The 56,496-nt window shown below is 65.3% G+C and carries 53 protein-coding genes (2 of these 53 cut by a window edge); 43 read left to right on the top strand and 10 right to left on the bottom strand.

Annotation, left to right across the window (positions count from 1 at the left end; all coding sequences use genetic code 11):
- The 3 genes in view from AC56LG_RS19130 to AC56LG_RS19120 are tightly spaced (at most 15 nt apart) and all read right to left on the bottom strand, a layout consistent with a single transcriptional unit that may run on beyond the window.
- Positions 1-865, bottom strand: the 5' portion of a protein-coding gene (locus tag AC56LG_RS19130; protein ID WP_497167650.1) for a multicopper oxidase family protein. The gene continues 527 nt to the left of window position 1, outside the view; 865 of the gene's 1,392 nt are visible here — the first part of the coding sequence; its start codon is at positions 863-865; its stop codon lies beyond the left edge, outside the window.
- 15 nt (positions 866-880) lie between these two features.
- On the bottom strand, positions 881-2,296 hold the full coding sequence (locus AC56LG_RS19125; protein WP_497167649.1) for a TolC family protein: 1,416 nt from the start codon (positions 2,294-2,296) through the stop codon (positions 881-883).
- Between the two features lie 14 nt (positions 2,297-2,310).
- Positions 2,311-2,634, bottom strand: a complete 324-nt coding sequence (locus AC56LG_RS19120) for a hypothetical protein (RefSeq protein WP_497167648.1) — start codon at positions 2,632-2,634, stop codon at positions 2,311-2,313.
- Positions 2,635-3,359: 725 nt separating this feature from the next.
- On the opposite strand from AC56LG_RS19120, the gene AC56LG_RS19115 reads away from it, so the two are divergent.
- The 6 genes from AC56LG_RS19115 to AC56LG_RS19090 all read left to right on the top strand — a co-directional run bounded on the left by AC56LG_RS19115 (position 3,360) and on the right by AC56LG_RS19090 (position 9,982).
- Positions 3,360-3,761 carry a DUF305 domain-containing protein gene (locus AC56LG_RS19115; protein ID WP_497167647.1) on the top strand — a complete coding sequence of 134 codons (402 nt, stop codon included), beginning with the start codon at positions 3,360-3,362 and terminating at the stop codon, positions 3,759-3,761.
- A gap of 611 nt (positions 3,762-4,372) precedes the next feature.
- Entirely contained in the window at positions 4,373-5,047 is a 675-nt protein-coding gene (locus AC56LG_RS19110; protein ID WP_497167646.1) for a PEP-CTERM sorting domain-containing protein, read from the top strand.
- Between the two features lie 44 nt (positions 5,048-5,091).
- On the top strand, positions 5,092-5,814 hold the full coding sequence (locus tag AC56LG_RS19105; RefSeq protein WP_497167645.1) for a DUF305 domain-containing protein: 723 nt from the start codon (positions 5,092-5,094) through the stop codon (positions 5,812-5,814).
- Between the two features lie 98 nt (positions 5,815-5,912).
- The gene (locus tag AC56LG_RS19100; RefSeq protein ID WP_497167644.1) at positions 5,913-6,188 is read left to right on the top strand and encodes a heavy-metal-associated domain-containing protein; all 276 of its coding nucleotides are present in this window, start codon (positions 5,913-5,915) and stop codon (positions 6,186-6,188) included.
- 88 nt (positions 6,189-6,276) lie between these two features.
- Positions 6,277-8,649 carry a heavy metal translocating P-type ATPase gene (locus AC56LG_RS19095; protein WP_497167643.1) on the top strand — a complete coding sequence of 791 codons (2,373 nt, stop codon included), beginning with the start codon at positions 6,277-6,279 and terminating at the stop codon, positions 8,647-8,649.
- 40 nt (positions 8,650-8,689) lie between these two features.
- Complete coding sequence (locus AC56LG_RS19090) at positions 8,690-9,982, top strand: acyltransferase family protein (RefSeq protein ID WP_497167642.1); 1,293 nt, start codon at positions 8,690-8,692, stop codon at positions 9,980-9,982.
- A 394-nt stretch (positions 9,983-10,376) separates the two neighbouring features.
- Here AC56LG_RS19090 and AC56LG_RS19085 read toward each other — a convergent pair whose 3' ends face one another.
- Positions 10,377-10,913: a hypothetical protein gene (locus AC56LG_RS19085; RefSeq protein WP_497167641.1), complete on the bottom strand. Its 537-nt coding sequence runs from the start codon at positions 10,911-10,913 to the stop codon at positions 10,377-10,379.
- A 349-nt stretch (positions 10,914-11,262) separates the two neighbouring features.
- Between AC56LG_RS19085 and AC56LG_RS19080 the strand changes: the two genes are divergently transcribed.
- Both AC56LG_RS19080 and AC56LG_RS19075 read left to right on the top strand, forming a co-directional pair.
- Complete coding sequence (locus AC56LG_RS19080) at positions 11,263-12,393, top strand: hypothetical protein (protein ID WP_497167640.1); 1,131 nt, start codon at positions 11,263-11,265, stop codon at positions 12,391-12,393.
- Positions 12,394-12,543: 150 nt separating this feature from the next.
- The gene (locus tag AC56LG_RS19075; protein WP_497167639.1) at positions 12,544-13,419 is read left to right on the top strand and encodes a S1 family peptidase; all 876 of its coding nucleotides are present in this window, start codon (positions 12,544-12,546) and stop codon (positions 13,417-13,419) included.
- A gap of 672 nt (positions 13,420-14,091) precedes the next feature.
- Here AC56LG_RS19075 and AC56LG_RS19070 read toward each other — a convergent pair.
- On the bottom strand, positions 14,092-14,538 hold the full coding sequence (locus tag AC56LG_RS19070) for a metal-dependent hydrolase (RefSeq protein WP_497167638.1): 447 nt from the start codon (positions 14,536-14,538) through the stop codon (positions 14,092-14,094).
- Positions 14,539-14,716: 178 nt separating this feature from the next.
- Between AC56LG_RS19070 and AC56LG_RS19065 the strand changes: the two genes are divergently transcribed.
- The 5 genes from AC56LG_RS19065 to ccoS all read left to right on the top strand — a co-directional run bounded on the left by AC56LG_RS19065 (position 14,717) and on the right by ccoS (position 21,163).
- Positions 14,717-16,273, top strand: a complete 1,557-nt coding sequence (locus tag AC56LG_RS19065) for a methyl-accepting chemotaxis protein (RefSeq protein ID WP_497167637.1) — start codon at positions 14,717-14,719, stop codon at positions 16,271-16,273.
- A gap of 125 nt (positions 16,274-16,398) precedes the next feature.
- Positions 16,399-17,856, top strand: coding sequence for an oxygen-independent coproporphyrinogen III oxidase (gene hemN, locus AC56LG_RS19060; protein WP_497167636.1), 1,458 nt, complete (start codon positions 16,399-16,401; stop codon positions 17,854-17,856).
- A 1-nt stretch (position 17,857) separates the two neighbouring features.
- Complete coding sequence (locus tag AC56LG_RS19055; protein WP_497167635.1) at positions 17,858-18,613, top strand: sulfite exporter TauE/SafE family protein; 756 nt, start codon at positions 17,858-17,860, stop codon at positions 18,611-18,613.
- On the top strand, positions 18,610-21,006 hold the full coding sequence (locus tag AC56LG_RS19050; RefSeq protein ID WP_497167634.1) for a heavy metal translocating P-type ATPase: 2,397 nt from the start codon (positions 18,610-18,612) through the stop codon (positions 21,004-21,006). The genes AC56LG_RS19055 and AC56LG_RS19050 overlap by 4 nt, the downstream gene beginning before the upstream one ends.
- 1 nt (position 21,007) lies before the next feature.
- Positions 21,008-21,163: a cbb3-type cytochrome oxidase assembly protein CcoS gene (gene ccoS / locus AC56LG_RS19045; RefSeq protein WP_497167633.1), complete on the top strand. Its 156-nt coding sequence runs from the start codon at positions 21,008-21,010 to the stop codon at positions 21,161-21,163.
- Positions 21,164-21,202: 39 nt separating this feature from the next.
- On the opposite strand, the gene AC56LG_RS19040 is transcribed toward ccoS, so the two are convergent.
- Positions 21,203-21,601: a TraR/DksA family transcriptional regulator gene (locus AC56LG_RS19040; protein ID WP_497167632.1), complete on the bottom strand. Its 399-nt coding sequence runs from the start codon at positions 21,599-21,601 to the stop codon at positions 21,203-21,205.
- Positions 21,602-21,786: 185 nt separating this feature from the next.
- Here AC56LG_RS19040 and ccoN point away from each other — a divergent pair, with 185 nt between their 5' ends.
- The 8 genes from ccoN (at position 21,787) to AC56LG_RS19000 (ending at position 29,429) form a co-directional block, all read left to right on the top strand.
- Complete coding sequence (ccoN, locus tag AC56LG_RS19035; RefSeq protein WP_497167631.1) at positions 21,787-23,247, top strand: cytochrome-c oxidase, cbb3-type subunit I; 1,461 nt, start codon at positions 21,787-21,789, stop codon at positions 23,245-23,247.
- A 10-nt stretch (positions 23,248-23,257) separates the two neighbouring features.
- Complete coding sequence (ccoO, locus tag AC56LG_RS19030) at positions 23,258-23,875, top strand: cytochrome-c oxidase, cbb3-type subunit II (RefSeq protein ID WP_497167630.1); 618 nt, start codon at positions 23,258-23,260, stop codon at positions 23,873-23,875.
- A gap of 1 nt (position 23,876) precedes the next feature.
- A complete protein-coding gene (locus tag AC56LG_RS19025; RefSeq protein WP_497167629.1) occupies positions 23,877-24,041 on the top strand; it encodes a cbb3-type cytochrome oxidase subunit 3 in 165 nt (54 codons plus the stop codon).
- Positions 24,034-24,969 carry a cytochrome-c oxidase, cbb3-type subunit III gene (ccoP, locus tag AC56LG_RS19020; RefSeq protein WP_497167628.1) on the top strand — a complete coding sequence of 312 codons (936 nt, stop codon included), beginning with the start codon at positions 24,034-24,036 and terminating at the stop codon, positions 24,967-24,969. Before AC56LG_RS19025 ends, ccoP begins: the two co-directional genes overlap by 8 nt.
- Positions 24,966-26,357: a cytochrome c oxidase accessory protein CcoG gene (gene ccoG / locus AC56LG_RS19015; protein ID WP_497167627.1), complete on the top strand. Its 1,392-nt coding sequence runs from the start codon at positions 24,966-24,968 to the stop codon at positions 26,355-26,357. Before ccoP ends, ccoG begins: the two co-directional genes overlap by 4 nt.
- Positions 26,358-26,367: 10 nt before the next feature.
- Entirely contained in the window at positions 26,368-26,919 is a 552-nt protein-coding gene (locus AC56LG_RS19010) for a FixH family protein (RefSeq protein ID WP_497167626.1), read from the top strand.
- A gap of 73 nt (positions 26,920-26,992) precedes the next feature.
- A complete protein-coding gene (locus tag AC56LG_RS19005; RefSeq protein WP_497167625.1) occupies positions 26,993-28,828 on the top strand; it encodes a DUF885 domain-containing protein in 1,836 nt (611 codons plus the stop codon).
- 172 nt (positions 28,829-29,000) lie between these two features.
- A complete protein-coding gene (locus AC56LG_RS19000; protein WP_497167624.1) occupies positions 29,001-29,429 on the top strand; it encodes a VOC family protein in 429 nt (142 codons plus the stop codon).
- 41 nt (positions 29,430-29,470) lie between these two features.
- Here the strand turns inward: AC56LG_RS19000 and fnr are convergent, their stop codons facing one another.
- Complete coding sequence (gene fnr / locus AC56LG_RS18995; protein ID WP_497167623.1) at positions 29,471-30,238, bottom strand: fumarate/nitrate reduction transcriptional regulator Fnr; 768 nt, start codon at positions 30,236-30,238, stop codon at positions 29,471-29,473.
- A gap of 152 nt (positions 30,239-30,390) precedes the next feature.
- Between fnr and AC56LG_RS18990 the strand changes: the two genes are divergently transcribed.
- From AC56LG_RS18990 to AC56LG_RS18895, 20 genes are all read left to right on the top strand, one after another.
- A complete protein-coding gene (locus tag AC56LG_RS18990; RefSeq protein ID WP_497167622.1) occupies positions 30,391-31,854 on the top strand; it encodes a cytochrome ubiquinol oxidase subunit I in 1,464 nt (487 codons plus the stop codon).
- Between the two features lies 1 nt (position 31,855).
- On the top strand, positions 31,856-32,863 hold the full coding sequence (cydB, locus tag AC56LG_RS18985; protein WP_497167621.1) for a cytochrome d ubiquinol oxidase subunit II: 1,008 nt from the start codon (positions 31,856-31,858) through the stop codon (positions 32,861-32,863).
- Positions 32,809-32,985, top strand: a complete 177-nt coding sequence (locus AC56LG_RS18980) for a DUF2474 family protein (RefSeq protein ID WP_497167620.1) — start codon at positions 32,809-32,811, stop codon at positions 32,983-32,985. The genes cydB and AC56LG_RS18980 overlap by 55 nt, the downstream gene beginning before the upstream one ends.
- Before the next feature lie 110 nt (positions 32,986-33,095).
- Complete coding sequence (locus AC56LG_RS18975; RefSeq protein ID WP_497167714.1) at positions 33,096-33,800, top strand: TorD/DmsD family molecular chaperone; 705 nt, start codon at positions 33,096-33,098, stop codon at positions 33,798-33,800.
- Between the two features lie 19 nt (positions 33,801-33,819).
- Positions 33,820-34,053: a twin-arginine translocation signal domain-containing protein gene (locus AC56LG_RS18970; protein WP_497167619.1), complete on the top strand. Its 234-nt coding sequence runs from the start codon at positions 33,820-33,822 to the stop codon at positions 34,051-34,053.
- A gap of 19 nt (positions 34,054-34,072) precedes the next feature.
- Positions 34,073-36,892 carry a formate dehydrogenase subunit alpha gene (locus tag AC56LG_RS18965; RefSeq protein WP_497167618.1) on the top strand — a complete coding sequence of 940 codons (2,820 nt, stop codon included), beginning with the start codon at positions 34,073-34,075 and terminating at the stop codon, positions 36,890-36,892.
- Between the two features lie 22 nt (positions 36,893-36,914).
- The gene (fdh3B, locus tag AC56LG_RS18960; RefSeq protein WP_497167617.1) at positions 36,915-37,598 is read left to right on the top strand and encodes a formate dehydrogenase FDH3 subunit beta; all 684 of its coding nucleotides are present in this window, start codon (positions 36,915-36,917) and stop codon (positions 37,596-37,598) included.
- Positions 37,595-37,813, top strand: a complete 219-nt coding sequence (locus tag AC56LG_RS18955; RefSeq protein ID WP_497167616.1) for a hypothetical protein — start codon at positions 37,595-37,597, stop codon at positions 37,811-37,813. The genes fdh3B and AC56LG_RS18955 overlap by 4 nt, the downstream gene beginning before the upstream one ends.
- Positions 37,814-37,822: 9 nt before the next feature.
- A complete protein-coding gene (locus tag AC56LG_RS18950; RefSeq protein ID WP_497167615.1) occupies positions 37,823-38,908 on the top strand; it encodes a formate dehydrogenase subunit gamma in 1,086 nt (361 codons plus the stop codon).
- Between the two features lie 7 nt (positions 38,909-38,915).
- Positions 38,916-39,377, top strand: coding sequence for a hypothetical protein (locus AC56LG_RS18945; RefSeq protein WP_497167614.1), 462 nt, complete (start codon positions 38,916-38,918; stop codon positions 39,375-39,377).
- A complete protein-coding gene (locus AC56LG_RS18940; RefSeq protein ID WP_497167613.1) occupies positions 39,374-40,081 on the top strand; it encodes a hypothetical protein in 708 nt (235 codons plus the stop codon). The genes AC56LG_RS18945 and AC56LG_RS18940 overlap by 4 nt, the downstream gene beginning before the upstream one ends.
- Positions 40,078-40,518, top strand: coding sequence for a DUF3305 domain-containing protein (locus tag AC56LG_RS18935; RefSeq protein ID WP_497167612.1), 441 nt, complete (start codon positions 40,078-40,080; stop codon positions 40,516-40,518). The genes AC56LG_RS18940 and AC56LG_RS18935 overlap by 4 nt, the downstream gene beginning before the upstream one ends.
- An 8-nt stretch (positions 40,519-40,526) precedes the next feature.
- Positions 40,527-41,234: a DUF3306 domain-containing protein gene (locus AC56LG_RS18930; RefSeq protein WP_497167611.1), complete on the top strand. Its 708-nt coding sequence runs from the start codon at positions 40,527-40,529 to the stop codon at positions 41,232-41,234.
- An 88-nt stretch (positions 41,235-41,322) separates the two neighbouring features.
- The gene (locus tag AC56LG_RS18925; protein WP_497167610.1) at positions 41,323-42,990 is read left to right on the top strand and encodes a 4Fe-4S binding protein; all 1,668 of its coding nucleotides are present in this window, start codon (positions 41,323-41,325) and stop codon (positions 42,988-42,990) included.
- Between the two features lie 82 nt (positions 42,991-43,072).
- Complete coding sequence (locus AC56LG_RS18920) at positions 43,073-43,366, top strand: RCC1-like domain-containing protein (protein WP_497167609.1); 294 nt, start codon at positions 43,073-43,075, stop codon at positions 43,364-43,366.
- Positions 43,367-43,374: 8 nt separating this feature from the next.
- Entirely contained in the window at positions 43,375-43,923 is a 549-nt protein-coding gene (locus AC56LG_RS18915) for a hypothetical protein (protein ID WP_497167608.1), read from the top strand.
- A gap of 106 nt (positions 43,924-44,029) precedes the next feature.
- Complete coding sequence (locus tag AC56LG_RS18910; protein ID WP_497167607.1) at positions 44,030-45,709, top strand: AMP-binding protein; 1,680 nt, start codon at positions 44,030-44,032, stop codon at positions 45,707-45,709.
- Between the two features lie 292 nt (positions 45,710-46,001).
- Positions 46,002-46,502, top strand: coding sequence for an SET domain-containing protein (locus tag AC56LG_RS18905; protein ID WP_497167606.1), 501 nt, complete (start codon positions 46,002-46,004; stop codon positions 46,500-46,502).
- An 18-nt stretch (positions 46,503-46,520) separates the two neighbouring features.
- Complete coding sequence (gene pncB / locus AC56LG_RS18900) at positions 46,521-47,714, top strand: nicotinate phosphoribosyltransferase (RefSeq protein WP_497167605.1); 1,194 nt, start codon at positions 46,521-46,523, stop codon at positions 47,712-47,714.
- Between the two features lie 62 nt (positions 47,715-47,776).
- Positions 47,777-48,196 (top strand): DUF4019 domain-containing protein, encoded by a 420-nt coding sequence (locus AC56LG_RS18895; protein WP_497167604.1) that lies wholly within the window; start codon positions 47,777-47,779, stop codon positions 48,194-48,196.
- 214 nt (positions 48,197-48,410) lie between these two features.
- Here the strand turns inward: AC56LG_RS18895 and AC56LG_RS18890 are convergent, their stop codons facing one another.
- Entirely contained in the window at positions 48,411-49,487 is a 1,077-nt protein-coding gene (locus AC56LG_RS18890; protein WP_497167603.1) for an L-dopachrome tautomerase-related protein, read from the bottom strand.
- 25 nt (positions 49,488-49,512) lie between these two features.
- Positions 49,513-50,640, bottom strand: a complete 1,128-nt coding sequence (locus tag AC56LG_RS18885; RefSeq protein WP_497167602.1) for a DNA topoisomerase IB — start codon at positions 50,638-50,640, stop codon at positions 49,513-49,515.
- Between the two features lie 206 nt (positions 50,641-50,846).
- Here AC56LG_RS18885 and AC56LG_RS18880 point away from each other — a divergent pair, with 206 nt between their 5' ends.
- Positions 50,847-52,769, top strand: a complete 1,923-nt coding sequence (locus AC56LG_RS18880) for a PAS domain-containing hybrid sensor histidine kinase/response regulator (RefSeq protein WP_497167601.1) — start codon at positions 50,847-50,849, stop codon at positions 52,767-52,769.
- On the opposite strand, the gene AC56LG_RS18875 is transcribed toward AC56LG_RS18880, so the two are convergent.
- Complete coding sequence (locus AC56LG_RS18875; RefSeq protein WP_497167600.1) at positions 52,766-54,394, bottom strand: Na+/H+ antiporter; 1,629 nt, start codon at positions 54,392-54,394, stop codon at positions 52,766-52,768. The genes AC56LG_RS18880 and AC56LG_RS18875 overlap by 4 nt on opposite strands.
- A gap of 362 nt (positions 54,395-54,756) precedes the next feature.
- Between AC56LG_RS18875 and AC56LG_RS18870 the strand changes: the two genes are divergently transcribed.
- On the top strand, positions 54,757-56,496 hold the 5' portion of the coding sequence (locus AC56LG_RS18870; protein WP_497167599.1) for a S8 family peptidase. Its footprint extends 225 nt past the window's final position; the window shows 1,740 of its 1,965 coding nt (coding positions 1-1,740); it begins with the start codon at positions 54,757-54,759; the stop codon falls past the right edge of the window.

Raw genomic sequence — 56,496 nt, 5'->3', positions numbered from 1 at the left:
CCGGCCAGCGCGACTCCGGACGGGTCCAGCCACCATCGGTGCCGGTCACTTCGAACTCGTGCCCGTGCAGGTGGATCGGGTGGTTCGTCATCGTCAGGTTGCCGAAGCGGATGCGCACGCGGTCGTTTTGGCGCACGTTCATGGTGTCGATGCCCGGGAAGGCGCGGCTATTGAAGGTCCACAGATTGAAGTCGGTCATCTCGTTCACGCGCGGCGTGTAGCTGCCCGGGTCGATGTCATAGGCGCTCAGCAGGAACACGAAGTCGCGGTCGACCCGGTGGTGGGCCGGGTTTTTCGGGTGCGTGACCCAGAAGCCCATCATGCCCATCGCCATCTGCACCATCTCGTCGGCATGCGGGTGGTACATGAAGGTGCCAGGGCGCTTCGCGACGAATTCATAGACAAAGGTCTTGCCCGGCTGGATACCAGGCTGGTTCAGGCCCGTGACGCCGTCCATGCCGTTCGGCAGGCGCTGGCCATGCCAGTGGATGCTGGTGTGCTCCGGCAGTTTGTTGGTGACGAAGATGCGCACGCGGTCGCCTTCGACCACTTCGATGGTCGGGCCCGGGCTCTGGCCGTTATAACCCCACAGGTTCGCCTTCATGCCGGGCGCGATCTCGCGCACCACGGGTTCGGCGATGAGGTGGAACTCCTTGACCCCGTTGTTCATGCGCCAGGGCAGGGACCAGCCGTTCAGGGTCACAACCGGGTTGTAGGGACGTCCGTTGGGTGGAGGTGGCGGCGGCTGGGTAGCCGCGCTGGTCATCATGGGTGCTTCGGGCAGGGTGGCCGCGCCGGCGCGGCTCACCAGGCCTGCGCCAACCAGTGCAGCTGCGCCAGTGAAAAAATTTCGACGAGTACTCATTACTTGTTTCCTTGATTAATGTGCTGGGGCAGCTTCTTCGCTTGCGCCGCCGCCCATGCTGACCGTGGCGCCGCCCGTACCGTTGATGGCGGCCTGCAGGTCGGTGTCGGCAATCCAGTAGTCGCGCTGCGCCTCGATGGCGGCGTTCACGCCGTTGATTTGTGCCCGGGCGTCGGCAAGCAGCTCGAAGACGCTCATGAGCATGCCGTTGTAGCGTAGCAAAGTCTCTTCCGAGATCTTTTTCCGGAGCGGCACGATCTCGTCCCGATAGTGCCGGGCGACGTCGTAGCTCGTGCGGTAGGCCGAATAGGCTTCGCGCACCTGGGAGCGCGCCGTGACGGCAGTATTGGCCGTGCGGTGAACCGCCTGCATGTAGAGCGCCTCGGCTTTTGCCGTGCGTGCGCCGCCCCAGTCGAACAGCGGCAAGGCAAGCTCGATCTCGTAGCCGTTCTCGCGCGGCTCGCCGGACGTGCTCGAGTTCACGTAGCCGGCATCGAGCACGTTGACGAAGCCGGTGGCTTTCGTCAGGCCCAGCGCTCGCGCCGTCGCTTGCGTGCTCAGCTTCGCCAGCTGCACGTCCAGGCGCTGCTGCATCGCGAGCGATTCGATGTTGCCGGGGTCGCGCGGCGCTCCTGGCAGGTCTGGAAGCCTGTCGGGCAGCTGGAATGCCATATTCGCGCCCCACACGCCCATCAGCCTTGCCAGCTGCTCGCGCGCTGCCGTCGCGTTGTGGCGGGCACGCGCCAGCTGCGCGGTGGCTTCGGCGGAAAATGCCTGCTCGCGCGCTTGGTCGAGGGTGCTCAGGTTGCCGACTTTCGCCATGCGCGTCGCCAGTTCGGCGCTTGCCTGCGCGGCATCGCGCACCTGCTCCGCGTATTTCGCCGACTGCGCCGCCGCAACGGCATTGAACCAGGCCTTGCGCGTGTCCGCAGCTGTGCCAACCGCTTCGGTGGCGGCAACGAGCTTCGCACTCTCGAAGCGGCGTCCTTCGATGTCCCGGCGCAGGGGGATCGTGACCAGTCCGATGAGATCGAACATGACGCTGCGTTCGATCTCGGTTTCTCCGCCACCCGACATCCGGCCGAAGCTGAAGGACGGGTTGGTCATACGGCCGGCCTGTACCAGGTCGGCTTCGGCGACCCCCAGTTCGGCAAGCGAGGCACGCAGGCCGCGGTTGTTGAGCAGGGCCACGCGCACCGCATTATCGGCAGACAGGGGCTGCTTCAGCAGCGCGGACAGTTCCGACTGGGCTTCGGTTTCCACACTGGTGCCGCGCGGAAGACGAACGTCCTGGCCGATGCGCTCGGTGGTCATGGACGAGATGGCGTCCAGGCCGCCGTCCTTTGAAAAGCTCGCGCAGCCGGCCAGCGTGAGGGCGACGGCGGCGATAGCAACCGTGCGCAGAGCCGGTGCAATTTGTTTTGTTGTCATTGTTCGGTCTCGCCTCAGTGATGCTTGTGTTGTTCGGCGGACGCCGCGGCGGGCTCGGCGCGGCGCGGCGCGTCACCGGGGGCGGGAGCCGGCGATTGGTGGCCCGCATGCGCGGTCTGTCCGCCCACGGTATCGTTGGCGGCGCGCCAGGACTTGTCGGGGGACGGTGCGCCATCTTTCATGGCCGGCGTATAGCCGCTCATGGCCGACGCATAAACGGTGGCCGGCACGGCGACGGATGGATCGGCCGGGTCGGGCGTAGGGGAGTTCTGCTGGGCCTGTGCTCCAAGCGCAGCAGCGAGCAGGGTGCCAAAGGCAACCCACAGCTTGAGTTTCATTGTCAATCCTCAAAATCGGTAACAGGGGTGCGCAGGCGCGCACCGGAGCTCAGGACAGACCGTCGCGGCACTCTGGCGCCGGCGGGTGTCCTGGTCGATCAGGCGGATTTATTGCCGGGGAGGGCGTTGGAGGCCGTCGGGAATGAAACCGGCTACGAAATCGGCACGAGGCACGATCACCGACTCGGACCCGTCAAAGGCAGGGAGTGGGAGAGAAAAGGAGGGAGGCGCAACCGCTCCTGCACAAAATGCCGAGCAGGCGCTGCACGATGAGTGGGCGGATTTCTTCGCCTCATGATGTCCATCGTCGCTGGAAACCGCACTCGCTTTTGCTGACGCGTGCCCGCCATGGTGCGCATGCGCGTCGTCCAGCGTCAGGTCCGACGCATGGTCAGCCATGGCAATGACGTTCACTGGCTGCGTGGCTGGCACGCACGACGTGTTGGCGGCAGCGGCCACCGCGTGGAGCGGAAGCACGGCCATCAGGAGCCAAACCAGAAATGTCGTGAGCGTGCGGTTCATAGATTGGATGAGTATAGCATCCCTTTTTCTGTTTCGAACAGCGTTAAGCCTGGCCAAAGTGAGCCAGTTGACCCGCATGTCGGCTGCATGTCGTCTCAACGTGTGGTACCGCACAGCAGCGACGGGCCGACTGGGACGATGATCGGGCCAGGACGCGTGGCGCAACTGCTGCGCGGAATCTTGACAACGAAAAGGAGTTGAAAATGAAAAAGATCCAGTCACGAATCATCTGTGCAGCCGGCAGCCTCATGCTCGTATTCGGCGTTGCGGGGAACACGCTCGCGCAAAATAGCCACGCGCAGCACGGTAGCGCTCCTGCCGCAGCTGCGCAGCAGCAGGCCGGTGGCGGCAATGACATGATGAAGACCATGGACCAGATGCATCAGAAGATGTCGTCCATGCCCATGACTGGCGACCACGATCATGATTTTGCGATGATGATGCGCTCGCACCACCAGGCCGGTATCGACATGGCCCGCGCTGAGCTCGAGAAGGGCAAGGACGCGAAACTCAAGCAGATGGCCAAGAAGATCGTTTCCGATCAGACCAAGGAAATCAAGAAGCTCGACGATTGGCTGGCCAAGCATCAGGCATCTGGAAAATAAGCAACTCGCCCCGGCAACGCGGCAGGTCAGCTGCGCTGCATTCCCAGCTCGCGAAACGTACGAGCACCGATTTCCAGCCGGTATCGTGCACGCCATCTTCTCCAGTACTGTTAGAGTTTTTGCATGGCTGCGCTACGCACACTGGTGATGTATTTGCTTTGTCTGATGGTTGGGTACCACGGGTACGCCAACGCGGCAGTCACCTGTTCAATGCTTAACGTCGGACACCACTCCCAGACAGAAGCATGCGCCGAGATGGGCGATGCTCAGGCTTCCGATAGTGACGAATGCTGCTGCCTGACAAAGCCTCAATGCTGCGCAAAGTTCGTGGTTCCATTTGCCCCTTTGCCGGCTGCAGCAGAAGTGGCATCACCCGTGCCGATCCTTCAGGACTGGGCCAAGCCGACTGCAGCTTTCTCCAGCCATACCCCGGCTGTTCCCGATCCCCCTCCGCGCGCCTGATCGACAGCGCCGTCGCCTGCCTGGAATGCACCCATGCACTATTCGGCGGCGCTACCGACGTCATGACCTCGACAGCACACAGCTGACGTGCCTTGGTACGCCGGCGCGAACGTGTTCGTTCAAGAAAACTCACAATCAATGGGGGTTACATGAAGCGCAACCATTTTCTTCCTGGTGCGGCAGTCATTGCCGCGCTTGTTCTACCGATAGCCACGCCGGCGTATGCCGACATTATTCTCGTCTACGACCGGGCGGCGTTCGGTGCCGCGACGACCGGGTCCGGCATCGACGACTTTGAGGACCTCGAGGCGAGCCAGATCGAAGGCGAGCTGCAGCGCACGGCAGGCTCCTACAGTTACCGCGTCACTGCAGGCCCGAGCGATGCCGGCTTCTATCCGGCGACATTTAACGGCGACACCTTCCTGACGTCGACGGTGGCAAGCGATGCGCTCACTTTTCGCGGATTTGCGCCGAATGTCTTCGCCTTTGGGGGCAGCTTCTTTGCAACCGACGCCTACGGTGCGTTCGTGCCAGGCCGCACCATCGAGCTTACCGCCGCTAGCGGCGCCGATAGGATCGCTTACACCCTCGACGGCTCGGCCCAGAGCGCGTTCTTCGGATTCATTTCGACCACGGCGCTCACCGAGATCACACTGCGTACGATCAGCGAGCAAGGCAATGTCTACTGGGCGACGGCAAACAATGTCGTCCTGGCGGCCCGTGACAGTGTCGTGCCAGTCCCCGAACCATCCTCCCACGCGATCCTGCTGACAGGCCTGGCTGCAGCAGCGTTTGCGCGCCGGGCGCGGCGGTACCGCGCATGAGCAGGACCCCGATAGACCACTTCACCACTATCAAGGAGCATGACATGAAAGCACAGACCCTGAAACTGAACCGTTTTTCCTTTACGGCACAATCGCGTGCACTGGCTCGCCGCGCCGCGCTCGGCCTGGGTATCCTTGCCGCCTCGGCCGGCACGGCACATGCGGATGGCCCTGGCAGGGGCAACACCGCCCAGTTCGAGAAGAACTACCTCGTCTTCATCGTCAACCACCATTACTCGGCGCTTCGCATCACCGAGCTTGCTGCAGGCACGGATCCGATGCGCGATCCGCAGGTCGTCGCGCCGCAGGAAGGGACATCGGCCACACCGGGCTTTGGGGCAACGCCGGCGAAGGCGAGCGACGATGAGATCAGGTCAATGGCCCGGATGGGCAACCGAGAGCAGCGCGAAGAAATCGGCCGCGCTCTGCGCATGCTCAGGGAGTGGTACGGTATCCAATACCAGCCCCAGCTTACGCCGGACGGGCGGCGCATGATCGCCATGCTCGAGGCTACCCCGGCAGGAACCCAATTCAACCAGGTATTCCTGCGCACGTTCAGCAATCACCATCTGGGCGCACTTGCGCCCAGCCTGCATTGCACGGTCAAGAGCGATCTCAACCATGACGGCTTGCAGCGCTACTGCGAGAACATCGTGATTGTCCAGAAGAACGGCATCAACGATATGCGCGAGATGTTGTGCAAGAAATATTCGGACTGCGGCTTTATTCCGATGACGGGTGACAAGCGGAAGGACTACGAGTTCTAAGCGACCGTCCTTACGTTGATGACTTTCCAGCGCCGCCGCATCGCCAAGCCGTGCGGCGGCCATGAAGGTCTGGCGAAAACGACCGACGATCACCGCTCATGGCCCTTGACCTTCCGATGATGGGAAGGTTTACAGTACCTACAGACCTATCAAACAGGAGGTACGCTATGCATACGCTAAAGGTGGAAAAGATGTCATGCGGTGGTTGCGCCGCCCGGGTTACCCGTGCCGTGCAGGCACTGGATCCCGAGGCAAAAGTCGAGGTACTGCTCAAAGACCGCCTGGTTCAGGTGGAAAGTGGGGAAACGGCGGATGCAATCGCAGAAGCCGTAACCGCGGCCGGATATCCAGCCAGCCAAGCCGTGCGGTCTTGAGCGAGAGTGGGTGCCGTAGAAATTCCGGCACACAAAGACCTCACGGCTGAAGCACGTTTCGATGTACGAGACCAGGAAAGATTCCAATATGAACGACCTGTCGCATCACGATCACGAGGGGCACGAACATCATCACGACCATGGCTCAGGGCACGGCGCCCACCATGGGGACGGGGGCGGCGAGAAGCCATTCACCGACCCGGTCTGCGGTATGAAAGTCGGAGCCGATCCAGCCAAAGAAATCCGGTACGAAGAGGCGATCTATCACTTCTGCAGCACGAGGTGCATGGACAAGTTCCGGGCGGCGCCCCAGCAGTACATCGGCGGCGCCGAGCCCGAGCCGGCGCCTGCCGCACCGGAAGGTACGATCTATACCTGCCCGATGCACCCCGAAGTCCAGCAGCCGCAGCCCGGCAACTGTCCGATCTGCGGCATGGCGCTCGAGCCTATGCTGCCGTCGCTGGATGAAGAAGAAAACCCGGAGCTGGTGGATTTCAGGCGCCGTTTCTGGTGGACCCTGCCGTTGACAGTTATCGTGACGGTGCTTGCGATGGCCGGACACCGAATCTTCCAGGCTGGCCTGCCGGGACAGAGCTGGATCGAGCTCGTCCTGAGTACGCCGGTCGTGCTGTGGGCCGGGTGGCCGTTCTTCGCTCGGGGCGTGCAGTCGCTGCGAAATCGCAGCCCCAACATGTGGACGCTGATCGGGCTCGGTGTCGCCGCAGCCTACGGCTACAGCGTGGTCGCGACCGTGGCGCCGGGGCTCTTTCCGCGTACTTTTCTCATGCACGGGCGAATCGGGGTCTACTACGAGGCGGCCGCGGTCATCATTTCACTGACCCTGCTGGGCCAGATTCTGGAGCTGCGTGCGCGCTCCCAGACATCTGCGGCGATCAAATCTCTGCTTGGCTTGGCGCCGAAGACGGCGCGCCGCATCAATGCCGACGGCAGCGAAGAAGATATTCCACTGACCCATGTCCACGTCGGCGACGCGTTGCGCGTGCGTCCTGGGGAGAAGGTCCCTGTCGACGGCGTCGTCCTGGAAGGCGAAAGCGCAGTCGATGAATCCATGCTGACCGGCGAGCCGCTGCCCGTCACCAAGCGACCGGGCGACAAGGTGATCGGCGCCACCATTAATACCAGCGGCAGCTTGGTCATTCGCTCGGAAAAGGTAGGGGCGCAGACCATGCTGTCGCAAATCGTCCAGATGGTGGCGCAGGCACAGCGCTCGCGCGCACCAATGCAGCGCCTGGCGGACGTGGTTGCAGGCTACTTCGTGACGATCGTAGTGGCCATCGCCGTGCTGACGCTGCTTGGCTGGGGCTTCTTCGGTCCGGAACCGAGCTGGGTGTACGGCTTCGTCAACGCGGTTTCCGTGCTGATCATCGCCTGCCCATGCGCCCTAGGGCTGGCCACGCCAATGTCGATCATGGCAGCCACTGGCCGTGCCGCCACACAGGGCATCCTGTTCCGCGATGCGGCCGCTATCGAGGGCCTGCGCAAGGTCGATACGCTGATCGTCGACAAGACCGGTACGCTCACCGAAGGCAAGCCCGCGTTTCACTCGGCCGCGGCGGCGCCCGGCGGGAACGAACAGGAAGTTCTGCGGGTTGCCGCCAGCATCGACCAGGGCAGCGAACACCCGGTGGCCCACGCGATCGTCGCCGAGGCGCGCAGGCGCGGACTGGCTCTGGCAAAGCCAGAGAGCTTCGAGTCCTCCAGCGGTATCGGCGTGCGCGGGGTGGTCGAAGGTAAGCATATTGCCCTGGGTAACACCGCACTCATGGATATCGAAAAGGTCGCCTGGCAGCCGCTCGCAGACCAGGCGGAAAGCTTGCGTCTCGAGGGCGCAAGCGTCATGTATCTCGCGGCCGACCGGCAGCTCCTGGGACTCGTCGCCGTAGCCGATCCGGTCAAGCAGACTACCCCGGAAGCGCTGGCTACACTGAAGGAGGCCGGGATCACGGTCGTGATGGCGACGGGTGACGGCCTCACTACCGCGAGATCGGTGGCCGCGAAACTCGGCATCGCGGAGGTCTATGGCGAGGTCAAGCCGCAGGACAAGCTGGCATTGGTGGAACGCCTGCAGGGGCAGGGCAGGACGGTCGCGATGGCCGGCGACGGCATCAACGACGCCCCGGCGCTGGCCAAGGCTAATGTCGGCATCGCGATGGGGACGGGCACCGACGTCGCCATCAACTCCGCGCACGTCACGCTGGTGAAGGGCGACCTTCGCGGCATCGCGCGGGCGCGCCTGCTGTCGCTGCAGACGGTACGCAACATGCGGCAGAACCTGGCCTTCGCATTTGTCTATAACGCGCTCGGGATTCCCCTCGCCGCAGGACTTCTTTACCCATTCACCGGCCGCCTGCTGTCGCCTATGATTGCGGCGCTAGCGATGAGCCTGAGCTCCGTGTCCGTGATCACTAACGCGCTTCGGCTGCGCGGAGCATCGAAGTAACAGGAGCTGCCCGGGGAGTGCGCGGGAAAATAGGCGTTTGGTGCCGCAATACAAGAAAATGCGCCGCGGCATCGCGTTTTCGGGTGCTTGGCTCTGCCAAGCCCTGCAGCTTGGGACTGCTCAGAATATCGACATCGGTTGGGTTATATCGTCACTCCGAACTTGTTCATTAAGGAGCGGCGGTCATGCCGAAAATCACGATTCTGAAGAAGACAAATCTCCAGGAAGACAACTGGCATTCGATGTTGATCTCGCTGTTCAGGGGATGGAGGTGGCCGCGGCGCATCTGCGTGCCATGACCTATCCCGGCTTCGGTGAGGTGGCGAACCCACCCGTGCTCTTCGTGGGGCTGGCATTCAGCACGGGTTTCGCTTACCTGGCCGTGATGGTTTTCTTCGTGCTCAGTGGCTGGCTGGTCGGTGGCAGCTTTCTCAACAAAATGGACTCGGACCGTGCGCTCCAGCATTACGCGGTCGACCGGGTCTCGCGCCTGTGGGTCGTGCTGTTGCCGACCTTCGTGGTCGCGCTCCTCGCGGGCGTCGCCGTAGGTGTGGTCGATCCGGCCCGGGTTTCGTTTTCGGCAGACGACCCGTATTCGGTGAGCGCCTTCATCGGCAACATGTTCGGCCTGCAGACGATCCTCGTGCCTTCGTTCGGCGAGAACTTCCCGCTGTGGAGCCTGGCCAACGAGACCTGGTATTACGTGCTGTTCCCGCTGCTGGTACTGGTGTTTCGAGGAAGATCGATCGCGTGGCGGGCTTCGGCGCTGCTGGCGATCGGTGCCATCGTCCAACTGGTCACGCCCGAGATCATCCTGTACTTCTCGATCTGGCTGCTCGGCGTCGCCTTCTCGCGGGTGAAGATCGAGGCGGGACCGGTCCTGCGGTGGGTACTGCTGATCCTGGCCGCCGGCAGCGCCGTCCTCATCCGCCTGAAGGGTACAAACGAATTTAATCTGGAAAGCTATCCCCAGTTTCTAATGTTTAGCTTACTCTTCGGACTGTTCCTATCCAGCATGCAGTTCAAACGCCAGCCGTCTCCCAAGCTGGACCGGTTGGACCGCACCGGGAAATTCTTCGCTGATTTCTCTTTTACCCTGTATGTGCTGCACGTGCCGCTGATTCTCGTGATGGTGTACCTGATGCCGTCGCTGCTCGGTACCAGCAAGCTCTCGCCCCACATCCTGTCCCATTACCTCGTCTACGCGGCGATGTTCCTGGTGCTCGTGGTTGGTGGCTACTTCTTCCATCTGCCGTTTGAGGCGAATACCGGCCGCGTGCGCCAGTGGCTGAAGGCTCAGCTGTTTACGCGTGTCGGTACGGTTCGGACTTGATAGCAAGGCGGAGCCGGGGGAGGGGGCAAGGTGCTCGCATCGATGCCCCAACTTTGATCTCACTAGTGCGCTGTGTTACCAAGATCGCTGGAGCTTAGTTCGGTGGAATGTTGTCGTAGCAGTCGTGCACGTTGTACCATTCTTGAGGAATGTCGGAGACGTAACCGTCACCGTAGCACGTTCTTCTGCTGAGACGGTCTTTGGTGTTTGCTTTCATCTCTGCGCTTAACGCTAATTCCGCTTTGCCTCCAGTCCGTATAAACAATCGAAAACGACTGCCTGCGATGTTAATTGTGCCTGGCAAGGCTAATTATCGAATCAAAATCGCTGATAATTCTGCCGTCTCGGAATAGCACGACGGGCAGCGCGCTGCCTGCTTTCGAATGGCTTACCTCTAAGGCTGCACTTCGTTAGCGCCCTTGAGTTTGCTAGCTCTCAACCGCAGGATCTCCCGGTAGTTTGGGCACTTATAGATGATATCTTGGGCGATCTGTACCTCTCGAGCGACAGCGGCCGCTGTGCGTCCTGTGCGCAATATTATTTCTAGCGCCTGAGACAGCTTCGGTGACCGACTCCATACTAAGCCGATCATTTTTCCTTCTTCAGTGCACGCCAGTGACAAAGATTTCTTCAAGCAGGCAGTCGCACGACTAACGTTTTCGAATATAAACCACTCGGTTTTCTCCAATCCAGGCCGCCGCCCAGCGTGTTGCTCGCAAATCGCCATGAGCGCAATCTCCCTGAAAGTCAGGTCATCCGTTAGCACCTCAACCCAGTCATCAAATACAGGTTCATGGCCAAGCCCACGGGCCGCAAGTTTGTGCTGGGCAATACGCAAGTCACGTGTAGTGCTCGTCTCGCTTTTTCCGATACGCGCAGATCCGTTGTCGAAAACGACGGCATACAAATACCCATTCGGAAGTTGTCTCATCTCGTTCCTCAAATGTGTTATCGGCATGTCGATACAGTCGAGATGCTTCCAAAATCATACAGGACAGGATACGCGTATAGCCAAACAGTAGCTGTCCGTGATCGGTCGCTGTCGGCGAGAGGCGGAACCTACCCCAAGGGTTTAGAGCGCCTAACACAACCTCTAGCTTGTTCTGAAAGCATCAACACCGTACACTGAGGCATCCGGAATCCCCGCTTTCGAACAAGCGTAGGCAGTCGAATCAACCGCTTGTCAGTGAAGAATGGGGACTACACGAATACGATGACGAGTCGTGGCACTATCGGGTTCGTCGTAGCACCACAAGTGCAGGCGCTTTTGAAAATGACATATGTCCAAGAATCCACTTGACGAAGACATCGCTCTGTTCCTGACTGACGGCCCCGACTGTGGCGATATCGAACTTCCTATAGTGCCGCTACGTGAGCAAGTCGCCCATGCGGAAAGCTACGCAGATTACAGCTCTGCCAACGCGAACGTTCACCAGGACTTGGTCCAAAGTGTTGCTGTGCGTGCCGCTTGCGAACTGCAAAAGGCAGCCGACTGGCTAAATGCGCAGTCGAATGCAGATGGGTTATATATACGGACAAGTTTCCTCGATGGAAAGACGCATGGCGCGAGACTTGACGAGAAATTCGTCAAGAATTCCTCGTTACGGAATTGCATAGTATCAGTTCGATTAGGGGGTATTCCTCTTCTTATTGGGCTCGCTAATCGCTTGCAAACGATGTGGGAAGAGGACGGGTACGGCCATTTTGTCGACAGCGTATTCAATACAAGGGCCGAAGAGACCCGATGGGATCCCGAGACTGAGCCGATTGGCATCTTAACGATGAATCTGGACAATTCATCGGGACTAGAGGACACCGTTGAGATCGTTATAAACGCGTTGATTCTGATCTTCTTCCACGAGGCTGCGCATGCCTGTGCTGCGCATGGGTACATTGCTCATAAGTGGCAAAAAAGTTCAATGTACAGTCAGTATCTGAAAGCTTTAGAAGCTGAAGCGGACTGGGGTTCCGGCTTGCTATTCGTGAAATATCGCTCTCACAGCGGGTTCTTCCTAGACGAGTCGAAGCTCTGCCGCGACCTCCTTTTTGGCACACAATGTAATTACCTCGCGCTTCAAGTGGCGCTGGGCCTAAAAAAAGGTGAATCTGTAAACTACCATTTCCCTCGATCTAGGACTATTTGCACGCTTGCCGGTGCACGACAGGCGTGGAACGCATCTTCGAGCTTCGTCGGGGAATTTGATAAATTAATTGCTGAGGCATCTTATCCACTTTCTCAAGTCGATGATTTATTTCCTATATCGATCAAAGGCTGGCTATCAGCCGAGGATGAGCTTTCGGTAAAGGATAGGGACACGCTGGGCACTACAACTTTAGCTCTTTGGCTGATGCTAAGGGAGTCCCATCGATACAAACGCGCGCGTCCACTGGACGAATTCTTGTTGAGGTAAGCGCGCGTCAACAATGCATTGATTTATGGGTAAAAAATCGAGAAGTGAACCTGTACATTGTGTCGGAAACTGCCGATCGAGGTAGCTCCACTTTCTACCAGCGGCGGACATTCAAATGCGGAACAACGAATAAAAATTAGGGACATATATATGCTTGGGCAAGGACAGTACTGGACCGAAAATATTCCGAAGCTAGATGAGGCCGTATTCAATGCCCTCATAACCATATGTATGCGTCGAGACGCAAACTGGTACGAAGCAGTCGGCAGCGCGTTCGTGGTCGGCGCAGGTGGCACGTACGCGCGAGCGATTAGTGCTGCACATGTGTTCGACCATATATATCATCGGCAGAATCCGCTCGCTGTCGAAAGACATACAGTTTTTGATGCTCTTCACCCGTTAGCGCAAGAAGTAGACCTTGATGCTGAGCAGGTCTTCGGTTTCATCTTTCAGGATCGGCGCATACACCGCTTAACGTTTTCTGAACTATTTTATGAGCGCCGTTCGGATTTTGCGATATTCAAGGTCGTGAAGACTAAGTCCGACTCTCGCCCTATTTTCACCCATAACATACGGATGGATGCGGAACTCCCGTCGCCAGGAACTGCGATCGAAGGTATAGGTTTCAAACATATGAATTTTTCGCCACATATGGATGGCGCATCACTGAAAGTGAAGTTTGAAGCTTGTCTCACCCGACGTATCGGAACGGTTAGTGAAGTACATCCAGACGGCAATATGCGCCTGAAGACCCCTTGCGTTACTGCTACCTTTCCTATCTTCGGCGGGATGAGCGGAGGCCCTGTACTGAGACTTCAAACTGGTCAAGCCCCAGCAGCATTTGGGATTCTTAGCTCGGATTTTGAGCAGGACATCGAAGAAAAATATGATTACGCCACGTGTGGAACAACCAACGTCGCTAAGCTTCCCTTAGAATGGACTGTGGATGAACAGGGTGGCAGAGTGGCACAGTTTAAATATGTTTCTGACGAAATTGGAAACAGCGCGCCATTGCAAAAAAATTGAATTTTACCTGCCAAAAAAACTGAGAGCGCCTTTGCAAGGCTCTCCGCGAGCTAATTGCAGAGCTCGACGTTCGCGATGTAGAGCACCCATGACGGATGGATGATTCATCAGAACTCCGCTTAGATATTACGGCTGGACGAGAACCATTTTGCCTACCTCGAGAACCAGGAGTGCAGACAATTGGGCGTTTAGCGGATGTATTCGCTGAGACAGCGCTAACGTTATGGATAGGCTCTGCTTCGGGATGTCCTGATGCCGTGGCCGAATTCGATTGGAAGCAAGGACCGCGACCGGTTAGTGAACAGGAACGTGCTGAAAGAGCCGAGCACGCTGAGCAGGCGCCACTGCCTTCATACCGCGACTTTTATGACTAATTGGGTCCCCAGGGTCTCGATACCTCCTGCAGGGTAGATGGTTGCGCTCGCGGGTGTGTCAAATACAGCGTGCTGTGTAGGGCTCTTCGTTTGAGCAGATTTGTCGACGACCCTGCCCGTTCTCAGACTAACAACCGGTTGGTTTTTTGGTGTCCGTATCTGGCAGTGGTCGACGTACACATTAGGATGCTGGCGCACTGCCCACGTACGTACACGAATTTACTTGGATCGTATAACGCAACACATTATACGTACTAATAGGACCCCGTATTGGGATGCTCCTATAACGTTTGGGGGTTTAAAAGCTTTCGCCGTAATACCAGTCCGGATCGAAGGGCGCGAACGGGTGGATGCCGTAGACGTTCAGCGCATCCATGCCGAAGTGGAGCAGCAGGCCGAGGACGGTCACCGCCGCCAGCCCACGCCGCGCCGGCGCATCGGCGCGCAGCAGCGTTCGCGCCGCCGGCCACAGCAGCCAGAGCGCGGCCAAGAGCAGCAGCGCCTGCGGCAGCGCGTACAGCAGCGTGTGCGTGTGGCCGCGGTGGTGCAGCAGGTAGCCGAGCGGCGCCGGCGCCAGGCCGGTCAACGCCAGGTCGAGGTCGGGGAAATTGCTGGCCAGGGCAGCGCCCGTGAGCAGCAGGCGCCGCCGCGTCGAAGCCCTGGCGGGATCGGGGTTCCGGGGCAGCAGGCGATGGGTGAGTTCACCGAGCGCAAGGCCGACGAGCGAGTGGGTCAAATTATCCATGATGCAATACTAGCATTGGCTTCCCCTGTGGCAGCCTGAACACAAACTGCCGGTTTCGAACAGTCAAGCTCAATTTTTTGATCCAACTCAAGTATTTGGTCGATTCTGACAGCGTAAAATCAGGCCTTCGAATTTTCCGTGCGGCAATAAGTCGTATCGGACGCTATAGGAGAATGCATTGCGCACCAATCTGCCAGTGACCGGCATCGAATACCGGATGGAACCAGGCCAGTCGATCGTCTCGAAGACCGACGTCAAGGGCCGCATCACCTACGTCAACCCGAGCTTCATCGACGTCAGCGGCTTTCCCGAAGACGAACTGCTGGGCAAGGCGCACAACATCGTGCGCCACCCGGACATGCCGCCGGAAGCCTTTGCCGACCTCTGGCAGACCCTGCAGGCGGGCCAGCCCTGGACCGGCATGGTCAAGAACCGCCGCAAGAACGGCGACTTCTACTGGGTGGTCGCCAACGTGGTGCCGGTCAAGGAAGCGGGACGCGTGGTCGGCTACATGTCGGTGCGCACCACGCCGACGCGTGAGCAAGTGGCCGCCGCAACCGAACTGTACCGGCGATTCCGCGCCGGCGAGCAGGGCGCGCTCGCCATGCGCGGCGGGCGCGCGGTACGCACCGGATTCGCAGCCCGGCTGCACGGGCTGCGCCGCCTTCCGCTGGGCCGCCGCCTGGGCCTGGTGATGGGTACGCAGGCCGCGCTGATCGGTGCGCTCGGCTTCGCCGCCGACGGCGCCGCCTGGCGCGTCGCGGCCGGCATCGGCATGCTCGCCACGCTGGCGGCCTGGGCCGGCCTGCGCCAGGCGATCGTGGCGCCGCTGCGCGAAGCGACCGAGGCCGTGCACGCGCTGGCCGGTGGCGATTTGTCGCACCTGCCGGAAGCTCATGGCAGCGACGAATTCGCCCACCTGCTGCGCGCGCTGCGCCAGTTGAACATCAACCTGCAGGCGATCGTCGGCGACGTGCGCAGCAACGTGCGCTCGATCGAGCACACCACGCGCGACATCGCCGCCGGCAACATCGACCTGGCCGGCCGCACCGAGTCGCAAGCGGCCAGCCTCGAGCAGACCGTCGCTACCCTCGGCCAGGTTGCCGGCGCCGCCGGCCGCAATGCCGACAGCGCGCGCCGCGCCGACACCCTGGTGGGCGCCGCGGCCGACGTGGCCGGACGCGGCGGCGACGCCGTCGAGCGCGTCGGCGTCACCATGGGCCAGATCAGCACCTCGGCCACCCGCATCGTCGACATCATCGGCTTGATCGACGGCATCGCTTTCCAGACCAATATCCTGGCGCTGAACGCGGCGGTGGAAGCGGCGCGCGCGGGCGAGCAGGGCCGCGGCTTCGCGGTCGTCGCCGGCGAAGTGCGCAGCCTGGCCCAGCGCTCGGCCGGCGCCGCGAAGGAGATCAAGGCCCTGATCGAGGATTCGGTGCAGAAGGTTGCGCAAGGCAATGCGCTGGTGGGCGAGGCCGGCCAGACCATGCGCGAAGTCGTGGCCTCGGTCGAAAGCGCGGCCGGCATCATGCACGACATCACCCACGCCAGCCAGGCGCAGGGTGGAGAAATCGGCGAAGTCAACGTCGCCATGGCCGAGCTCGACGCGATCACGCGCCAGAACGCGGCGCTGGTCGAGCAATCGGCGGCCGCATCGGGCAACGTGGCCGACGAGGCGGCGCGCCTGGTGCAGGCGCTGTCGGTATTCAAGTTCGGAGAAGGGCGCGCTTGAGGGCAGGCGCCGCCCTACCATTTCTGAATTTGATGCAAGTCAAGGATTTTGCTGAGCCGCATCAATAGACTCCTCCCATCGAGCTGCGCCGCATTCCGCGGCGCTGCAGGCAGCAGGAGTCGCCCATGCTTCACCCAACCATTGCGCCCACGTCCGCCGCGTGTGCATTCACCGGCGGCGTCGACGTCGATGCCGGCCTCATCGCCCGCCTCGGCAAGAACGGCCCCCGCTACACTTCCTACCCGACCGCCGACCGCTTCGGCACGCGCTTCGGCTACCGCGACTACCTGCATGCGGTCGCGGCAGTACGCGCACGGGGCGCGCCGCGGCCGCTGTCGCTCTACCTGCACATTCCGTTCTGCGATACGGTCTGCTATTACTGCGCCTGCAACAAGATCGTCACGAAAAAGCGCGAGAAGGCGGCGACCTACCTCGGCTACCTGAAGCGCGAAATCGCGCTGCAGGGCGCGCTGTTTGCCGGCATCAATGAAGTCGCGCAGCTGCACTTTGGCGGCGGCACCCCGACCTACCTGTCGGACGCGCAGATGGGCGAGCTGATGGCGCACCTGCGCCGCTGCTTCAGCTTCGCACCCGACGCGGCCGGCGAGTATTCGATCGAGGTCGACCCGCGCACCGTGTCGGCCGAGCGCGTGCACAGCCTGCGGCGCCAGGGCTTCAACCGCATCAGCCTGGGCGTACAGGACTTCGATCCCGACGTGCAGAAAGCCGTCAACCGGGTCCAGCCCGAGGCCGAAACGCGCGCCATCATCGCCGCCGCGCGCGATGCCGGCTTCCGCTCGGTGAGCATCGACCTGATCTATGGCCTGCCGAAGCAGAACCTGGAATCGATGGCGGCCACCATCGCCAGGGTGATCGACGCCGGCCCGGACCGCATTTCGCTGTATCACTACGCCCACCTGCCGCACCTCTTCAAGCCGCAGCGCCGCATCCTGGAAGCGGACATGCCGTCCAGCGCCGTCAAGCTGGACATGCTGGCCCTGTGCATCGAATGCCTGGGCGCCGCCGGTTATGTGTACATCGGCATGGACCATTTCGCCAAACCGGACGACGACCTGGCGGTGGCCCAGCGCCAGGGCCGCCTGCACCGCAACTTCCAGGGCTATTCGACCCATGCCGACAGCGACCTGGTGTCCTGCGGCGTGTCCGCCATCGGCGCCGTCGGCGCCACCTACAGCCAGAACGCGAAGACGCTCGACGACTATTACGAGGCGCTCGACAACAACGAACTGCCGGTGGTGCGCGGCGTCGCGCTCGGCATGGACGACCTGCTGCGCCGGACCATCATCCAGAAGCTGATGTGCCAGTTCGAGCTGTCGGTTGCCGCCATCGAGCAGGCTTTCCCGATCGCCTTCGACAAGTACTTCGCCGCCGAGCTGGCGCAGCTGCGCGGCTACGCGCGCGACGGCCTGCTGGCGCTGGACGGCGAGTGGATCACGGTGACCGCGCGCGGGCGCCTGCTGATCCGTAACCTGTGCATGGTGTTCGACCGCTACCTGGGCCCATCCGCTCCCGTATCCGCACCCGCATCTGCTCCCGCACTGCGCTATTCGCGCACCGTCTAAGATGGGCATCGCGCTGCTGCCGGTGTTCGTGGTCGGGCTGCTCGGCAGCGTCCATTGCGCCGGCATGTGCGGCGGCATTGTCGGGGCCTTGTCGCTGGCGCCGCCGCGCGCGCGCGCGGGCGCCGCCGCGATCGCGCTGCACGCTGTCGCGACGGCGCCGGCGCTGCCGCGGACACTGGCCTACAACGCCGGGCGCATCGTCAGTTACGCCGGCGCCGGCGCGCTCGCCGGGGGACTGGCCGGCGGCGCCGCGCGCCTGGCCGCGCTGCCGTTGCTGCAGGGCGTGGCCCACGTGCTGGCCAACCTGCTGCTGGCCGCGCTCGGGCTGTACCTGATGGATGCCTGGCGCGGCGTGGCCCGCATCGAGGGGGCCGGCGCCGCGCTGTGGCGGCGGCTGGCGCCGCTGCTGCGCCGCGTGGGTCCGCCGGACACGCCGGCGCGCATGTTCATGGCGGGCGCCGTGTGGGGCTGGCTGCCCTGTGCGATGGTCTACAGCGCGCTGGTCAGCGCCATGCTGAGCGGCTCGGCGGCCGGCGGCGCGGCCGTGATGCTGGCCTTTGGCCTGGGCACGCTGCCGATGATGCTGGCGCTCGGGGTGGCCGGCGCGCGCCTGCGCGGCTGGCTCGGCCTGCGCGGCGTGCGCCTGGCCTGCGGCCTGCTGGTACTGGGCTTCGGCCTGCTTGGCCTGGCGCGCGCGGCGGGCGGCCTGCCGGCCGGCTGGGCCGCCGTCTGCCTCACGCCCGGACTGGCGTCATGAACGCGCCCGCACGCGAACTGACGGGCTGCTTCCACTGCGGCCTGCCGCTGCCCGCCGGCCGCGCCTGGCAGGCGCGCGTCGGCGACCGCGAGCAGCAGATGTGCTGCCCCGGCTGCGCCGCCGCCGCCGAGGCCATCGTCGACGCCGGCTGCGCCGATTATTATGCCGAGCGCAGCGGCTACGGCGCGCGCGCCGACGTGGCGGAGGCGGCGGATGCGCCGGAGCTGGCGCTGTACGACGGCGCCGACGATGCCGCCGAGGCGGTCTTCACGGTCGAGGGCATCCGCTGCGCCGCCTGCGTCTGGCTGATCGAGCGCCGGGTGGCGGCGCTGCCGGGCGTGCTGGAAGCGTCGCTGAACGTCAGCGCCGGGCGCCTGCACGTGCGCCGCGATCCGGCGGCCTGCCGCACCAGCGCCATCCTGCGCGCGCTGCGCGCGATCGGCTACCGCGCCTATCCCTACGAGGCGCGGCGCCACGGCGAACACCTGGCGCGCGAGCGGCGCACGCTGTTTCGCCAGCTGTTCGTCGCCGGCCTGTCGATGATGCAGGTGATGATGTACGCGGTGCCGGTCTACCTGGCCGACGACGGCAGCATGGACGCCGCCATGGCCGCGCTGATGGGCTGGGCCTCGATGCTGCTGACGCTGCCGGCCGTGCTGTACGCGGCGCGGCCCTTCTTCGCCGGCGCCTGGCGCGACCTGCGGCGCGGCCTGCCCGGCATGGACGTGCCGGTGGCGCTCGGCATCGGCGCCGCCTTCGCCGGCAGCACGCTGGCCCTCGTGCGCGGGCAGGGCGAGGTGTATTTCGATTCGGTGACGATGTTCGTGTTCCTGCTGCTGGCCAGCCGCTACCTGGAACTCGATGCGCGCCGCCGCGCGGCCGGCGCGCTCGACGTCCTGCAGCGCGCCTTGCCGGCCGCGGCGCAGCGCATGCGCGCCTGGCCGCAGGAACGCGGCAGCGATCTGGTGGCCGCCGCCGCGCTCCAGCCCGGCGACGTGGTGCTGGTGGCGCCCGGACAGGCGGCGCCGGCCGACGGCACCATCCTGGAAGGCAGCACCGAGGCCGACCTGTCCCTGCTGACTGGCGAGAGCGCGCCGCGCCGCGTGGGACCGGGCGAGGTGCTGCCCGGCGGCGCCGTCAACATCGCCCAGGCCGTGGTGCTGCGGGTCGGCGCTGCGCCCTGCGACAGCACGCTGGCGCAACTGGTGCGCCTGGCCGAGCGCGCCGGGCAGGGCAAGCCGGCCATCGCCCTCAGGGCCGACCGGGTCGCGGCCTGGTCGGTCGCGGCCCTGCTGGTGCTGACCGCGCTCGTGTTCGGCGCCTGGCAGCTGGCCGATCCGGCGCGCGCCTGGCCGGCGGCGATCGCGGTGCTGGTGGTGACCTGCCCGTGCGCGCTGTCGCTGGCCACGCCGACCGCGCTGGCGGCGGCCAGCGCCAGCCTGCTGCGGCGCGGCGTGCTGGCGGTCAGCCCGCACACGCTGGAAACCTTCGAGCGCGCCACCCACGTCGTGTTCGACAAGACCGGCACGCTGACGCTGGGCCGGCCGCGGCTGCGCACCATCGGGCTGCTCGGCGCGCTGGACGAGGGCGCCGTGCTGCGCATCGCGGCGGCGCTCGAGGCCGGCAATGCGCATCCGCTGGCCGAGGCGATCCGCGCCGCCGCGCCGCCGGCGGGAGGGCACGCGACCGCGCTGGACATCGACCATGTTGCGGGGCAGGGCATCGAGGGAACGCTTGGCGGCGTGCGCTACCGGCTCGGCAGCGCGGGCTTTGTCGGCGCCGTCGCCGGACCGGCTCCGGCGGTGCCGGAGGAGGGCGCCGCCTGGCTGGGCCACGCGGGCGGCTGGCTGGCGCGCTTCGACATCGCCGACCCCGTGCGTCCCGAGGCGGCCGCCGTCGTGCGCCGTTTCGAAGCGGCCGGCAAGCGCGTGGTGCTGCTCAGCGGCGACAGCACGCGCGCGGCGCGGCGCGTGGCGGCCGAACTTGGCATCGCGGTGGCGCTGGGCGACCAGCTCCCCGCCGGCAAGCTGGCGTACGTGCGCCGCTTGCAGGGCGCCGGCGCGGTGGTGGCGATGGTGGGGGATGGCGTCAACGACGCGGCCGTGCTGCGCGGCGCCGACGTCTCGTTCGCGATGGGGAACGGCGCCGCGCTGGCGCAGCTGCATGCGGACGGCGTGCTGCTTGGCGACAGCCTGGCGCCGCTGGCCGACGCCGCCGCGACGGCGGCGCGCACGCTGCGCGTGATCCGTCAGAACCTGGCCTGGGCCAGCGTCTACAACCTGGCCGCGATTCCGGCCGCGGCGCTGGGCCTGCTCAACCCCTGGCTGTCGAGTATCGGCATGGCGGCCAGTTCGGCCGTCGTCGTGCTCAATGCGTTGCGTTTGCGGAGGTGAGATGGAAGCCTTGTACCTGCTCGTTCCGCTGAGCCTGGTGCTGGTCGCGCTGGCGCTCTGGGTGTTTTTCGGGGCCGCCGACAGCGGCCAGTTCGAGGACCTGGAAGGCCCGGCGCTGCGCATCCTGCGCGACGACGACAGCGCCGACCCGCCCTGACGGCCGCCTGCGCTGCGAAAAACGTCTACATCGACACGCTTACATCGTCGGGCCGCGGCCTGCGCCTTCTTCCTGCTCGATGCGTTCCTGGCAGGGCACGCAGGTGCGCACCGTCGGCGTCGCCAGCAGGCGCTGCTCGGGAATCTCGCAGCCGCAGGATTCGCAGATGCCGTAGCCGCCCGATTCGAGGCGGCCGATGGCGGCGTCGATCTCGTGCAGCAGTGCGGTTTCGTGGTCGGCGAAGCGTCCCTCGTCGTCGGCGATCATGCCGGCGGTGGGCGCGTCGTCGTTCTGGGCCTGGTGGGCGGCGGGCGCAATGACGGGGGCGTCGTCGCCGGTGCCGCCGTCGGTGCGGCCGCGCACCGTGGCCAGGGTGGCGTCGCGGCTTTCCTGCAGGCGTTTGGCGACTTCTTCGTGGAGGGATTGCGAAATGGGCATGGGGTTTCCTGTCGGGCGAAATGCGTGGTCACAATCCTCGATGCGTCTTGATGCGTTTCCTTGCAGCGGACGACTTCGTCCGTATCCCCAGTGAAACTGAACATTTTGATTCACATCAAGGATTTTTAAGGTCCAGAAAATTACTCTCCCGCTGTCATCGCAGCGAATCCACTCGGGAGAGTATCTTGAAAAGCAGTCTAAACTATAACTACAAGATCGTGCGCCAGTTTGCCATTGCCACGGTCGTCTGGGGCGTGATCGGCATGGCGGCCGGCGTCTTCATCGCCGCCCAGCTGGCCTGGCCGGCGCTCAACTTCGATGTGCCCTGGCTGTCGTACGGGCGCCTGCGTCCGCTGCACACGAACGCCGTCATCTTCGCCTTCGGCATCTGCGGCCTGTTCGCCACCTCGTATTACGTGGTGCAGCGCACCTGCCAGGTACGCCTGTTCTCGGACCGGCTCGCCGCCTTCACCTTCTGGGGCTGGCAGGCGGTGCTGGTGGCCGCCGCCATCACGCTGCCGATGGGGTTCACGCGCGGCAAGGAGTATGCGGAGCTCGAATGGCCGATCGCCATCCTGATCACCGTGGTCTGGGTCGCCTACGCGGTGGTCTTCTTCGGCACCATCGTCAAGCGCAAGGTGCAGCACATCTATGTCGCCAACTGGTTCTTCGGCGCCTACATCATCGCCGTCGCCGTGCTGCACGTGGTCAACGGCGCCGCGATCCCGGTCTCGGCCTTCAAGTCGTATTCGGTGTATGCCGGCGTGCAGGACGCCATGATCCAGTGGTGGTACGGCCATAACGCGGTCGGCTTCATCCTCACCGCCGGCTACCTCGGCATGGTGTACTACTTCATCCCGAAGCAGGCCGAGCGCCCGGTGTATTCGTACCGCCTGTCGATCGTCCATTTCTGGGCGCTGATCTTCACCTACATGTGGGCCGGCCCGCACCACCTGCACTACACCGCGCTGCCCGACTGGACCCAGTCGCTGGGCATGGTGTTCTCGCTGATCCTGCTGGCGCCCTCGTGGGGCGGCATGATCAACGGCGTGATGACGCTCTCGGGCGCCTGGCACAAGCTGCGCTCGGACCCGATCCTGAAATTCCTGATCGTCTCGCTCTCGTTCTACGGCATGGCCACCTTCGAGGGCCCGATGATGGCAATCAAGACCATCAATTCGCTGTCGCACTACACCGACTGGACCGTCGCCCACGTGCACGCCGGCGCCCTGGGCTGGGTCGGCTTCATCACCATGGGCTCGATCTACTACCTGATCCCGCGCCTGGCCGGCAAGAAGCAGATGTGGAGCGTGTCGCTGGTCGAAACCCACTTTTGGGTGGCCACCATCGGCATCGTCCTTTACATCGCCTCGATGTGGATCGCCGGCGTGATGCAGGGCCTGATGTGGCGCGCGGTGAATGCCGACGGCACGCTCACCTACACCTTCGCCGAAAGCGTCAAGGCCAGCTATCCGTACTACGTGATCCGCTTCGGTGGCGGCCTGCTGTACCTGTCGGGCATGGTGCTGATGGCGGTGAATACCTGGAAGACGCTGGCCGGCACGGTGAACGTCGACGCCCCGATTCCAGACCTGAACAAGCCGCGCCACGGCCACGCCGGCGCGCCCGTGCCGCACCACGCCTGAGGAAACGCGCATGAAAAACTTTACCCACGAATGGATCGAAAAGAATCCCTGGCTGCTGATCGGCCTGGTGCTCCTGGTGATCTCTTTTGGCGGCCTGGTCGAGATCGTGCCGCTGTTCTTCCAGAAATCGACCACCGAGCCGGTCGCCGGCCTGAAACCCTATTCTCCGCTGCGCCTGGCGGGACGCGACGTCTACATCCGCGAGGGCTGCTACAACTGCCACTCGCAGATGATCCGGCCGTTCCGCGCCGAAACCGAGCGCTATGGCCACTATTCGGTGGCCGGCGAATTCGTCTACGACCACCCCTTCCAGTGGGGCAGCAAGCGCACCGGGCCGGACCTGGCGCGCGTGGGCGGGCGCTACAGCGACGAGTGGCACCGCACCCACCTCGACAACCCGCGCGACGTGGTGCCGGAATCGAACATGCCGGGTTACCCATGGCTGGCGGCGAACCGGCTCGATCCCGCCGCGATCCTGCCGAAACTGCGCGCGATGCAGCGCCTGGGCGTGCCCTACAGCGAGGATGACGTCAGCAACGCGCCCGCCGCACTGGCGGGGAAAACCGAACAGGATGCCCTGGTCGCCTACCTGCAGGGCCTGGGCACGCAGATCAAGAAGAGGAACTGAGATGGACATCGAACGCCTGTTTGACAGCGCGAGCAGCGTCATGACCGTGGTGTCGTTCGCCACCTTCATGGGCATCGTGCTCTGGACCTTCCTGCTGAAACGCGGCGCCGATTTCGACGCCGCCGCGACGCTGCCTTTCGCCGACGCGGAGGACGACCATGAATGATTTCACCAGCGGCTTCTGGAACTGGTACATCGCCCTCGTCACCATACTGTCGATCGCCGGCTGCGCCGTCCTGCTGTGGTCGCAGTCGACCCACAAGGCGAAGATCGGGCCTGACGGCGAACCCGAAAAAACCACCGGCCACGTCTGGGACGAAGACCTGACCGAGCTGAACACGCCGATGCCGCGCTGGTGGATGTGGCTGTTCTACCTGACGATCGTGTTCGGCGCCGCCTACCTGCTGCTGTATCCGGGCCTGGGCAGCCACGCCGGCCGGCTCGGCTGGGATTCGCACGGCGCCTACAAGGCCGAACTGAAGCAGGCCGATGCCGACTACGGCCCGCTGTTCGCGCGCTACGCCGGCCAGAGTGTCCAGGCGGTGGCGGCCGATCCGCAGGCGCGCGCGATCGGCGAGCGCATGTTCATGAACTACTGCGCCCAATGCCACGGGTCGGATGCGCGCGGCAACAAGGGCTTTCCCAACCTGCTTGATGACGACTGGCTGCACGGCGGCGACCCGGCCGCGATCAAGGCCAGCATCATGGCCGGGCGCGTCGGCCAGATGCCGCCGATGGGGGCGGCGCTCGGCTCGGACAAGGACGTCGAGGCCGTCGCGCACTATGTGCGTATTCTCTCCGGCCTGACCGCCGATCCGATCAAGGTCGTCTTCGGCAAGCCGAAGTTCGCCGCCTGCGTGGCCTGCCATGGCGCCGACGGCAAGGGCAACACCCTGCTCGGCGCGCCCAACCTGGCCGACAAGGTCTGGCTCTACGGCGGCAGCGCCGAGACCGTGATGGAGACCATCCGCAAGGGCCGCACCAACACCATGCCGGCCTTTGGCGAATTCCTCGGCGAAGCCAAGGTGCACGTGCTGTCGGCGTATGTGTGGAGCCTGTCGCATCCGGCGGGCGCACAGGTGGCGGCAAAATGAACGAGCCCCGCGAAGCGGTCGTCAGGATGTACGCGCCGCGCCAGGAGATCCATCCGCGCGAGGCCAGGGGCCGCTACGCGACGCTGCGCTGGGTGTGCGTGTGGCTGACCCAGTTGCTGTTCTACGGCCTGCCGTGGCTCCAGTACAACGGGCGCCAGGCGGTGCTGTTCGACCTCGGCACACGCCAGTTCCACCTGTTCGGGCTGGTGCTGTGGCCGCAGGACTTCATCTACCTGGCGGGCCTGCTGATCGTCTGCGCCTACGGGCTCTTCCTCGTGACCACGGTGGCGGGGCGGGTCTGGTGCGGCTTCGCCTGCCCGCAGACGGTGTACACCGAGCTGTTCCTGTGGATCGAGCGCCGCATCGAGGGCGCGCGCAGCGCCCGCATCCGGCTCGAGCGCCAGCCCTGGAACCTGGAAAAGATCGGCAAGAAGGGCGCCAAGCACGCGGCCTGGCTGGCGCTGGCCTTGTGGACCGGCTTCAGTTTCGTCGGCTACTTCACGCCGCTGCAGTCGCTGCTGGCCGGCGTGCGCCACCTCGACCTGGGCGGCTGGGAAACCTTCTGGGTGCTGTTCTATGGCCTGGCCACCTACGGCAACGCCGGCTGGCTGCGCGAGCAGGTCTGCAAATACATGTGCCCCTACGCACGCTTCCAGAGCGCGATGTTCGACCGCGACACCCTGGTGGTCACGTACGACCGCGCGCGCGGCGAGCCGCGCAGGCCGGGCGCGCAGGCGGGCGCGCGGGCGGGCGAGCCGGCCGGCGACTGCATCGACTGCACCCTGTGCGTGCAGGTCTGCCCGACCGGGATCGACATCCGGCGCGGCCTGCAGTACGAATGCATCGGCTGCGCCGCGTGCGTCGACGCCTGCGGCGAAGTGATGGACAAGGTCGGCAAGCCGCGCGGCCTGATCCGCTACGCGACCGAGAATGCGCTCGCCAGGGGCTGGGACATGGCGCAGGTGCGGCGGCGCCTGCTACGGCCGCGCGTGCTGGGCTATGCGGCGGTGCTGGCGCTGATGGTGGCGGGCATGACGGCGTCGCTGGCGCTGCGCGTGCCGCTGAAGGTCGACGTCATGCGCGACCGCGGTTCGATGGGGCGCGAGGTCGAGGATGGCCGCATCGAGAACGTCTACCGCCTGCAACTGATGAACACGAGCGAAGAGGCACGCCTCTTGCGCATCGCGGTGGCCGGCTTGCCGGGCGCGTCGATCGTCGACGAGGAAGTGGTCGAGATCGGCGGCGCCAGCGCCCGCTCGGTGGCGGTGCGGGTGCGCGCCGAAGCCGGCGCCAGGGCCGGTTCGCAGCGCATCGCCTTTACCGTGACCGCACTCGACGACGCCGCCGTGACGGTGCGCGAAGAAGCGGTCTTCATCGTTCCGCGCTGAGGAGAACGGCATGCGCAAGGAGTCACCCGTGTTGCAGCAGGAGCGCCCGGCGCCCTGGTACCGCCATCGCTGGCCGTGGTTCATCATGCTGGGGCCGGTGGTGGTCATGCTGGCCACCGCCGTGACCGTGCTGCTGGCGCTGCGCCAGCCGGACGCGATGGTGGTCGACGACTACTACAAACAGGGCAAGGCGATCAACCAGGACCTGCGCCGCGACCGCATGGCGAGCGGCCTGCGGCTGGACTTTGCGGCCCGCCACGAGGCCCGCGCCGGGCGCCTGGTCGGCCGCCTGGAAAGCTTCGGGCGGCCGCTGGCGGCGCCATTCCGGATCCACCTGGCGCATCCGACCCAGCCGGCCAAGGACCTGGTGCTGGACGCCTTTCCGAACGACGACGGCAACTTCGCGCTGGGCCTGCCTGCGCTCGAGATGACGCACTGGCAGGTGGTGGTCGAGGACGAGGGCAGGCAGTGGCGCCTCGCGCGCAGCTGGAGCCCGGCGAAGGACCCCGGCCTGCACATCGTCGCCGACCGCCAGGATGGAGCGGGGCGGGCGGCCCCGTAAAGATTGGCGTGCATAACTCTTCCATGTTAGATTCGCCACGGCACTTTGCCGAACAATAAACAGAAGAGAGACCATGCCGATTTCCACCCCGCGCAGCCTGCGCGCCGCCGTTGCCGCCCTGTTCATTCCGCTCGCGCTCGCCGCTGCCGCCGTCCCCGGCAGCGCGCTGGCAGCGCCTGTCGCCAAGGCGAGTGCCAGCCAGGCCGCGAACAAGCCGAACGCCGCCTTCGACGCCTGGGCCGAGCGCTTCGCCAACGACTGGGTGCGCATGAACCCGCAACTGGCCAGCAGTACCCAGTATTTCAGCGGTGCGGAACAAAGCGCGCTGGACCGCCAGCTGACGCCGCAAACGCCGGCCCGGCGCCAGCAGATGGTGGCCCTGGCGAAAACCGGCGTGGCCCGCCTCGATCAATTCCTCGCCGGCCCGCTCGACGAGACCCGGAAGATTTCGGCCGCGGTGATGCGCTGGTCGCTGTCGAACGTGATCGCCAACGAGCCGTTCGAGGATTACGGCTTCGTGTTTTCGCAGTTCGGCGGTCCGCAGGTCGGCCTGGTCAACTACATGACCCAGACCCACCCGATGCGCAGTGCGCAGGACGTCGACAGCTGGCTGGCACGCCTGGAGCAGGTCGGCACGCGCATGGACGAGGCGCTGGCGCGCGCCCGCAGCGCCAGCGAGCGCAAGCTGATCCCGCCGCGCTTCATCCTCGAGCGCGCCCAGTTCCAGGTCGACACCTTCCTGAAACCGGCGGTGCCGCAGAACGTGCTGGTCGCCTCGCTGGAAAAACGCAGTGCCGAGCTGAAAGACATCACGCCCGAAGCACGCACGGCAGCGATCGCACGCGCCACGCGCATCGTCGACGAAAAAATCCGCCCGGCCTACCTGCGCGTGCAGGGCTTCATGGCCGGACTGCATCCGCAAACGAACGACACGGCGGGCATTGCGCGGCTGCCGGGCGGGCTCAAGGCGTACGAGCGCGCCATCGCCAACTTCACCAGCACTACCCTGAGCGCCGACGAAATCCACGCGATCGGCCTGCGCGAAGTGGCGCGCCTGGAAGCCGAGATGGACAAGCACCTGCGCGCACTCGGCTTCACCGAGGGGAATATCGAAACGCGCATGAAGGCGCTCGACGCCACCTTCCAGCCGCAGGGCGACACCGATCCGCGGCCGGCGATCCTGGCGCAGTACAAGGAGATGGTGAAGGACGCCCAGGCACGCAGCGCGTCGCTGTTCAACCTGAAGCCGCGCGCGCCGGTCGACGTGCTGCGCGAGCCGCCGCTGACGGAAGCCTCGGCCGCGGCCCACTACAGCCTGCCGGCGCCGGACGGCAGCCGTCCCGGCGTGTTCTGGGTCCCGCTGCGCGGACCGAAGTTCGACATGATCCGCATGCGCAGCCTGTCCTACCACGAGGCGGTGCCGGGCCACCACTTCCAGCTGGCGATCCAGCAGGAGCTGGCCGGCATCCCGAAATACCGCAGCCAGCGTATCTTCAGCGGCGGCAGCGCCCACAGCGAAGGCTGGGCGCTGTACACCGAACGCCTGGCGGTGGAGCAGGGCTGGTATGCGGGCGACGTGCCGGGTCTGCTGGGCGCGCTCGGCTCGGAACTGTTCCGCGCGCGCCGCCTCGTCGTCGACACCGGCCTGCACACCAAGGGCTGGACGCGCCAGCAGGCGGTCGACTACGGCATCAACGTCGAGGAAGTCGACCGCTACGTGGTCTGGCCCGGCCAGGCCACCGCCTACATGATCGGCATGCTGCGCATCGTCGAATTGCGCGAGAAGGCGAAGGCCGCGCTGGGACCGAAGTTCTCGCTGCCGGCCTTCCACGACATGGTGCTGGGCGCCGGGTCGGTGCCGCTCGACGTGCTGGGGCAGCTGGTCGACGGCTGGATTGCGAAGCAGTAGGGCGGGCATGCCCGCCGTACGCGCAGGTGCGTGGGCATGACCTTTCTTATATCTGCCGCGGGGTCGCACACGCCGTAAGGCGGGCATGCCCGCCCTACGTGCGCAACCGTTATCGCCGATGGCATACGTGGCATAATCGCCTGACCGACGAGGTGTCATCCGAGGAGCACACATGCAAACCCAGGAACTCCACCGCGGCCGCCTGATCGACCACATCCAGCTGGTCGTCGCCGACCTGCCTGCCTCGCGCACGTTCTACAGCGCCGTCTTCGCCGTCCTGCAAGTGCCGCTCGGCGGGCAGGGCGACGACTATTTCTGGTACGACGAACTGTTCGTTTCCAGCGCTTCCAGCGACGCCGCCCAGGGCCGGCTGACCGGGCGCCATCACCTGGCCTTCCAGGCGCGCGACCGCGCCGGCGTCGATGCTTTTTACAAGGCGGCGTTGCAGGCCGGCGGCCGCGACAACGGCGCGCCGGGCGAGCGCGCCTATCACCCCGGCTATTACGGCGCGTTCGTTCTCGACCCGGACGGCAACAACATCGAAGCCGTCCATCATGGCGAGGCAACCCGCAGCGCGCCTTCGGTGACCGTCACGTTTTGAGCGTCACGTCGTGAGGCGTCCCGGAACCGGGACGCACCGTCTCAGTTCATCGGGCTGCAGGTCTCGGTGCCGGCCGCCATCGCTTTCAGCCGGGCAGGTTGGAGCAGTTTTACCTCGCGCTTGTCGACCGCGATCCAGCCCTGCTTCTTGAATCGCGACAACAGCCGGCTGACGCTCTCGATGGTCAGGCCAAGGTAATTGCCGATGTCTTCGCGCGACATGCGCAACCCGAACTCGGTGGCCGAATAGGCGCGCGCCGCATAGCGCGCCGACAGGTTCACCAAAAAGACCGCGAAGCGCTGCTCGGCGCGCATATTGCCCAGTAATAACATCACGTTCTGCTCGCGCGTGATTTCCTGGCTCATGATTCGGTGGAAATGGCGCAACAGCGTCGGCACCTGGCCGAACAGTTCTTCCAGGCGCGCGAACGGGATCTCGCAGACCTCGCTGTCCTCGAGCGCCACCGCGTCGCAATGGTGGCGGTCGCCGCTGATCGCATCCATGCCGAGCAGTTCGCCGGCCATCTGGAAGCCGGTGATCTGCTGCTCGCCGGCCGCATTGATCTGGTAGGTCTTGAAGTGACCGTAGCGCACGGCGTAGAGGCTGCGAAACGCCTCGCCCATCGCGTACAGGCGCTCGTCGCGGGCAATGCGGCGGCGCGCGCCGATGATCTGGTCGAGGCGGTTCATGTCGGTGTCGTCGAGCCCCATCGGCAGGCACAACTGGTGCATGCTGCAGGCGCCGCAGCTGGCCTTGATGACGCCGAGATTGATCGGCGCGCCGGCGGGGAGGGAGGTGCCTTGGCTCATCGTTGCAAGGGAAAGGAGGGGAAGGTGGGTTACGCGCGATTATAGACCGGACTGTCGCGCAATCCCATCTTTTCGCGATCGGGGCAAATGCCAATTGTGCGCGCCCCGGCCCATGCTAGATTCTGGACACCCACAGCGAATGAGGAGCACCCATGTTTGGCCTATCGGCACTGGACCTGGCACGCGTGCAGTTCGCGTTCACGATGTCGTTTCACATTCTGTTCCCGGCGGTGACCATCGGCCTGGCCAGTTACCTGGCCGTGCTCGAGTTTTCCTGGCTGCGCACCAAGCGCCAGGTGTATGTCGACCTGTACCACTTCTGGCTGAAGATCTTCGCCGTCATGTTCGGCATGGGCGTGGTCTCGGGCATCGTGATGGCCTACCAGATCGGCACCAACTGGAGCTACATGTCCGAATTCGCCGGTTCCATCATGGGACCGGTGCTGGCCTACGAGGTGCTGACCGCCTTTTTCCTGGAAGCGGGCTTCCTTGGGGTGATGCTGTTCGGCTGGACCCGGGTCGGCCCCGGTCTGCATTTCATGGCTACCTGCATGGTCGCGGTCGGCACGCTGATTTCCGCGACCTGGATCCTGGCCGCCAACAGCTGGATGCAGACGCCGCAGGGTTACGCCATCGAGGGCGGGCGCATGGTGCCGGCCGACTGGCTGGCGATCGTCTTCAATCCCTCGTTCCCGTACCGGCTGCTGCACATGGTGGCGGCGGCCTACCTGTGCACGGCGCTGATCGTCGGCGCGGTCGGCGCCTGGCAGCTGTTGCGCCGTACGGACAACCCGGCGGTGCGCAAGATGCTGTCGATGGCGATGTGGATGATCCTGCTGGTCGCGCCGATCCAGGCCGTGATCGGCGATTTTCACGGCCTCAATACCGCCGAGCACCAGCCGGCCAAGCTGGCGGCGATGGAAGGGCACTGGCAGAACGAGCCGGGCGAGGCGATCCCGCTGCTGCTGTTCGGCATACCGGACATGGAGGCGGAAAAAACCCGTTTCGCCGTCGGTATCCCGCACCTGGGCAGCCTGATCCTGACCCACTCCTGGACCGGGCAGATCCCCGGCCTGAAGGAATTCGCGCGCGAAGACCGGCCCAATTCGCTGATCGTGTTCTGGAGCTTCCGCCTGATGGTCGGCCTGGGCCTGTTGATGATCGCGCTCGGCGCCTGGGGCTTCCTGCTGCGCAAGCGCGGGCGCATCTTCACCTACCGCCCCTTCCTGCATGCCGCCCTGTGGATGGGGCCGGCGGGCCTGGTCGCCATCCTGGCCGGCTGGACCACGACCGAGGTCGGGCGCCAGCCCTGGGTGGTGTACGGCGTGCTGCGTACGGCCGACGCCGTCTCGCCGCACGGCGCCGGGCCGCTGGCGCTCACGCTCGCGCTCTTCGTCGTCTCCTACTTCTTCGTGTTCGGCGCCGGCACGCTGTACGTGCTGCGCATGATGAAGAAGGGGCCGCAAGCTTTCGAGCTGCACCGCGCCACCGAGGGCGGGCCGGGTGAAGGGCGCACGCCGATGCGGCCGCTGTCGGCGGCCGACGTGGGAAATGACGACGACGATACGAGCGGCCACGGCGGCGCCGGCATGACACTCGACCCGAAAGGACCATGAGATGGGCATCGATACTTCGGTCATCTGGGCCGTTATCATTTATTTTTCGGTCTTCATGTACGTGGTGCTGGACGGCTTCGACCTCGGCATCGGCATGCTGTTCCCGTTCGTCAAGCAGAAGCGCGACCGCGACACCATGATGAATACCGTGGCGCCGGTCTGGGACGGCAACGAAACCTGGCTGGTGCTGGGCGGGGAGGGGTTGCTGCTGGCCTTCCCGGTGGCCTATTCGATCATCCTGACCGGGCTGTATTTACCACTGATCTTCATGCTGGTCGGCCTGGTGTTTCGCGGCGTCGCCTTCGAATTCCGCTTCAAGGCCAAGGATCACCGGCGCCACCTGTGGGACAAGGCCTTTATCGGCGGCTCGGTGGTGGCCTCGTTCTTCCAGGGCGTCTCGCTCGGCGCTTTCCTCGACGGTATCGCGGTGTCGGGACGCAGCTATGCCGGCGGCGCGCTCGACTGGATCGCGCCGTTCCCGCTGCTGGCCGGCGTCGGCGTCATGATCGCCTACACGCTCCTGGGCAGCACCTGGCTGATCATGAAGACCGAGGGCGACCTGCACAACCGCATGGTGCAGGTGGCGCGGCCGTTCGCGGTCATGCTATTAGCCAGCATCGTCATCATCAGCATCTGGACGCCGCTGCGCGACCCGGCCGTGGCCGACCGCTGGTTCACCTTCCCCAACATCGTGTTCCTGGCGCCGGTGCCGATCCTGGTGCTGCTCTCGATCGCGCTCCTGCTCGGCTCGCTCAGGAACAATCCGCACCGCTGGCCCTTCGTTGCCGCGCTGGCGCTGATCTTCCTGGGCTACACCGGCATGGCGATCAGCATCTGGCCGCACATCGTTCCGCCTTACATCACGATCTGGGAAGCCGCGTCTCCGCCGGCCAGCCAGGGCTTCGCGCTGGTCGGCACGCTCTTCATCCTGCCGGTCATCCTGATGTACACGGTATGGTCGTACTGGGTCTTCCGCGGCAAGGTCAAAGCGGACGCGGGGTATCACTAATGAAGAGGCCCATGCTGCGCCAGCTACTCTGGATGGCCGCCCTCTGGTGCGGCGGGGTCCTCACGCTTTGGCTGGTTGCAGTTATAATCCGCGCCGTCATGCATGCTGCCGGCATGCGCTGACCTGTCGGTATCCGCCCAACATATGCAGGCGCGTTCAAACGTGCGCGCGTTTGGCGGACGAGAGAATACACTTTCGATGAAGATTTATTAACGGAGCACACCACGTGTCCATGCAGTCAGCATCAACAACTCCTCCATCGAGTCCCCTTCCTTTCACGGCGCATGAAGTTGTCCGCCCCGGCGCCACGGTGGCCGTGGCGCTGCCGCTCACTCCCGAAGACCAGGCAAGAAGCGATTTGTACGCACTGGCGGCGCGCCTGCTGCTGGCGCCGCCCGACACGGCCTTGCTGGCCGGCCTCGCCGCGGCCGACCCGATCGAGTCGAACGGCGAGGACCACCGGCTGGCCGACGCCTGGGAGCGCCTGGTGATTGCCGCCGGCGTGACGGAGGCCGATGCCGTGGCCGAGGAATTCGACCTGCTTTTCGTCAGCAGCGGTACGCCGACCCTGAATCCATATGGCTCGCTCTACCTGTCGGGCTTCATGAACGATACCCCGCTGGCCGAGCTGCGCGCCGACCTGGCGCGCTTCGGCATCGGCCGCGTGCGCGGCGTGTTCGAGTCCGAAGACCACCTGGGCGCGCTGTGCGAGACGATGCGCGTGCTGATCGCGGGCGGTCCCGGGATCCGGCGCCAGCCCCTGGCCGTGCAGAAAGCGTTTTTCGAAGCGCGCATCGCGCCCTGGTATGCGCGCTGCCTGGCCGACATGGACAAGGCCGCCGGCGCCAATTTCTACCGGCTGGTCGCGGCGTTCGCCGCCGCGCTGCTGGCAATCGAATCCGAAGCGTTTGCCGTCGAGGACGCTTCCGATGTTTAACCGAACCGAGGGTGACCCCATGGACAAGCAGCAAGACAACCAAGCGGCCGCAGCAGCTTCCGCATCGAATCCCGACCCGTCGCGCCGCAGCTTCCTGAAGGCCGCGCCGCTGGGCGCGCTGGCCGTGGTGGCCGGCGGCGCCGAGGCCAAGCCCGAGATTGCGCCGGTCGAGGCAGCGAAGCCGGATGTCAAGCGCGGCTACCACGAAACCGAGCACATTCGTACCTATTACAAAACCGCCGCCTACTGGTGAGCGACCCCGGAGAGCAGTCATGTCTTTAATAAAAAGTTCAAGCGACAAAGGCCTGAAACGGCGCAAGTTCCTGGTGGGTGCCGGCGTCGCAGCCGGCGCCGGTGCGCTGGCGCGCCAGTTGCCCTTGAACGTGATCGAACCGGCGCAGGCTGCCGATCCCGCGGCCGAGCCCGCCAAAGTCGAACTGAAACGCACCGTCTGCAGCCACTGCTCGGTCGGCTGCTCGGTCAATGCGATGGTCAGCAACGGCGTCTGGGTACGCCAGGAAGCGGCCTTCGATTCGCCGCTGAACATGGGCGCGCACTGCGCCAAGGGCGCCTCGGTGCGCGAGCACGGCTTCGGCGAACACCGCCTGCGCTATCCGATGAAGCTGGTCAACGGCAAATACGTGCGCATGTCCTGGGACCAGGCGATCAACGAGATCGGCGACAAGCTGCTGCAGTTGCGCCAGCAAGCCGGTCCGGATTCGCTGATGCTGATCGGCAGTTCGAAGCACAACAACGAGCAAGCCTACCTGCTGCGCAAGTTCATGTCCTTCTGGGGCTCGAACAACTGCGACCACCAGGCGCGCATCTGCCACTCGACGACGGTGGCGGGCGTGGCCCAGACCTTCGGCTACGGCGCGATGACGAACTCGTTCAACGACCTGCACTACACCAAGGCCGTGATGTTCATCGGCTCGAACCCGGCCGAGGCGCACCCGATCTCGATGCTGCACTTCCTGCACGCCAAAGAGCTGGGCGCGAAGATGATCGTGGTCGACCCGCGCTTTACCCGCACCGCGCGCTTCGCCGACCATTACGTGCGCGTGCGTCCGGGTACCGACATCCCGCTGGTCTGGGGCATCCTCTGGCACATCTTCAACAACGGCTGGGAAGACAAGGAATACATCGCCGCGCGCACCTACGGTATGGACGACGTGCGCAAGGAAGTGGCGAAGTGGACCCCCGATAAGGTCTCCGACATCACCGGCGTACCGGAAGCGTCGGTGCGCATGGCCGCCGAAATGCTGGCCAAGAACCGTCCCTCGTCGGTGGTCTGGTGCATGGGCATCACCCAGCACCACGTCGGCACCGCCAACGTGCGCGCGCTCTCGATCCTGCAGCTGGCGCTGGGCAATATCGGCAAGCCCGGTGGCGGTGCCAACATCTACCGCGGCCACGACAACGTGCAGGGCGCGACCGACGTCGGTCCCAACGGCGATTCGCTGCCGGGCTACTACGGCCTGGCCGAAGGCTCGTGGAAGCATTTCGCGGCCGCCTGGGGCGTCGACTACAACTGGATCCTGTCGCGCTTCGGCTCGAAGGAACTGATGGAAAAGCCGGGCATCACCGTGTCGCGCTGGTTCGACGCCGTCAACGAACAGAACGAATACGTCGACCAGCCCTCGAACCTGAAAGCCTGCATCTACTGGGGCCACGCGCCGAACAGCCAGACGCGCCTGCCCGACATGAAGGCGGCCATGCAGAAGCTCGACATGCTGGTCGTGATCGACCCGTATCCGAGCATGACGGCGGCGATGCATGGCCGTACCGACGGCGTGTACCTGCTGCCGGCGGCATCGCAGTTCGAGACGCACGGTTCCTGCACGGCCTCGAACCGCTCGATCCAGTGGCGCGAACGCGTCATTGCGCCGCTGTTCGAGTGCAAGACCGACCACGAGATCATGTACCTGTTCGCCAAGAAGTTCGGTTTCCACAACGAACTCTGCAAGAACATCAAGGTGGTGCACAACGAACCGGTCATCGAAGACATCCTGCGCGAGATCAACCGCTCGGTCTGGACCATCGGCTACACCGGCTGCTCGCCCGAGCGCCTGAAACTCCACATGGAGAACAAGCACACCTTCAACCCGACCACGCTGCGCGCCGAGTCCGGTCCCTGCAAGGGCGATTACTACGGCCTGCCGTGGCCATGCTGGGGCACGCCGGAAATGAAGCACCCGGGTACGCCGATCCTGTACGACCTCAGCAAGTCGGTGGCCGAGGGCGGCCTGCCGTTCCGCGCCAACTGGGGCGTCGAACACAACGGCGAAACCCTGCTGGCGGCCGACGGCTCGACCAACAAGGATTCCGAACTCGATACCGGCTATCCGGAATTCGACCACGTGTTCCTGAAAAAGCTGGGCTGGTGGGCCGAGCTCACGCCGCAGGAACAGGCCATGGCCGAGGGCAAGAACTGGAAGACCGACCCGTCGGGCGGCATCATCCGGGTCGTCATCGCGCACGGCTGCGCGCCGTTCGGCAATGCGCGCGCACGGGCCAACGTCTGGAACTTCCCGGACCCGATCCCGACCCACCGCGAGCCACTGCTGTCGCCGCGGCGCGACCTGGTGGCCAAGTACCCGACCTACGACGACAAGGCGAATTTCCTGCGCCTGCCGACGCTGTATAAATCGGTGCAGGACATCGATTTCTCGAAGGACTTCCCGATGATCATGACCTCGGGACGCCTGGTCGAATACGAGGGCGGCGGCGAGGAAACGCGCTCGAATCCGTGGCTGGCCGAGCTGCAGCAGAACATGTTCGTCGAAGTCAATCCGAACGATGCGGCGCAGGGGGGCATCCGGGTGGGCGACTTCGTCTGGGTCGAGACCCCGACCGGGGCACGCCTGAAAATGATGGCGATGGTCACCGAACGGGTGCCGGTCGGCATGGTGTGGGCGCCGTTCCACTTCGGCGGCTGGTGGATGGGCGAGGATCTCGAGCGCCACTACCCCGAGGATGGCGCGCCGACCGTGCGCGGCGAGGCGATCAATACCGGCTGGACCTACGGCTACGACGCCGTCACGATGATGCAGGAAACCAAGGTATCGCTGTGCCGCATCGTGCGCGCCTGATAGATACAGACAGGAGAGAATCATGTCCGCAAGGATGAAGTTTATTTGCGATACCGAACGCTGCATCGACTGCAACGGCTGCGTTACCGCATGCAAGAACGAAAACGAAACGCCGTGGGGCGTGAACCGGCGCCGCGTCGTCACCATCAACGACGGCGTGCCGGGCGAACGCTCGGTGTCGATCGCGTGCATGCATTGCACCGATGCGCCGTGCCTGGCGGTGTGCCCGACCAACTGCATCTACCACACCGAAGACGGCATCGTCCTGCACAGCAAGGACCAATGCATCGGCTGCGGCTACTGCAGCCTGGCTTGCCCGTTCGGCGCGCCGCAATTCCCGGAAACGGGCCTGTTCGCGCACCGCGGCAAGATGGACAAGTGCACCTTCTGCGCCGGCGGTCCGGAACCGGACACCTCGGAAGCGGAATTCAAGAAGTACGGCCGCAACCGCATCGCCGAGGGCAAGCTGCCGGCCTGCGCCGAGATGTGCGGCACCAAGGCGCTGCTGGGTGGCGAGGCCAACCTGATCGCCGACATCTACCGCCAGCGCGTCGAGACGCGTGGCTACGGCCCGGAACTGTGGGGCTGGAAGATCGCCTACGGTCCGAACAAGCGCGGCGGCCCGCGCAAAGCGACCGGCGACCTGCCGCGCGTGAACCAGCAACCTGGCGCCAGCCAGAACGATCCTGGGAGCATTCCGACATGAAGCGAATGAACATCCTTGCGGCACTGCCGCTGGCGCTGGCCTTGAGCGGTTGCCTGGAAGTCGAACAGCATCCGAAATGGATCAAGGGGGAGTACGCCGGCAAGCACGACACGCGCCACTTCCAGACGCTGTTCCACAACGACAGGCTCTCCTGGAGTGCTGCGATCATCAATCGCAACAACCAGCAGAACGAGTACAACCGCGCCAACCCCTAGGAGCCAGCCATGCGATCTTCAATCGACATTGTGCGCATCTTCTGCGCATTGATGCTGGCGCTGATGCTGCCCGCGACCTGGGCGGCGGTGCCCAACAAGGATGCCGTCCCGGCCTATGCCGAAGAGCAGACCATGCTGCAGGTGGAAGCCGATTCGCGCCTGCGCGAACCCGGACTCGGCAGCGCCGCCTCCGGCAAGGTCCACATGGACCGCCACTTCCTGGGCCAGTACGGCACCACCGAGGCGAACGTCATCGTCCAGCGCGGCGGCAATACCTGGCGCACCCTGCGCAACGGCCCGATCGCCCTGGCCACCGGCACCATCCTGTTGGTCGTGCCTTTCCTGATCTTCGTGTTCTACCGCGCCTTCCGCCCGCCTGCGCTCGAGCCGTCGCCCACCGGGCGCCGCATCACCCGCTTCAACGGCTGGGAGCGCAACGTGCACTGGGCCACGGCGTACACCTTCATCGCGCTGTCGATCACCGGCATCATCATCATGTTCGGCAAGAACATCATGTTGCCGTGGATGGGCCATACCGTGTTCTCGTGGGTCGCGATCATTTCCAAGTACGTGCACAACGTGGTGGGGCCGCTGTTCATCGTGTGCTCGATCCTGATGTTCTTCACCTTCCTGCGCCGTAACTTCTTCAACCGCATCGACTGGCAATGGGTCAAGGCGGGCGGGGGCCTCGTCTCGCACAAGCACGTGCCGGCCGGCTTCTTCAATGCCGGCGAAAAGACCTGGTTCTGGGGCGGCGTCGTGATGCTCGGCCTGGTGATGTCGGTCACCGGCCTGATCCTCGACTTCGTCACCTTCGGCCAGACCCGCTACGTGCTGCAGGTGGCGAACTACCTGCACATCGCCGGCGCCACGGTGTACATGGTGGGCGCGATGGGCCACATCTATCTCGGCACCTACGGTTCGCCCGGCGCCTACCAGGCCATGCGCGAAGGCAGCGTCGACGAAAACTGGGCCAAGGCGCACCACGCGCTGTGGTACGAAGACGTGAAATCGGGTGCGGCGCCAGGCGGGGGCGTGCGCCCGGACGCGGCGCCACCGGCCGCGCCCCGTCCTACTCCCGGTCCTGCACATTGAGGTCGATATGAAAGCATTTACACTTGCCATTGGCCTGGTCGCCGCCTGCGCTGCGCTGGCCGGCTGCGACCGCGGCCACACCGATGCCAAAGACGGCGTGATCCAGACCAAGTTCCCGGGCCAGGTCACGGCCGGTGGTCTGACCAGCGGACAGATCATTGCGCGCAGTCCGAAGCCGGAGACAAATGCCGTTTATGGCGGCGGCAGTCCATTCATTGCCGGCGGTTCCGGTGGCAACACCGGCGGCGCCGCCCTGGGCGGCACCGTCACGGAAACAGGACAGGGGCCTTCGCGCGGGATCACCGACCCAAGCGGCGCCATTCAAGGCGGTAACAACCCGCTGGGCGACAATGGCAAGGCGCCCGCGAATGCACCTGCTGCGGGTGTGACACCTGTGGGAAGCGGCACCGCGACCAATCAGGACAGCAAGCCGGCCGCGGCACCCGGCACACTCACAGGGGATAAATGATGCGGTTACGACTACTCATGCGCGTGCTGGCCATCGCCGCCTGCACCGGCAGCAGCGTGGCGCTGGCCGCGCTGCCGGCACCGGCATTAACGCCGGAGCAACAACAGGCGGCCGCCGCGAAGAAACAAGCCGCGGACGCGCAGGCGGCCAAGGCCAAGGAACAGCTGACTGCGTCGATGGATGCGCTCAGCGCGCGCTGGCGTTCGAATGCCGCCAGCAAGGGCTGGACCACGCATGCGCCGGTGGCGATCGCCGCCGCGCCGGCCGCCGCTGCGCCGGGCGCCCCGGTGGCCGGTACGCCGTCCGCCGGCGTTGCCGCGGCCGGCGTCCCCGCACCGGGCCCTGCTGGCGCGGCGGCGGCGACGGTCGGCAAGCCGCTCAGCGGCGCCGTCCCGGCTGCAGTCCAGGTCACCGGCGTGGCCACCACCGGCAGGCCGATGCCCGGCGTCGCGCCCCAGGCCACCGGCGTCTCGGCCAACACCCTGACCGGCACCCCGGCCGGGAATGCCGCGGCCTCGCCCGGCAACGGCGCCGCCCCGCGCAGTGCGCAGGCACTGCAGTCGGCCAACGTGCCGATCAAGAGCGAAAAGCACGGCACCGCCACGCCGAGCGCCGACGTCAAGACGCAGCAGACCGGCTCGATGCCCAAAGGCGCTTCGCCGGCGGTCGACAGGGGCAATGCCAAAGAAGTGAACAACCGATGAAGATGGCCAGCATGCCCATCGCGGTGATCATGCAGCGCCGCACGCTGCAGCACCGCTGGGCTGACGAGTCGTGGGCGGCGGTGGGCGTGGTGCCGGACCGCGGCGACCTGCCGCGCCTGCAGATCCTGAGCGAAAGTCCCGAGCGCGACTACTACCTCGTCTCGGGCCTGGAACTCGAACTGTACACGGACGAGAACGAAGGCTATTACGAAAACGTGATGGCGCCCGAATCGAAAATCTTCGTGCTGTGGCGCATGGAAGAGGGCCGCGCCATGCCGGCGCGCGCCTCGGTCAGCTATGTCGAAGGCACGCGCATGTTCGATTCCGGCGAAGCGGCCGACGGCGTGACCATGCCGGCCGAAATCTACGCCTGGGTGGCCGGCTACCTGCGCGACCATTACACGCCCAAGCCGCGCCGCGGCCGCCAGCACGGTTAAGGAAGCGCATGCCCGAAGAAGGATTTCTGCGCCGCTGGGCGCGCGTCAAGGCCAGCGCGCCCGAGGCCGTGGCCCAGGTACCGCAGCCTGCGCCGCAACCCGTGCCGGACCCTGCGCCGGCGGCGGCACCTGCGCCTGCGTCCGTACACGCCGAGGCGCCGCCGGCGCCGACCCTCGAAGACGCCGCGCGCCTGACCCCGCAGTCCGACTTTTCCGCCTTCGTCGGCCAGGGCGTCGACAAGGACGTGCGCCGCCTCGCACTCAAGAAGCTGTTCGCCGATCCGCACTTCAACGTGATGGACCGGCTCGACATGTACATGGACGACTACAACAAGCCGAGCCCGATGTCGGCGGCCATGCTGGCGGGACTGCAGCATGCGCGCAGCGCCTTGCGCCGGCCGGAAGAGGTGCAGGAGGAAATCGCACGCCTGAGCGCGCTCGATGCACAAGCGCAGGCCGTGCCCGTGCCGGACGAAGAAGCGGTGCTCGCCGCGGGGGACGACCCGGCTACCGCCGGTCCGGTGCCCAATGATGCGACGCCCGACGACGCAACCCACGACGAAGCGATGCAGGACGCCGAATTGGAGGATCTGGCCGCCGGCGCGCCCGTGGCGGACACTTCGGGCGTCGCCCAGCCGCCGCACGCTGCCGCTCCCGGCGACGCTGCCATTGCGCCCGCGGCCGGGCGCGCGCACAATGCAGAGGCACACCTATAATTGGTCCAAGGCCGGGCGACATCGTACCCTAGCCCGATCAGCACGATTCCCGCATTATTTCAAAGCGCATTATTCCCCAAGGTAAAGAATGAACATCCGATTTCTGGAAGGGCAGGCCGACGATCCGTTGCAGGAACGCCGCAACGCCCTTGCCAAGACCGCCGCCATCTTCGCGGCCGACGCCATCGCCGCGCCCGAACCGGGCGTCGCGGTCAGCTACCGCTCGGCCGGCCGCACCCTCGTCGTCGGCAGCTCGCTGCAAGCCCTGGCCTGGGCCGACCACCTGGCCGCCGCCTTGCCGGTCACGCTCGTCTTGCTCGATAACGTCGACGTCGGCGCGCGCCCCTATCCGGTCTTCGTGGCGCGCACCGTCGCCGTCGCCGGCTGGCTGGGCGCCTTCGAGGCGCGCTGGCAGGCGCCGCACCAGCCGGTCGAGCAGGGCAAGTTCGACCTCGTGCTCGACCTCAGCCCGAGTCCCCTTATTTCCACCCACCAGCATCCGCACGGTTATTACGCGCCCGGCATGGAAGAAGCGGACCGCCGCGCCGCCGTCGTCGAGATGATGGAGATGACGGGCGACTTCGAAAAGCCGAAGTATTTCGCCTACAAGGAGCGCCTGTGCGCCCATAGCCGCAACAAGCAGGTCGGCTGCAACGCCTGCATCGAGATCTGTTCGGCCAAGGCGATTTCCAGCGACGGCGACCGCGTCAAGGTCAACCCCTTCCTGTGCGCCGGCTGCGGCGCCTGCGGCACGGTCTGCCCGTCCGGGGCAATGCGCTACGCCTATCCGTCGACGGCGCATACCGGCAGCCGCATCAAGGCGGCGCTGCAGGCGTATGCCGAAGCCGGCGGGCAAGACCCGGTCCTGCTGCTGCACGGCGAAGGCGGCGCCCCGCTGATCGAGGCGGTGGCGGCCACCGGTGCGATGCCGGGACGGGTGATTCCGCTGGCCCTGCATCACACTGCCTCGACCGGTATCGACCTGTGGCTGGCGACGCTCACCTATGGCGCGGCCGGGATCACGGTGCTGATGACGAACGCCGAAGCACCGCAGTATGCGGCCGCCCTCGGCACCCAGATGGAAGTCGCCCAGACCGTGCTCGACGGCCTTGGCTACGCCGGTCCGCATTTCCAGCTGCTGCGCGCGTCCAGCCCGCAAGAGCTCGATGCCGCCCTGCGCCATGCGCCGCGCGGCGAGACCCCGGCGCAGCCGGCCACCTTCAACCTGGCCCAGGACAAGCGCAACACGCTCGACTATGCGCTCGACCACCTGTTCCGCCACGCGCGCCAGCAGCCGCAGGCGGTGCCGCTGCCGGCCGGCGCGCCGTTCGGGGCCATCGCCGTGAACAAGGACGCCTGCACCCTGTGCATGGCCTGCGTCGGCGCCTGCCCGACCTCGGCCATCATGGACACGCCGACGGCGCCGCAACTGCGCTTCGTCGAACAGAACTGCGTGCAATGCGGCCTGTGCGCCAACACCTGCCCGGAAAACGCGATCGCGCTGGTGCCGCGCATGGCTTTCGGCGACCTGCGCAAGCAGACCGTCGTGCTCAACGAAACCGAACCCTTCCACTGCATCCGCTGCAACAAGGCCTTCGGCACCCTGCGCATGGTGGAAAACATGGTGGGGCGCCTGGCAGGCCACAGCGCCTTTGCCGGCAACCTCGACCGCCTCAAAATGTGCGGCGACTGCCGCGTGATCGACATGATGAAGCCCGAGGGCGAACTGAGCGTGCCGCTGCGCCGGCCGCGCTGAGGATTTTCGGACAGGGCGGTTTTTCCGCATAGAACGATGATAGGATGGATGTTTCCATTTCGTCATCGCTTTCGTGATCGCCTTGCGCCGACTCCTGACCATTCTCGCCTGCATGGCCTGCACGCTGCCCGCGGCGGCGCAGCCTGCCGTTTCCGCCGGCCGCTACCACAACCTCGCCTTGAGGTCCGACGGCTTCGTCTGCACGATGGGCGACAACATGTACGGTACGACGGTACCGGGCGACAAGTCCTCCAGGGTCGCCAGTTTCGTCCCGGTCGCGCTCGGCGACGGGCAGGGCTTCCTGAACCTGATCAACCCCGGGCTGGCTGCGCCTGCGGACCTGTGCGCGCGCCAGCCGGCCGCTACCTCACGATGAGAGCATCGATGCGACGATCGACACACGCATTCCTGCGCCGGGCTTGCCTGGCCTGCGCCCTGGCGGCTGCCGGCGGCATGGCGCTGGCCGCCGACGCCGCGCTGGACGCCACGCTGGACGCAAATAAGCTGCGCCTGCTGTCCTGCGATAGCTCAGGCGCGGCCAGCGCCGCGCGCACCGCGGCGCTGGCCTGGCTGAACGCATCGACCGAGACGCTCCCCGGCGACGCCGGCCAGCGCCTGGCCGGCCCGGTACGGCTGGGCGGGGCCTGCCTGCAGAACGTCACGGTCGCGGGCAGCTTCGGGGTCATGGTGATCCAGGGCGAAATCTGCAACGCCAGCCTCGACGAATTTACCGACGCGCTGGCTGCCGCCGGTACCCGTCTCGGCACGAATATGGCCGGCAAGAAGATGCCCGGGACTGTGCTCGGCATGGCGGACAAGGGTCGTCAATACATGGTCACGCGCGGCATGATCGACATGCGCAGCGGCAGCGTGGTGCCGACGTCGACATCCTATGCATTCACCTGTACCGCCGCGGCGGGCGGAGCGCAATAGCCCGTCGCGGGGAACCCATGGCACAATGTGCGCAAACAGACAACAGAGGCCAGCGCGCAGTGTGCGAGCATGGCCCGGCCACCGTCATCAGCGCACAGGAGACAACATGACCCCATACCAGCGATTCGTCCAGGCCCGCGACTTCCTGCAACAGCACCGTACCGACTACGACACCGCCTACCGCGACTACCGGGCGCCGAAACTCGACACCTTCAACTGGGCGCTCGATTTCTTCGACCAGGAGGCAAAGGACAACCATGCCCCGGCATTGTGGGTGGTCGAGGAGGATGGGCGCGAACAGAAGATTTCGTTTGCCGACATGGCGGCGCGCTCGAACCAGGTGGCGCAATACCTGCAGCAATGCGGCGTCGAACGCGGCGACCGCGTGCTGCTGATGCTGCCGAACCGGGTCGAGCTGTGGGAAATCATGCTGGCCGGGATCAAGCTGGGCGCGGTGCTGGTGCCGACCACGATGCTGGTCTCGACCGCCGACCTGCAGGACCGCATGGAACGCGGCCGCGTGCGCCACGTCATCGTCCAGGTGTCCGAGGCCCACAAGTTCGAGGGCGTGAGCGGCAACTACACCCGCATCGCGGTCGGCGGCAGCATCGACGGCTGGCACGATTTCGACGATTGCCGGCGCGTGCTGAGCGTGTTCACACCCAAGGGAGAAACCCGCGCCAGCGATCCGCTGCTGCTGTATTTCACTTCCGGCACCACCGCGCAACCCAAGCTGGTGCTGCACAGCCACCAGAGCTATCCGGTCGGGCACCTGTCGACCATGTACTGGATCGGCCTGCAACGGGGCGACGTCCACTGGAACATCAGTTCGCCGGGCTGGGCCAAGCACGCCTGGAGCTGCTTCTTCGCGCCCTGGAACGCTGGCGCCACCGTGTTCGTCTACAACTACGAACGTTTCAGCGCCAAGGCGGCGCTGGAAACCGTGCAGCGCTGCGGCGTGACCTCGCTGTGCGCGCCGCCGACGGTCTGGCGCATGCTGATCAAGGAAGACCTGACCCAATGGCAGCCGCCGCTGCGCGAACTGGTCGGGGCGGGCGAGCCGCTCAATCCCGAAGTCATCGAGCAGGTCGAGCGCGCCTGGGGCATCCGCATCCGCGACGGCTTCGGCCAGTCCGAGACCACCGCGCAAATCGGCAATCCGCCCGGCCAGCTGGTAAAACCGGGCTCGATGGGGCGCCCGCTGCCGGGCTATTCCATCGCGCTGCTCGACATCGACGACGCGCCGGCGCAGGAAGGCGAGATTTCGGTGAAGCTCGATCCCGCACCCCTGGGCCTGATGCTGGCCTACGAAGGCGACGAGGAAAAGACCGCCGACGTGATGCGCACCGGCTTCTACCACACCGGCGACACCGCCCAGATCGATGCGGACGGTTATTATTTCTACGTCGGCCGCAACGACGACGTCTTCAAGTCGAGCGATTATCGGATCAGTCCATTTGAGCTGGAAAGCGTGCTGGTCGAGCACGAAATGGTGCTGGAAGCGGCGATCGTGCCGAGCCCGGATGCTTTGCGCCTGTCGGTCCCGAAAGCCTTCATCACCCTGCGCCAGGGCGTCGAACCGAGCCGCGAACTCGCGCGCGAGATCTTCGCCTTTGCACGCGAGCGGCTGGCGCCGTACAAGCGGATTCGCCGTATCGAGTTCCGCGAATTGCCGAAGACGATTTCGGGCAAGATCCGGCGCGTGGAGTTGCGCAAGCAGGAGGCGGTGCGGGATACGGTGCCGGGTACGGGCGTCGAGTTTCGCGAGGAAGAGCTGGGCGGTTGAGCTTGCCGACGGGTGGGGCGCGCCGTTGATGGCGGGGTTTGCACGCGCCGGAACGGCGGGCATGCCCGCGGGTACGTGCGGGTGCGTGGGCATGACGTTTCACATGGGTCAGGTGCAGGCGACGGGTCCCATTCTCCGCAGCGAATGTGCCGCTGGCGATTACCCGGCAGGTAATCGGCAGGTTCTTTTTTTCGCCGCAGGCAACTCATGTGCTGCACAGGCGCCGGAAACGTACCATAATGGTAATGATGCTGATTGCGCATCATGCACCGATCACGCCAACCGAGCCACCATGCCGACCACACCCAAGAATGCCGCAGCCAAGGCCGATCCGGCCTATGAAGTAAAGAAGTCCCCCATCCACGGCAACGGCGTCTTCGCCCGCCGCCACATCGAGGCCGGCGAACGCATCATCGAATACCGGGGCGAGCGCATCAGCTGGGACGACGCCACCCAGCGCGCGATCGACGCCGGCGGCCCGATCAACCACACTTTCTACTTCAGCCTGCACGATGGCCGCGTCATCGACGGCGGCCGCCGCGGCAACGATGCGCGCTGGATCAACCACGCCTGTTCGCCCAACTGCGAAGCCTACGAGGAAGACGGCCGCGTCTACATCCACGCGCTGCATCCGATCGAGGCCGGGCAGGAGCTGAACTACAATTACGCCCTGATCTACGACGAACGCCATACGCCGGCACTGAAAAAACTGTTCGCCTGCCGCTGCGGCACGCCAGGCTGCAGCGGGACCATGCTGGCCCCGAAAAAACGCCAGAAGAAGAAACCGGCCTGAGGCCGCACGAAAGCATTTATGAAGCCCATTGTCCGCAGCCTGCTCGAAACCGACCTCTACAAATTCACGATGTGGCAGGCGCTGCTGCACCGCCATCCGAACGCCCACGGCGAATACGAATTCCTGTGCCGTAACCAGCCGGATTACCCGCTGGCCGAACTCAAGGACGAAGTCGAACGCGAACTCGACCACCTGTGCGAAATGCTGTTCACCGACGAGGAGATCGCCTACCTGCGCGGCCTGCGCTACATTAAAAGCGACTTCGCCGACTTCCTCACGGTGTTCCGCTTCCAGCGCAAGTTCATCACGGTGGAAACCGACGGCCCGCACCTGCGCATCCGCGCCTGTGGCCCGGTGGTGCACGTGATGGGCTTCGAGATCTATGTGCTCTACATTGTCAACGAACTGTATTTCCGCCGCTTCGACCAGGGAGCCGCCATCGACGAAGCGAGAAAGCGCCTGGCGCTGAAGATCGAACAGTTCCGCGCCTTCGACCAGGAACCCAAGCGCGCCAACCCCTTCGAATTCTTCGACTTCGGCGTGCGCCGCCGTTTTTCGGGCGAGTGGCATGACGAAGTCGTCTCGACCCTGGCGCGCGAACTGCCGCAGTTCTTCAAGGGCACCTCGAACGTGCACCTGGCGCGCAAGTACAACCTGGTGCCCATCGGGACCATGGCGCACGAATACCTGCAAGCCTTCCAGGCCTTCCCGGTGCGCCTGCGCGATTTCCAGAAGGCGGCGCTCGAGGACTGGGTGCAGGAATACCGCGGCGACCTCGGCACCGCGCTGACCGACGTGGTCGGCATGGACGCCTTCCTGGCCGACTTCGACCCGTATTTCGCCAAGCTGTTCGACGGCCTGCGCCACGATTCGGGCGACCCGACCGAGTGGGGCGAAAAGGCGCTTGCGCATTACGCCAAGCTGCGCATCGACGCGCGCACCAAGCGCCTCGTCTTCTCCGACGCGCTGACGGTGCCGAAGGCGCTGAACCTGTACCGCCACTTCGCCGACCGCACCCAGACCGGTTTCGGCATCGGCACCCAGCTCACCAACGACACGCCCTATAAAGCGCTGAACATCGTCATGAAGCTGACCCGCTGTAATAACCAGCCGGTGGCGAAGCTGTCGGACACGCCGGGCAAGTCGATGTGCACCGACGAGACTTTCCTGGCCTACCTGCGCCAGGTGTTCGGGGTGAGCGAGCCGGTGTAAGGGTTGACCATGCGTGGCGGCCGCTTGCCGTCGGTTGAGCAGTCCTTGACCAGGAGATCGTCTTGAAAGCTATTGCCGCCTTTGTGCTGGCCGCCGCCAGTATCGTCGCCCCAACCCTGCATGCGCAAGAAGATGCCAAGGTCGCCGCCGCCAGGGAAGCTGCCGACCGCTGGCTGGCCGCCATGGACGCCGGCAAGACGGTCGAGGCCTGGGACGAAGCCGCTCCCGCCATGCAGGCGGCAGTGACGCGCGACGCCTGGGGCCAGGCCGGCGCCCAGGCCCGCGCGCCGTTCGGCCCCTTCAGCGCGCGCACGCTGGTGTCAAGCGTCTACACGCGCGCCATACCGGGTGCACCGGCGGGCGAATATGTCGTCATGCAGTACAAGACCGATTTTGCCAACCGCGCCGGCGCGGTCGAGACGGTGACGCCGATGCGCCAGCCGGATGGAAGCTGGAAGGTGTCGGGGTATTTCATCAAGTAGCGGTAGCCGGCTTGACTCGCCACTGACACTTTCCATCCATCGGCCGCAGCGCACCGTAGGGTGGACTCCTGAGTCCACGCGTACGCGCGTCTCAAGCACGTTGGCGGTGATATTCCGCTACGTGGGGACGGCATGTCACCGCAGGTGCAAGGAGACGCCCGTAACGCGTGGACTCGGGAGCCCACCCTACGTTACCTCGGCGCCAATGGTGCTCTCAACCGCCCTTGGCCACCAGCTTCCACAACTCCGTCGGCAGCGCCGGCGGCGCATCCGGCTCGAAGAAGGCCGAGTCCTGGATGTGCGAGCTGGTCACGTACACGGTACCGTCCGGCCCCTGGCTGAAGGTGTCGGGCCAGCGCAGGCGCTTGTCCTGCACCAGCGTTTCGATCGGCGCATCGGCGCCTTTGTCCAGGTCGCGCATGCGGATGGCGTCGTGTTCGACGCCCGTCAGCAGCATGCGGTTGGTCCCGCGCGGGATCAGCAGGCCGTCGTTGACGCCGTTCAGGCCGAAGGGTTCGACCTTGCCCGACAGGTCGTCGCCACCCTGGCGCAACGCGTCGGTCGCGATGCGGTACAGGGTGTCGCCCTTGATCGCCTGCCAGTACAGATACTTGCCGTCGCCGGACAGTTCGATGCCGTCGGCCGAGAATTCGACGCCGCGCCCGTCCGGGCGGCGCAGCACTTCGCCGTCGGCTTTCACGTCCAGGCCCTTTTTCATTTGCGTCGATTCATCGCCGTCGAGCACGCGCCGCGCCTTGCCGCTCGCGATCTCGACCACCAGCAGCGCACCCTTGACGCCGGAATCGGTGATGTAGGCGACACTGCCATCGTTCGAGAAGCGCACGTCGTTCAGGTAGGAGCCCTGCGGCGCCGCGTCTTCATCGAAAGCGATGGTCTGCGCGACCTTGTTTGTCGCGAGGTCGATCCGCACCAGCTTCGGTCCGCCATCGACCACGTGGCTCTGCGCCGGCGCCGCCGGGTCGAGCACCCACAGGCTGCCGCGGCCATCGGCGACGACGCTTTGCACGCACACCCAATGGTCTTCGGGCGAGACCTCGTCCTTGCGCGCGTTGCGCCAGCTGTTCCATTCCTCGTCCGGATACGGCTTGAGTTCGCCGCCCGCCAGCAACTCGGCCACCGACACCGCCGTATCCTCGGTCCAGCGCGGGAAGTTGACGAAGATGCGGTTGCCTTCGGAAACGGTGACGCCGGTTACCTGGTGCTCGAAGCGGGCGACGAGTTCGAGAGCGGCGCCGCCTGCCTGCAGGTCGAAAGTGTTCTGGTCGTTCATGTAAATCCTTTTCAAATGAGTGGAATCAGGCTGCTCGCTTCTCGGCGGCGTCGGCGTCGTGCTGCAAACGCTGCTGCAGCATCGCCAGCACGGCCGCTTCCTCGGGCTGCAAGGCGTGCAGGTCGTCGATCAGCTGCTGTTCGGTGCGTTCGCGCAGGGCTTCGATGACCGCGCCCTCCATGTAGGCGTCGAGCACGGCCGGGTGCACGTAGCACTTGCGGCACACCGAAGGCGTGTTGCCGAGTTTTTGCGCGACCGATTCGATCGCGCGCACGACGTTTTTCTTGGCTTGCGTTTCGGAGTCGAACTTCTCGAATTCCTGCAGGGCGAGCGCGGCCAGCACGGTGCCCGACCAGGTGCGGAAATCCTTGGCCGTGTAGTCCTCGCCGGTGATCGAACGCAGGTAGTCGTTGACGTCGCTCGAATCGATGCTGTGCGTCTCGCCGTCCTCGCCCACGTACTGGAACAGTTCCTGGCCCGGCAGGTCGCGCGTGCTGCGGATGATGCGCGCCAGGCGCCGGTCGTGCACCTGGATCTTGTGGTACACGCCGCTCTTGCCGCGGAACGAAAACTGCACGTCGCTGCCGTCGACCTTCACGTGGCGGTTGCGCAGCGTGGTGAGCCCGAAGGATTTGTTCGTGCGCGCGTATTCCTCGTTCCCGACCCGCATCATGGTCGCTTCGAGCAGGTAGACGATGGTCGCCAGCATCTTCTCGCGCGGCAGGCCGGGCAGCTTCAGGGCGCGGTCGACCTCCGCGCGGATGCCGGGCAGGGCCTTGCCGAAGTTGATCATCCGTTCGTATTTCACTTCGTCGCGCACGCTGCGCCATTTCGGGTGGTAGCGGTACTGCTTGCGCCCGCGCGCGTCGCGGCCGGTCGCCTGCAGGTGGCCGTTCGCCTGCGGGCAGATCCAGACGTCCTGCCAGGCCGGCGGAATGGCGAGCGTGCGGATGCGTTTCAGCGTGGCTTCGTCCTCGACGACTTCGCCCTTGGCGGAAAAATAGGTAAACCCTTCTTTGGCCCCTTCTTTGGCCGACTGGCGGCGGATGCCGGGACGGTCGTCGTGAACGTAGCGCAGGCCGGCCGCCTTGGCGGCGGCGGGCGGAGCGCTGAGCGGTGCGGGGTCGTGCGGCGTCTGGGCATCGAGGGTCATGGCAGGGCTCATGGCGAAGATTCGAAAGTGGAACATGCCCGTCCGATCTTACGCTTCTCGCTGCCGCGCACCGTTCGGGAGCTAACGCAGGCATGTGTGACATGTCGTCAGCATGAATCTTGCGTTCACGGCCGGGCGCGAATCGGATAAGATGCCCACGCAGTGTTGTTCCAATGTCCACTCACTTTTTGGCGCACGTCTTTACGATGGTTCCAGCATCGCTCTACGAAGCCGTGTTCAACGCTTCGCCGACAGGGCACTACCTGTTGTCGCCTACGCCGGAGGCCGTGATCCTGGCAGTCAACGACGCCTTCCTGCGCGCGTCCGGACGCCGGCGCGACGACCTGCTCGGGGTCAGCCTGTTCGTGGCTTTTCCGCGCAATGCCGACGACCCGGACGACACCGGCGAAGACGACCTGCGCGGGTCGCTGGCGCGCGTGCTGGCGACCGGCCAGGTCGATACCATGCCGGGCATCCGCTACCCGATCCGGGTCGAGCTGCCGTCGGGCGAAGTGCGCTTCGAGGAGCGCTTCTGGAACGCGGTCAGCACGCCGATCTTCGACGAGCGCGGGCAGCTGGTGTGCATCTCGCACAGCACCAGCGACGTCACCGCGATGATCCGCGCCGAGGCCGCGCGCAGCGAAAGCGAAAAGCGCTTTCGCGCCCTGGTCAGCGCCAGCGCCGAAGTGGTGTATCGGATGGGGCCCGACTGGAGCGAGATGCACCAGCTCGAAGGGCGCGGCTTCGTGCAGGACACGCTCGGCGCGCGTCCCCAGTGGATCGACGCCTACATTCCGCCGCAGGACCATGCGCTGGTGAAGCAGGCGATCGACGCGGCGATGCGCGCCAGGGGGCCGTTCGAGGCGGAGCACCGTGTGCGCCGCCTCGACGGCAGCTATGGCTGGGCCTATTCGCGCGCGGTGCCGATGATCGGCGCCGACGGCGAGATCTACGAGTGGATCGGCGCCGCCAGCGACATCACCGACCGCAAGCAGGCCGAGGAAAAGTTGCTGGAGGCGAGCCGGCGCAAGGACGAGTTCCTGGCCATGCTGGCGCACGAACTGCGTAACCCGCTGGCGCCGATCGGCGCGGCGGCGCAATTGCTGCAGAAGGCGGAACTGGACGCGCAGCGCGTGCAGACCAGCAGCCGGATCATCAGCCGCCAGATCCGCCACATGACGGGCCTGATCGACGACCTGCTCGACGTCTCGCGCGTCTCGCGCGGCCTGATCGAACTGGAGGAGGCGGCGCTCGACATCCGCCACATCGCCGCCAACGCCGTGGAGCAGGCCACGCCCCTGATCGAGGCGCGCCGCCACCGCCTGGCGCTGCGCCTGCCGCCGGAGCGCGTGACCGTCATGGGCGACGAGAAACGGCTGGTGCAGGTCATCGCCAACATCCTCAACAACGCCGCCAAGTACACGCCGGAGGGCGGCAATATCGCGTTGGAGGTCGACGTGAGCGATGGCGAAGTAGCGATCACGGTTGCCGACCACGGCATCGGCATGGAGCGCGAACTGACCGAACGCGCCTTTGAACTGTTCGCCCAGGCGCGGCGCAGTTCCGACCGCGCCTCGGGCGGACTGGGACTCGGACTGGCGCTGGTCAAAAGCCTGGTCGAGCTGCACCACGGGTCGGTCGCTTGCGCCAGCGCCGGCATCGGCAAGGGCAGCAGCTTCACGGTGCGCCTGCCGCGCGCGGCGCAACAGGAGAGCGGCGACGAGCGCCATGCCAGCCACGCCGGCCTTGCCGCGAGCGCGACCGCGAATGCGCTGCGTGTGATGGTCGTCGACGACAACGTCGACGCCGCGGCGATGCTGGCGATGGTGCTCGAGGCCCTGGGCCACCAGGTGCAGGTCGAGCATGCGCCGCTGCAGGCCCTGGCGCGCGGCCGCAGCGAGCCGCCGCAGGTATTCCTGCTCGATATCGGCCTGCCCGGCATCGACGGCAACGAGCTGGCGCGGCGCCTGCGCGCCCAGCCCGAGACGGCGGGCGCGACCCTGATCGCCGTCACCGGCTACGGCCAGGACAGCGACCGCAAGGTGACCCTGGCCGCCGGCTTCGACCATCACCTGGTCAAGCCGGTCGACCTGGACGTGCTGGCCGCGCTCCTGGCAGAGATTCGCTAACCGTAACGCGCCTCGACCAGGTCGATCTCGCGCAGCAGCCGGCGCGCGATCTCGTCCGACAGGGCGCGGCCATGCACCAGCGCCAGGATCGCTTCGCGCTCGGCCTTCAGCGCCGCCAGCCGGTATTCGCGCTCGGCCTGTTCGGCCACCCGCACCCGCGACGGGTCGTACAGGCCGCCGCCGCCGAGCCGGTGCTCGTAGACGCCGCGCACGTGGTCGACCGCGCTGGCGTGGACATCGGCATCGTGTTCCTTGTCGAGGTGGGCGGTCGCCGCTTTCTCGATGGCGGCCATGGCGGCCATGGCGGCGTCGTGGCGGGCGCGGTCTTCCTGCGCGGTCTCGCTCGATTCCTCCGGCACTTCCAGACCGCGCAGCACGCGCGGCAGGCCGATGCTGGCCACCAGCAGCGAGACGATGATCACCGCGCTGGCATAGAAGATGGCGAGGTCGCGTCCGGGGAAGGGCGCGCCGTTCGGCAAGGCCAGCGGCAGCGTCAGCACGCCGGCCAGCGTAATCGCGCCGCGCACCCCGGCCAGCGAGGTGGCGATCACCAGGCGGAAGTTGGGCGTGTAGACCTGCTTGCCGTGGCGCCGCGCTTTCAGGATGGTCAGGCGCAGCGAGACCCACACCCACACCAGGCGCAGCACGATCAGCGCCAGGCTGATGAGCAGGGCGGTGCCGAGCAGCGACCATTCGGTCATGTTCTCGTCGAGGCGGGCGTCGTGCATGGCGCGTCCCACGATGTCGGGCAGTTGCTCGCCGAGCAGCACGAACATCACGCCGTTGAGCGAGAACTGCACCGTGTCCCAGACCACGGCGCGGCGCACGCGGGTAGTGGCCAGGGCGCGCCCGGACAGTTCGACATAGCTCATCGTCACGCCGGCGGCCACCGCGGCCAGGATGCCGGAAGCGTGCAGGTGTTCGGCGGCGAGGTAGGCGCCGAACGGAATCAGGAGGTTGACCAGGATCGGCGAACCGGGTTCCTCGCCCAGGCGCTGGCCGGCCACGCGCTGGACAAAGGCAACCGAGACCGTGATCGCCACGCCGCAGGCGATGCCGCCCAGCGCCACCCACAGGAAGGTCAACGAGGCGTCGGCCAGCGAAAACACGCCGGTCATGGCGGCGGCCACCGCGAAGCGGAAGCAGACCAGGCCGGTGGCGTCGTTGAGCAGCGACTCGCCCTCGAGGATGTGCATCAGGCGGTGCGGGATCGGCACGCGCGCGGCGATCGAGCCGACCGCCACCGGATCGGTCGGCGCCACGATCGCGGCCAGCGCGAAGGCAACCGCGAGCGGCATGGCCGGCACCAGCCAGTGGATCAGGAAGCCGGCGCCAAGGACGGTGAACACGACCAGGCCGAGCGCGAGTTCGAGGATGGTGCCCTTGTCGCGGAACAGGCCCACTTTCGGGATGCGCCAGCCGTCGAGGAACAGCAGCGGCGGCAGGAACAGCAGGAAGAAGATTTCCGGGTCGAGCGTGACGCCGTGGCCGAACACCCCGGCGATCACCGCCCCCAGCGCGATCTGCACCAGCGGCAGCGGCACCGCGAACGGCAGCATCCGCACCAGGTAACCGCTGCCGATCACCGCCAGCATCATTGCAAGTACTACGCCTACCGATTCCATCCATGCTCCTTCATGTTGAGCATGGATGTTACGGCAATGTTGGATTGCGTGTCGGATGGGGCACGTTTGCGGTGCGAGCGAAGCACTCGCTGGCGCCGGGTACGCGGCTCGATGTGCGATTTTTGCAACGTTGTAATTTTTAGTATCAGGGCTGCCGGGAGCGGCGTACTATCCAGTGTAAGTAAAATCTGACACGGAGGCGGGATGCGAACCTGGTTCTCGACGATGGCAGGTGTGTGCACGGCGATCTCCGCCCCGGTGCGCATGTGGGCGGCCTCCGCACGATTGATTCGGGCGGGGGCATGATGGCTTCTCCCGCTAACAAGGTGCAACGCAAACCGGCCCGGCTCCTCGGTGCGGCCATGGCGAAATCGGTCATTTCGCGCCCGCTGCTCGAGCGAATCGAAGCCGAGCTGGCGACCACTGCGCGTCTCAAGGAACACTACCCGGAGCTGGCCCGGCGCTACGAGACGCTGGTCTTCCTGAATCCGAATTACCCCGGCGGCAAGGCGGCGGCCAGGGAGGCGGTGCGCGACGCGCTCGACCGGTTTACGAAAAATGCGATCAGGGCGGCCAAAAAACGCCGCGTCAGGATCAGGCTCGACGATACGGAAGAAGTCGACGACGTGTTGCTCGGCTCGCTCAAGCCGGAAGTGGCCGATTATCTGCTCAGTGCGAATGCCTCCCTGTCCAGCCCGATCCTGGCGATCTGGCCTTCGCGCTGGGACGTGATTATCGATATCAACCTCGAGTTTCGCGCGCGGCCCCCGTATCAGGAGAATGGCAGCACCCGCATCAACCTGCAGCAGCCGCATCCCAATCCGTACAACAGCGACCCGAGGAAGGCGGCGCAGACCGCGATCCGGGACCTGATCGCCAAGGCGATGGCGAAACTGAAGATTCGCGACGACTACCAGGGTGTCCATACGCTCAAGACGGAACTGTCGAACCAGTACGTGTTTGCGCGGCTGGAAGGACGGGCCGTGCTCGAACTGGTGCGTTTCGATACGGATGCCGCATACGAATGGGCCCATATGGCCGAGCGCAAGCTGGAAAGACAGGTGGCGCACGAAGGCGTTCTCGGCCTGAAGCCAGGACAGGTGCCCGAGTCGATCGAGCCGCCGAATCCACGCCAGTTTCGCGCGATTCACCGGATCTGGCCGGATTTCGACCTGCAAAACTGCACGCACCGGTCGGCGCGTACGGTCAAGGCGGATGCGGCGCAGAATTCCTTCAGTGCCTATGGCGAGGGCATCACCTGGGCGGTCATCGATTCCGGCATCGACGCACGCCATCCGCACTTCGCGCTGCACGGGAACATCGATCCGCTCTCGCCGTTTCACCGCGATTTCACGAAAGAGAAGGAGAGTGCGCTGACCGACGAGAAAGGCCACGGCACCCACGTGGCCGGCATCATCGCCGGCCAGCAGAGCAAGGAACTGCCAACTCCGCTTCCTCCCGTGCCGCCCTACGATGCCGCATGGCGCCTGCGCGGCGTCGAGCGCGTGCGCGGCGTCAGCAGTACCGAGGACGAAACCTTCGTCGCTTCGGCCAGCATTCCCTTGAGCGCCATTGCCGGCATCGCGCCCAAGTGCAAGCTGGTCAGCCTGAAGGTGCTGGACGAATTCGGTTACGGAAAGGCCAGCAGTGTGATCGCCGCCATCGCCCATATCCAGCTGATCAACGGACATGGGCGCGACCTGAAGATCCACGGCGTCAACCTCAGCCTGGGACATAATTTCGAAGCCGAGTGGTTCGCCTGCGGACACAGCCCGCTGTGCGTCGAGGTGAACCGGCTGGTCAAGTCGGGGGTCGTCGTCGTGGTCGCGGCCGGCAACAGCGGCTATGGCGTGTTACGGGTGGAAGGCAAGGACCGCAACAGCGGCCTCGATCTGACGATCAACGATCCCGGCAATGCCGAGCTGGCAATCACCGTCGGCGCCACCCACCGGGAATCCCCCCACCGGTACGGCGTTTCCTATTTCTCTTCAAAAGGCCCCACCGGCGACGGGCGCTACAAGCCCGACCTGCTTGCGCCGGGCGAACGGATCGTGTCGGCCGCCGCCGCCGGCAGCGTGATGGTGAACGACTTCGCCGCCGAG

The sequence above is a fragment of the Telluria sp. ZB2R32 genome, assembly GCF_059685715.1.
The sequence above is the reverse complement of the archived record's forward strand: the minus strand, read 5'-3'. Positions and strand labels throughout refer to the sequence as shown.

Excerpts from the sequence above, each read along its gene's own strand:
- AC56LG_RS19125 (WP_497167649.1), bottom strand. The coding sequence starts at position 2,296 with ATGACAACAAAACAAATTGCACCGGCTCTGCGCACGGTTGCTATCGCC.
- AC56LG_RS19120 (WP_497167648.1), bottom strand. The coding sequence starts at position 2,634 with ATGAAACTCAAGCTGTGGGTTGCCTTTGGCACCCTGCTCGCTGCTGCG.
- AC56LG_RS19115 (WP_497167647.1), top strand. The coding sequence starts at position 3,360 with ATGAAAAAGATCCAGTCACGAATCATCTGTGCAGCCGGCAGCCTCATG.
- AC56LG_RS19110 (WP_497167646.1), top strand. The coding sequence starts at position 4,373 with ATGAAGCGCAACCATTTTCTTCCTGGTGCGGCAGTCATTGCCGCGCTT.
- AC56LG_RS19105 (WP_497167645.1), top strand. The coding sequence starts at position 5,092 with ATGAAAGCACAGACCCTGAAACTGAACCGTTTTTCCTTTACGGCACAA.
- AC56LG_RS19100 (WP_497167644.1), top strand. The coding sequence starts at position 5,913 with ATGGCCCTTGACCTTCCGATGATGGGAAGGTTTACAGTACCTACAGAC.
- AC56LG_RS19095 (WP_497167643.1), top strand. The coding sequence starts at position 6,277 with ATGAACGACCTGTCGCATCACGATCACGAGGGGCACGAACATCATCAC.
- AC56LG_RS19085 (WP_497167641.1), bottom strand. The coding sequence starts at position 10,913 with ATGAGACAACTTCCGAATGGGTATTTGTATGCCGTCGTTTTCGACAAC.
- AC56LG_RS19080 (WP_497167640.1), top strand. The coding sequence starts at position 11,263 with ATGTCCAAGAATCCACTTGACGAAGACATCGCTCTGTTCCTGACTGAC.
- AC56LG_RS19075 (WP_497167639.1), top strand. The coding sequence starts at position 12,544 with ATGCTTGGGCAAGGACAGTACTGGACCGAAAATATTCCGAAGCTAGAT.
- AC56LG_RS19070 (WP_497167638.1), bottom strand. The coding sequence starts at position 14,538 with ATGGATAATTTGACCCACTCGCTCGTCGGCCTTGCGCTCGGTGAACTC.
- hemN (WP_497167636.1), top strand. The coding sequence starts at position 16,399 with ATGCTTCACCCAACCATTGCGCCCACGTCCGCCGCGTGTGCATTCACC.
- AC56LG_RS19055 (WP_497167635.1), top strand. The coding sequence starts at position 17,858 with ATGGGCATCGCGCTGCTGCCGGTGTTCGTGGTCGGGCTGCTCGGCAGC.
- AC56LG_RS19050 (WP_497167634.1), top strand. The coding sequence starts at position 18,610 with ATGAACGCGCCCGCACGCGAACTGACGGGCTGCTTCCACTGCGGCCTG.
- ccoS (WP_497167633.1), top strand. The coding sequence starts at position 21,008 with ATGGAAGCCTTGTACCTGCTCGTTCCGCTGAGCCTGGTGCTGGTCGCG.
- AC56LG_RS19040 (WP_497167632.1), bottom strand. The coding sequence starts at position 21,601 with ATGCCCATTTCGCAATCCCTCCACGAAGAAGTCGCCAAACGCCTGCAG.
- ccoO (WP_497167630.1), top strand. The coding sequence starts at position 23,258 with ATGAAAAACTTTACCCACGAATGGATCGAAAAGAATCCCTGGCTGCTG.
- AC56LG_RS19025 (WP_497167629.1), top strand. The coding sequence starts at position 23,877 with ATGGACATCGAACGCCTGTTTGACAGCGCGAGCAGCGTCATGACCGTG.
- ccoP (WP_497167628.1), top strand. The coding sequence starts at position 24,034 with ATGAATGATTTCACCAGCGGCTTCTGGAACTGGTACATCGCCCTCGTC.
- ccoG (WP_497167627.1), top strand. The coding sequence starts at position 24,966 with ATGAACGAGCCCCGCGAAGCGGTCGTCAGGATGTACGCGCCGCGCCAG.
- AC56LG_RS19010 (WP_497167626.1), top strand. The coding sequence starts at position 26,368 with ATGCGCAAGGAGTCACCCGTGTTGCAGCAGGAGCGCCCGGCGCCCTGG.
- AC56LG_RS19005 (WP_497167625.1), top strand. The coding sequence starts at position 26,993 with ATGCCGATTTCCACCCCGCGCAGCCTGCGCGCCGCCGTTGCCGCCCTG.
- AC56LG_RS19000 (WP_497167624.1), top strand. The coding sequence starts at position 29,001 with ATGCAAACCCAGGAACTCCACCGCGGCCGCCTGATCGACCACATCCAG.
- fnr (WP_497167623.1), bottom strand. The coding sequence starts at position 30,238 with ATGAGCCAAGGCACCTCCCTCCCCGCCGGCGCGCCGATCAATCTCGGC.
- AC56LG_RS18990 (WP_497167622.1), top strand. The coding sequence starts at position 30,391 with ATGTTTGGCCTATCGGCACTGGACCTGGCACGCGTGCAGTTCGCGTTC.
- cydB (WP_497167621.1), top strand. The coding sequence starts at position 31,856 with ATGGGCATCGATACTTCGGTCATCTGGGCCGTTATCATTTATTTTTCG.
- AC56LG_RS18980 (WP_497167620.1), top strand. The coding sequence starts at position 32,809 with ATGGTCGTACTGGGTCTTCCGCGGCAAGGTCAAAGCGGACGCGGGGTA.
- AC56LG_RS18975 (WP_497167714.1), top strand. The coding sequence starts at position 33,096 with ATGCAGTCAGCATCAACAACTCCTCCATCGAGTCCCCTTCCTTTCACG.
- AC56LG_RS18970 (WP_497167619.1), top strand. The coding sequence starts at position 33,820 with ATGGACAAGCAGCAAGACAACCAAGCGGCCGCAGCAGCTTCCGCATCG.
- AC56LG_RS18965 (WP_497167618.1), top strand. The coding sequence starts at position 34,073 with ATGTCTTTAATAAAAAGTTCAAGCGACAAAGGCCTGAAACGGCGCAAG.
- fdh3B (WP_497167617.1), top strand. The coding sequence starts at position 36,915 with ATGTCCGCAAGGATGAAGTTTATTTGCGATACCGAACGCTGCATCGAC.
- AC56LG_RS18955 (WP_497167616.1), top strand. The coding sequence starts at position 37,595 with ATGAAGCGAATGAACATCCTTGCGGCACTGCCGCTGGCGCTGGCCTTG.
- AC56LG_RS18950 (WP_497167615.1), top strand. The coding sequence starts at position 37,823 with ATGCGATCTTCAATCGACATTGTGCGCATCTTCTGCGCATTGATGCTG.
- AC56LG_RS18945 (WP_497167614.1), top strand. The coding sequence starts at position 38,916 with ATGAAAGCATTTACACTTGCCATTGGCCTGGTCGCCGCCTGCGCTGCG.
- AC56LG_RS18940 (WP_497167613.1), top strand. The coding sequence starts at position 39,374 with ATGATGCGGTTACGACTACTCATGCGCGTGCTGGCCATCGCCGCCTGC.
- AC56LG_RS18935 (WP_497167612.1), top strand. The coding sequence starts at position 40,078 with ATGAAGATGGCCAGCATGCCCATCGCGGTGATCATGCAGCGCCGCACG.
- AC56LG_RS18930 (WP_497167611.1), top strand. The coding sequence starts at position 40,527 with ATGCCCGAAGAAGGATTTCTGCGCCGCTGGGCGCGCGTCAAGGCCAGC.
- AC56LG_RS18925 (WP_497167610.1), top strand. The coding sequence starts at position 41,323 with ATGAACATCCGATTTCTGGAAGGGCAGGCCGACGATCCGTTGCAGGAA.
- AC56LG_RS18915 (WP_497167608.1), top strand. The coding sequence starts at position 43,375 with ATGCGACGATCGACACACGCATTCCTGCGCCGGGCTTGCCTGGCCTGC.
- AC56LG_RS18910 (WP_497167607.1), top strand. The coding sequence starts at position 44,030 with ATGACCCCATACCAGCGATTCGTCCAGGCCCGCGACTTCCTGCAACAG.
- AC56LG_RS18905 (WP_497167606.1), top strand. The coding sequence starts at position 46,002 with ATGCCGACCACACCCAAGAATGCCGCAGCCAAGGCCGATCCGGCCTAT.
- pncB (WP_497167605.1), top strand. The coding sequence starts at position 46,521 with ATGAAGCCCATTGTCCGCAGCCTGCTCGAAACCGACCTCTACAAATTC.
- AC56LG_RS18890 (WP_497167603.1), bottom strand. The coding sequence starts at position 49,487 with ATGAACGACCAGAACACTTTCGACCTGCAGGCAGGCGGCGCCGCTCTC.
- AC56LG_RS18885 (WP_497167602.1), bottom strand. The coding sequence starts at position 50,640 with ATGACCCTCGATGCCCAGACGCCGCACGACCCCGCACCGCTCAGCGCT.
- AC56LG_RS18880 (WP_497167601.1), top strand. The coding sequence starts at position 50,847 with ATGGTTCCAGCATCGCTCTACGAAGCCGTGTTCAACGCTTCGCCGACA.
- AC56LG_RS18875 (WP_497167600.1), bottom strand. The coding sequence starts at position 54,394 with ATGGAATCGGTAGGCGTAGTACTTGCAATGATGCTGGCGGTGATCGGC.